The organism is Dactylosporangium sp. NPDC051541 (genome assembly GCF_044454505.1).
Lineage (GTDB): Bacteria > Actinomycetota > Actinomycetes > Mycobacteriales > Micromonosporaceae > Dactylosporangium.
Map to the genome: position 1 here is coordinate 170048 of NZ_JBITDU010000007.1, position 54896 is coordinate 224943.

Sequence of the window (54896 nt, forward strand, 5' to 3'; positions counted from 1 at the left end):
GCGGAACTCGCGCAGCAGGCCGGCCTGCAGCAGCGCGAGCACCCGGCCCGGGTCGGTCTCGCCGCGGCTCCACGTGTCCGGCACGCTCACCCGCTGGTCGACGAGGTCCTCGGCCGCCGCCGGCAGCGGCGGCGCGGCGCCCGGCCAGAACCGCACGCCGACGACGGTGGTGCCGGCCGGGATGCTCTCGGTGCGCGGGCGGGTCAGCGGGCCGAGCAGCCAGGGACGTCCGCCGAGCGGAGCGTGCAGCTCGACCCCGCCGGTGGGGAGGTGGCGCTGCGGGTACGCCGTGGGGCCGGTGCGTTGCACCCAGACCGTCCGGACGACGCCGGCGAGCTCCGGCCGCGGCGCCGACTCGACGTATGACTCCATCCCGGTCATCCTCGCACGCGCGTCGCGTACCGTATCCGCGCATGACCAGCACCCCGGCCCCCGACGAGCGGACGCGCTACTCGTCGCAGCGCACCGACGACGCCGACAGCGAGTCCTGGCCGCGGTTCGGCGAGGAGGACCGCCGCCGCCTCGAGGCCGCCGGGCGGGTCGTCCGCGCCGAGCCCGGCGAGGTCCTGTGGGACAGCGGCGGGCAGTACGACCTCTGCCTCGTCCAGACCGGCGGCGTGGCCCTCGTGGACCGGCGGGACGACCGGGTCGTCATCGTCGTGGAGCCCGGCGACTTCGTCGGCGAGCTCGGCATGCTCATGGGGCAGCCGGCGTTCCTCGCGGGCGTCGCTCTGCCCGAAACCACGCTGCTGCGCGTCGGCCTCGCGGAGCTGCGCCGGCTCATCGCGACCGAGGTGGAGCTCGGTGACGTCCTGCTGTCCGCGTTCGACGCCCGCCGCCGCATGCTGAGCCGCTGGGGCGAGGGCGGCCTGGTCCTCGCCGGTGATGACGACGTCGGCCTGCGCCGCCTCCAGGAGTTCGCCGAGCGCAACCATGTGCCCTACCGGCTGGTGCTGCGCGCCGACGAGCCGGCGTGGGCCGAGCTCGGGCAGGCGTGCGCGCTCCCGGAGACCGGTGCGGCCGTGGTGACCGGGCGGGGCAGGTGCTGCGCGAGCCGACCGCCCGCGACCTGGCCGCCGCCGTCGGCCTGGACCTCGCCGGCGTCGCCGGCCGGGCCGCATGCGACCTGCTCGTCGTCGGGGCCGGGCCGGCGGGGCTGGCCGCGGCCGTCTACGGTGCCTCCGAAGGCCTGGACGTCGTCCTCGTCGACGACGTCGCCCCCGGCGGTCAGGCCGGCACCTCGTCACGGATCGAGAACTACCTGGGCTTCCCCCGCGGCGTCTCCGGCCGGGAGCTGGCCCGCTCGGGGATGGTGCAGGCGGTCAAGTTCGGTGCCCGGCTCGTCTGCCCCCGCTCCGTCACCGGACTGTCCCGCGGCCCGGACGGGTTCCTGGTCCGCCTCGACGACCAGACCGAAGTCACCGCCCGGGCCGTGGTCGTCGCCAGCGGGGTCCGGTACCGCCGCCTGGCCGCGATCGCCGGCGTGGCCGACCTGGAAGGCCGCGGGGTGTACTACGCCGCCACGGAGATCGAGGCCCGCGCGTGCCTGGGCCGGGAGGTTGTGGTGGTGGGCGGGGCGAACTCGGCGGGTCAGGCCGCCCTGTTCCTCGCCCGGCACGCCGACCGGGTGCACGTCCTCATCCGCCGCGACGACCTGACCGAGACCATGTCCAGCTACCTCGCGCAGCGGCTCACCCACCACGATCGGATCGTCGTGCACCCCCGCTCACAGCTCATCGCCGCGCATGGCGAGGACCGGCTGGACCACCTCACGTGGCGGGACGAGGTTGCCGGCCGGGAGGTACACGTGGAAGCCGGCGGTCTGTTCCTCATGATCGGCGCGGTCCCGCGCACCGGCTGGCTGCGCGCGGCCGGTGTCGAGCTCGACGACAAGGGCTTCGTCGCCACCCACAACGCGTTCGAGACCTCGGTGCCAGGGGTGTTCGCCGTCGGCGACGTGCGCGCCGGCTCGGTGAAGCGGGTGGCGTCGGCCGTCGGCGAGGGCTCCGTGGTCGTGTCCGCCGTCCACCGGTACCTCGCCTCGACCTGACGAGAGCGCGCGGTCGGTGGCCACGTCCGGCACACTGTCCGCCATGGCCAAGGGCATCGAAATACTTATCGTTGTCAGCGCAATGGCGATCGGGGTCATCGTCGTGTGCGCCGTGCGGTGGGCGAAGATCCGGCGCTCGCCCGATCCGGCCGCCCGATACGAGCGCGGCGCCCTCGGCATGGTCGTGCTCGGCGTGCTCATCTACTGGTTCACGCCGCTGGTGGTGGCGCTCCTGGTGCCGGTGCTGTCGCTCGACGTGCCCGCCCTGATCGCCGCCAACCGGGTCGGGACCGGGATCGCGGTCGCCTGCCTGCTGGGAGCGCTGACCGTCTGGCTCCTCGGCCTGCGCCAGCGGCGCTGACCGGCGGTGCAAGGACCGCGCCGATGCACCGAACGACGGGAACGTTCGGTGCGGATCGGCCGATCGGATGGCTGAAGACGATGATCGGCTATTTCCATGTGCGACGGACACCTCGGGACGCTTAGGAAGGGGGCATGGCCAACGAGGTGACCGTTCCGCTGCTGCCGTGCGCGTCCATCGACGACATTGAAGCCTTCTACGGAGTGCTCGGATTCCGCACCACGTACAAGCAGCGCAAGCCCAACCCATGTGTGGGGGTGCGGCGGGAGGACCTGCAGCTGCAGTTCTTCGAGCTGCCCGGGTTCGACCCGGAGCAGTCCTACGGCTCGTGTCTCGTCCTCACCGCGGACGTCGAGGGGCTGCACGGGGCGTTCGCGGCCGGGATGCGCGCCGCGTACGGCAAGGTGCTGGTGGCCGGAACGCCGCGGATGACCCGGCCCCGGGCGCGCAAGAACGCCGACGGGGTGGGCGGGTTCAGCGTCATCGACCCGGGCGGCAACTGGATTCGCGTGTTCCGCAACGCCGCGGCCGCGCCCGGGCCAGCCACCCCGCTGGCCACCACATCGGCCGTAGCGCCGGTCGGACGGCTGGGTAAGGCCTTGGCGAATGCGGTCGTGCAGGCCGATTCCCGGGGCAGCGCCGCCCAGGCCGTTCGGATTCTCGACAGTGCGCTGGCGCGTCCGCACGCCGGCGACGACGATCCGGTCGAGCGGGTCGAGGTCCTCGTCTACCGGGCCGAACTCGCATTGGTACTGCACGATCCGAAGACCGCGGCCGACATGCTGGCCCGCGCCCGGTCCGTCACGCTCTCCGCCGATGAGTGCGCACGGGCGGCATCCGCGTTCGACAATGCCGCCGAAGTCGCGGCGGCACTGCGGTGAGTCGCCGTACGAACGCCTCGCTCGACGTGCCCGCCCGGATCGACGACGACGACGCTCTGAGTGCTCCTGGCGACGGACCCGAATTCCGATCATGCTTCCAAAGCTGCCTCACTGTGATGAGGTGGCTCATGAACGCGTCTAGGTTGGCCGGTCTGGTATGTCCAAAGGACGAATCGAGTTCGTACCTGTTCCTTGGTCAGGTTGAGGTCCTGGTCGGCCTTCAACATCCAAGTGCCGAGCATGGTCCGTAGGTAATGGCGCTGTTCGGCGCCGTAGTCCGCCAGGAACCGAGCCCGACGGTCCTCGCATGGCAACGGTTCGCCGCATCCCTGGCATTCCCATGACGGACGCTCCCAGACGTGTCGTACCCGGTACTTATTGCTCATGAGGTGCCTTCCGTGGCCGATCTTGTGGAAGGGCGCACTGCCTACGGCTCACAGCGTCAGGGAGCAGTGCGTCCGTTACGAAACGTATAGAGCTTGTCTATCCCTGTCCATACCTGTCTCTACCCGGCTTTCCAAGGATTGTGGCCACTAGCTTGCGAAATGTGATCGACCCGTACGCTGCTGTGCCTCGCTACATCCAGTTGGCGAACATCCTGGAGGACGAGATCCGGTCCAGGAGGCTGCCTGCGGGCCGGGCGCTGCCGTCCGAAGCAACGTTGCAGCAGCGGTATGGGCTGGCGCGGCAGACGTGCCGCAAGGCGGTCGCCGTGCTGCGCGACCGAGGCCTGGCCATCACCGTGCGTGGACTCGGGAGCTTCGTTGTGGAGAAGGTCCCGCCGCGCTCGTAGGCACCTCAATCGCCGCCAGGACATCGAACAGAGCCGAGGCATTGTTGTGTGCTGCCGCGGATCGTGCCCGCCGTGTGGTCGAAGCCGCGGCTAAGGGTCGGGCTGAAGGCGACCCAGGCGTGCCGGCTCGCGATGGTCCTAAAGGATCCGAAGACGGCGGCCGACATGCTGGCCCGCGCCCGGTCCGTCACGCTCACCGCCGACGAGTGCGCACGGGCGGCATCCGCGTTCGACAATGCCGCCGAAGTCGCGGCGGCACTGCGGGGAGTCGCCGTGCGAACACTGACCCATCGACTCGATCGACACGTCCGATCGGCCAGGGTGGGGGTCGGGATCAATCCCTATGCTCTACCTCGCTCGCAAATCCTCCTTACAGCAAGGAATGCGAATGCGTCGATTATTGGTATTCTCCGTCGCACTGTTGAGCAGCGTATTACTGAGCACGGCGGCCCGGCCCTCCGCGGCGTTCGCCGACGGCACGGATCCGTCCTGGGCGACCTGTTCCGCGCAGACGATCTCGGTGACCGTCTCGGCGACCGATCCCACCCCGTACAACGTGCGCGGGCGGCTGTGCACCACCCAGGACAGCGTCCGGGGCCGCAAGACGGTCGAACTCCTCGTGTCCGGCCTCACCTACGACCACAACTACTTCAATTCACCGTCGCAGCCAAACACGTACTCGTACGTCTATGCGGCCACGAGCCGTGGATATTCGACCTTCAATATCGATCGGCTCGGGGTCGGGCTGTCCGACCATCCGCCGTCGAGCAAGCTGACGCTGCAGTCGCACGCCTATGTCATCGCCCAGATCGTGCAGAAGCTGCGGGCCGGGGCCATCGGCGGCATCGCCTTCGTGAACGTCGTCGGGGTCGGGCACTCATTCGGGGCCGCGATTCTGCAGTACCTGGCCGGGACCACCACCGACGTGACGGCCCGACCCGATTATCTGGTACTGCAAGACTTCCTGACGGCCACCTACGCGCCCGGGCTCGCGGTCCTGGGGGCCGCGCTCGCCACCGCGGCGACCGACCCGGCGTTCACCTCCGCCGGCCTGGACAGCGGATACATCACGACCATGCCCGGCACCCGCGGCACCGCCTTCTACCGCGCGGCCGGAGCCGACCCGGCGATGATCACGATGGACGAGTCCACCAAGCAGACCGGCACGCTGACCGAGCGCTCGTCGCTCGGCGTGGCCCGCACTCCGGCGGTCACGCTGGCGGTCACCGTGCCGGTGCTGATCACCGTCGGGCAGTACGACAGCTTCTACTGCGACGAGGCCAGCGGGCTCACCTGCGCGAGCGGCGCCGCCGTGAAGACCCGGGAGGCCGCCAACTTCGGCCCGCGGGCGTGCCTGAGCGCCTACGTCGTGGTCGACGGTGGTCACGTCACCGGATTCCACATCAAGGCCCGCGACTCCTACAACTTCGCGCACAGCTGGGTCGACAAGTACACGATCAACCCGGTCAAGGACGCGAACGGCTGCGTCGCCTGAGTCCCGTCGATCACGCCCGGGGCACGACCCGGCGGTCGGGTGTGTGCCCGGGCGTGGTCGACGATCAGGCGCCCTGGGCCACCACCCACGTCCGCGCCGGCTCCTCGAATCGGGCCGTCAGCGGCCGTAGGCTTCCAGCAGCCGCAGCCAGACCTCGCTGACCGTCGGATACGCGGGCACTGCGTGCCAGAGACGATGCAGTGGTACCGCACCGACGACGGCGATCGTCGCGGCGTGCAGGAGTTCGGCGACGTCCGGGCCGGCGACGGTGAAGCCGACGATCACCTGCCGGTCCTCGTCGACGACCATCCGGGCCTGGCCCTGGAAGCCGTCGGCGTGCAGGGCGGAGCCGGCGACGGCGCCGAGGTCGTAGTCGACGACGCGGGTGCGCAGGCCGGCGGCTTCGGCGGCGGCCGCGGTGAGGCCCACCGAGGCGACCTCCGGATCGGAGAAGACGACCTGGGGTACCGCGTGCTCGTCGGCGGTCGCGGCGTGCCGGCCCCACCGGCCGTCGTCGACCGGCTCGACCTTGGCCCGGGCCACGATGACGTCGCCGGCCGCTCGCGCCTGATACTTGCCCTGGTGGGTGAGCAGCGCGCGGTGGTTGACGTCGCCGGCCGCATACAGCCAGCCGCCGCCGATCGGGGTGCCGTCCGCACCAAGGACGCGCAGCGTGTCGTCGACGGTGAGCCAGCCGCCCGGCTCCAGCCCGACGGTGTCCAGGCCGAGGTCCTGCGTGTTCGGTGCCCGGCCGACCGCGACGAGGAGTTCGTCGGCGTCGAGCTGTCCGCCGTCGGCGAGCGTCAGGTGTACCGCGCCGTCGCCGTCCCGCGCCACGGCGGTCGTGCGGGCTCCGGGCAGTACCACCACCCCTGCTTTTTGCAATGACTGCGTGACGAGGGCTCCGGCGAACGGCTCGGCCCGGTGCAGCACGCCGTCGCGGGCCAGCACCGTCACCTGCGCGCCGAGGCTCGTGTAGGCGGTCGCCATCTCCGTGGCGACGACCCCGCCGCCGATGATGGCGAGCCGGCCGGGCACCTCGGTCGCCGCGGCCGCTTCCCGGCTGCTCCATGGGGCCGCATCGCGCAGCCCGGGAATGTCGGGGAGCAGGGCGCTGCTGCCGGTCGCGACGACGACCGCGTGCCGGGCGGTGAGTGTGGTGGTGGTGCCGTCGGCGGCGGTCACGTCGACGGTCCGCTCGCCGGTGATGCGGCCCTGGCCCCGGTGCAGGGCGATCCCGGCGGAGTCCAGCCAGGACACCTGACCGTCGTCGTGCCAGTCGGAGGCGAAGGCGTCGCGGCGGCGCAGGACGGCGGCCGCGTCGAGCGTCCCGGTGACGGCCTCGCGGGCGCCGGGCAGGTCGCGGGCGGCCCGCAGTGCCGACGCGCTGCGCAGTAACGCCTTGGTCGGCATGCAGGCCCAGTAGGAGCATTCGCCGCCGACGAGTTCCCGTTCGACGATCGCGGCGCTCAGGCCGCCCCGCACGATCCGGTCGGCGACGTTCTCGCCGACGGGTCCGGCGCCGATGACGATGACGTCGTAGGTGGTGGTGGTCATGTCAGTTGCCCTTCGCGGTGCGGCCGAGCCGGATGGCGGCGATGAGGAAGAAGATCGCGCCCGGGATCGCGTAGCCGACGGCGTTGGTCAGGGCCGGGTCATTGGCGGCGGCGCTCGCGATGAAGGACGCGCCGGCGAGGACGGAGATGCCACCGCTGATGATCATCGGCCACTGCCCGCCCATCCGGCGGCGGGTGAGGCCGACGGCGAGCTGCACCAGGCCGGCGACGACGGCCCAGGCGCCCCAGACCCGCAGGACGGCCGGGATGCCCGACGCGCCGGCGACGGCGAGGCCGACGGCGGCGAGGAGGCTGATGACGATGTTCACGTACAGCAGGACCGGTGATCCGGTGGCCCGGGACGCGCGGGCGTCGACGATCGCGGCGGCCACGTCGAACAGCGGGTAGATCACCAGCAGGGTGGCGGTGACCGGGTTGAGGTGCTTGGCCAGGGGGATCATCACGAGCGCCCAGACGATGGCGAAGCCGAAGCGGACGAAGTAGAGCCGGCGGAGGGCGGACGCGGTCGTGGCGAGGCTCGAGGGGGCGACGGTGGTCATTGGAATTCCTTCTGGCTTCGGGGGAGAGAACGAACGTTCTGTCTCCCGTAACGATGACGCGGGGCCGGCGGTCTGTCAAGACCGAACGTTCTGTCGCTATGCTTGTCGCCATGGCACGTGGTGAGACATAGGTGCGGCCGTCCGAGGCGCGGTTACGGCTGCTCGACACGGCGACGCGGATGTTCTACGCCGAGGGCATCCACTCGGTGCCGGTCGACCGCGTCCTCGACGCCGCGAAGATCACCCGGGCCACGCTCTACCGGCACTTCCCGGGCAAGGAGGACCTCGTCGTGGCCTATCTCACGCGGGTCGACGAAGGGATTCGCAGCCAGGTCGGGACGGCCGCCGGCACGCTGCCGCCGGCCGAGGCGCTGCGGGCGGTGGCGGCGTCGATCGCCGCGGACATCCGGACGCCCGGCTTCCGCGGGTGCGCCTTCCTCAATGCCGTCGCCGAGTACCCGGACCCGGAGCACCCCGTGCACCGGGCCGTCATCGCGCACCGGCGCTGGTTCCTCGACACGGTCACCGCGCTGATGACCCGCATCGACGCGACGGGGGCGGAGGCGGCGGCCCGGCACTTCGTGATGCTCCGCGACGGTGCGATGGCGGCCGGCTGCCTGTCCGATCCGGTGCTGATCGGCGAGACCTTCCTGCGCGGCGTCGACGGTCTCGTCGAGCGCCACGGCGCGCGCCGGCCGTCCTGAGACCCCGGCGCGCGCTGTGGTGTGCGGCTCCGGCGTCTACTCGATGTCGGAGAACAGTCCCGTGAACGTCACCTTCGACTCCGCGAGGGCGCCGAAGACCGCGCCGGCGGCCGGGGTGGCGACGGCGGCGGAGGCGTCCTCGTAGCTGTCGAAGTAGAGGTCGAGGGTGCGGTATGCGGGCGTGGGGGAGCCGTCCTCCTTGGGCCACACCTTCGCCGACTCGGCCCGCCGCAGCGCCGGGAACGTCTCCGCGGCCGCCTTCACCTCGGCGTAGACCTTCTCGAACGCCTCGGGGTCCGCGGGGTTGTCGATGATCAGGGTGATCTTGGTGGGCATTGCCGGCCTCCGGGAGGTGTAACGAACGTTCTGTCTGATCGAACGGTAGCGCCGTCGGCCGGAACGGTCAAGACCGAACGTTCTATCTTCAGCTGACGTCCCGGCGAACGGTTCGTGCGGCGCCCGCGGCCAGGGGGATCAACACCCAGACGAGCGTCGAGACCCCCAGCCGCGCGGCGTCGCCGAGACCCATCGTGGCACTCGTCAGCGGTCCGGTGGTCGCGTTCAGGTCCAGCCATCGCGCTCGGCGCCACCGGCTTCCTGCTCAAGGACACCCCGCCGCCGAAGAAGGTGGAGGGCGGGTGCGCCGCCCGCGGCGATCCGGTCCTCCCGCGGAGCGTCGCGCGCCAGGTCAACACCGCGGCGACCGGCGGCCGCGGCCCCGTGGTCGCAGCCGGGGCCGTTGTCGCGCAGCGGATACAGCTCGGCGGTGCGGCCGGCGCCGCAGCGGGGGCAGGACATCGTCCAGGACAGCAGCGCACGGTGCCGGTGCTGCTCGAACGGGCCGGAGTTGACGGCATTGCCGACCCAGAACAGCCCGACCGTCGCGGCGCCGACGGCCGCGGCCAGGTGCAGCGGCCCGGTGTCATTGGCCACGACCACGGCGCAGCCCACATACAGGGCCGCCAGCCCGCCCACCGACAGCCGATCGACGAGAGGCCGGGCCGGCGCCCGCATCCCGGCGGTGACGGCGCCGACGATGCCGCGTTCGGCCGCCGAGCCGGTCACGAACACCTCGGCGCCCCGGGCCGCGGCGGCGTCCCCGACCGCGGCGAACCGCTCGGGCGGCCACTGCCGCCGCGGGTCGGCCGCGCCCGGATGCAGCGCCACCCGCGGCCGGCCCGGCGCCCCGGCCACCGTGAGCGCCTCGAGCCGGTCGGCGTCGCCGACGGTCACCGACGGGCGCAGCGTGACCGGCGCCGCCCCGACGAGCGCCACCGCCTCGAGGTACCGCGACACCTCCGGCTGGTGCAGGGTGTAGCGGATCCACCGGTCCAGCGCCGGGGCGTCCGGCGCGCGCAGCCCGGCCGTCAGCCGTGGCCGCAGCGACGCCAGCAGCGGGGTGGAGTGCGCGCCGCCGCCGTGCAGCTGCAGGCCGAGGTCGAAGCGCTCGGCCCGGCCCGCCGCCCGGAACCGTTCCACATCGGCCGCCGACCACGCCTCACCCGGATCGGCGGCCCGGATGCCCGGCGCCGGCGGCACGACGACGACCCGGTCCACCGGCCCGGGCCGGTCCCGCAGAAACCGGGTGTGCCACGGCGCGCCGAGCAGCGTCACCTCGGCCGCCGGGTACGCCGCCCGCAGCGCCGCCAGCGCGGGTGTGGCGAACAGGAAGTCGCCGAGAGCGTTGGCCCGCAGCACCGCGATCCTCGCCACGCCCGGCAGCAGCGCCCCGGTCGCTTCCGGCACCGCCCGCGTCGTGGTCACCGGTGGCCGAACGCCTCACGGACATCCTGCGCGGAGTCGAAGCGGTCCACCGGCAGGCTCTCGAGCGTCCGCACGACATCGTCGTCGGCGCCCCGCGCCCGGGCGTGCTCGACGAGGGTCCGCTTGTCGGCCGGATGGACGACATCGCCGAGGTACTGCGGCCACGAAACCGGGTTCACGGTCATGCCCGGCCGCTACCCGTCCGGCCGCGGCTGACGCATCGCCGTGTGGGTGGTCCCGGCCCGGGTAGGCGGCCGGCGATCAACGCTGCGGCAGCTCCGGTCAGGCGCTCGCGATCGCGATGAGACCGGCGATGCCCAGCAGGTACAGCACGAGCACCGCGATGGAGTCGGCGCCGAGCCGGGCGATGCGCCGCCGCGGCCGGAAGACCAGCCCGACGGCGTAGACGACGGTGAGCAGCATGCCCAGCGCGGTCAGGTAGATGTCGGTGTCCTGCGCCTGCGGCAGGACCGCCCGTCCGGACAGTACCGTGGCCAGCAGGAACAGCACGGGCAGGAATGCGTTGCCGCCCAGGATGTCGCTGACGGCCAGCTGGTAGTCGCCGTGCCGGACCGACGCCAGGCCGGTGGACAGCTCGGGCAGGGAGGTGGCGGCGGCCAGGACCGTCGCCCCGAAGAGGACCCCGGACAAGCCGGCGTGCGCGGCGATGGCGTCGCCGCTGCGCTCCAACACCACGCCCGCGCCCAGCGTGACAAGCGCCGCGACGCCGAAGATCAGCGCGGCCCGGCCGGTGCTGACACCCCTGCCGGTGGCCTCCCGCTCGCGCTGGTGGCGACGGTGCCCGCGCGGCACGTCCTGGTTGTCGGGGGCTTCACCGGACTCGTGCCACGGCAGCGACGTGCCGGCCCGGCGCAGCAGGAGCAGCCCGCACACCCACAGCACCAGGATGAGCACGGAGCCGGGCGCCAGCCGCAGCGCGACCAGGCCCGCGGGCAGCCGGTTCGCGGCCACGACGACCGCCAGAACCGCGATGACCAGGACGGCCTCGAGCACGAGCACCAGCGACGCCGCGCGGTAGGTCAGCGGCCGGTCCCCGCGCACCCCGAACGCGTCCAGGGCGACGAGGACCACGGTCTGGATCGCGATGCCGCCGAGGATGTTGCCGATGGCCACGCCGACCTGCCCCGACACGGCGGCGCTGCCCACGATCGCGATCTCGGGCAGGTTGGTCGCCACGGCCAGCAGGATGAGCCCGCCCAGCGCGGAGCCCAGGTGCAGGCGGGTCGACAGCACGTCGGTCTGCGCGGAGAGCTGGATGCCGGCGACCCAGATGGCACCGGCGGCCGCGACGAAGACGAGCACCACGAGCAGTACCGGCCAGCCGGACATGTCCACCTCCGGCCGCGCCGTTACCCAGCGCGGCCGGCGGCAAACCCGGCGGTCAGGCCGGTGGATGAGCCACGGGTGGCCGTGGAAGGCGAAGATCACCGGGCGGTCGGCGGTGAACAGGGCGTCGAACTCGCGGTCGGGCACCCGGCGCCCGGTCGGCCGCCATCGATGGTCGGACCGGCCCCGCGGACATCGTCATCGGTCGAGGTGTCGCCACCGATCGGCCCGGCGGTCGTCGTCGTGATAGGGCCGCCGCTACCCGGCCTCCCGCCGGATAGACAAATTGGTCGATCGGCGTTGGTTCGGGCCGCCGCGGCCGGGTAGCGGGGCGGCATGGCTGAGCGGACCGTCTCCGATGTCGTCGTCGAACGGCTCCACGCGTGGGGTGTGCCCCGGGTGTTCGGGTACTCCGGCGACGGCATCGACGGCGTCCTGGGCGCGCTGCGCCGGGCCGGTGAGCCGGACTTCGTGCAGGCCCGGCACGAGGAGGCGGCCGCGTTCATGGCCGTCGCGCACGCGAAGTACACCGGCGGGGTCGGCGTGTGCCTGGCCACGCAGGGGCCCGGCGCGGTGCACCTGCTCAACGGGCTCTACGACGCCAAACTCGACTCCAAGCCCGTCGTGGCGATCGTCGGGCAGCAGACGTCGACCGTGCTCGGCAGCGCCTACCAGCAGGAGATCGACCTGCAGCGGCTCTTCGGCGACGTGTGCGCCCAGTTCGTGCAGACCGCGCACACGCCCCAGCAGGTGCCGATGCTGCTCGACCGGGCGTTTCGCATCGCCCTGGCCACGAGCAGCCCGACGTGCGTGATCCTGCCGCACGACGTGCAGACGGCGGCCGCGCCCGACCCGCAGGAGCACACGCACGGCGTCATGGTGACCGCGCCCGGTTCGCCCCGCCCGCGGGTCGTGCCCCGCGACGAGGACCTCGACCGGGCCGCGGCGGTCCTCGCCGCCGGGGAGCGGGTCGCCGTCCTCATCGGCCAGGGCGCCGCCGGCGCCGCCGCCGAGGTGGCCGAGCTGGCCGAGCGTCTCGGCGCCGGGGTGACCGCGTCGCTGCTGGGCAAGCCCGTCCTCGACGAGGGCCTCCCGTGGCACACCGGCGTCATGGGCCACCTCGGCACGACCGCCAGCGCCGAACTCATGCGCGGCTGCGACACGCTGCTCATCGTCGGCAGCAACGACCCGTGGACCGAGTTCTACCCGGCGCCGGGGCAGGCCCGGGCCGTCCAGATCGACATCGACGGGCGCCGGCTCGGGGTGCGCTACCCGGTGGAGGTGCCCCTCGCCGGTGACGCCGCGGAGACGGTGCGGGCGCTGCTGACGCGGATCGAACCCCGCGCCGGGCGGTCCTGGCGGGATCGGGTTCAGGAGTCGGCGCGCCGCTGGGACGCCATCGCCGAGGCCCGCGCGGCCGCCGCGGCCGAGCCGGTCAACCCGCAGCACGTCGTGCGGGCCCTGTCCGGGCGGCTGCCCGCCGACGCCCGGGTGGCCGTCGACGTCGGCTCGGTGACCTACTGGTACGCCCGGCACCTGCGCCTGCCCGCCGGCGTGCCCGCCCACCTGTGCAGCACCCTCGCCTGCATGGGCTGCGGCCTGCCCTACGGGCTCGCGGCCAAGCTCGCCGCGCCCGGCGCGCCGGTGGTGGTCCTCACCGGCGACGGCGCGATGCAGATGGCCGGCCTGGCCGAGCTCGTCACCGTCGCCGCCCGCTGGCGGGACTGGGCCGACCCGCGCTTCGTCATCTGCGTGCTGAACAACCGTGACCTGGCCGAGGTCAGCTGGGAGCAGCGGGAGATGGAGGGCGAGCCGCGCTTCGCCGAGTCGCAGCGGCTGCCCGACGTGCCCTACGCGCAGTGGGCCGACCTGCTCGGGCTGCGCGGCGTGCGGGTCACCGACCCCGGCGAGGTCGACGAGGCCTGGTGGCAGGCCCTGCACGCGGACCGGCCGGTGCTCATCGACGCGGTGACCGACCCGGCGATCCCACTGCTGCCGCCGCTGCAGGACGAGGAGCAGGTCCGCCCGATGTACGAAGGGCTGGCCGCCGAGGACGGCGACCTGGCCGTGCGGGCCGAGGAGCACCTGCGGCGGGAGCGCGCCGGCGAAGGCTTCAAATGATCGTGTGGGTCCAGTACGCCAGCCAGAGCACGAACAGCGCGCCCTGCGTGACGGCGAGCAGCGCGGTGAGCGCCGTCTCCACCTCCCGGCGCACCGTCCACCGGGCCAGGACGGCGGCGAGCGGGAACGCCACGAGCAGATAGCGCAGGAGGCTGCGGTACACCGGCACCCCGATGCTCAGCGCGGCCAGCACGAGCACGACGGTGTACACCGCGTAGGCCGGGTGCAGCCGCCACGCCCCGGCCACCGCCAGGGCCAGGACCGCCACCGCGAACCAGGTGCGCGTGCGGTCCAGCGGCGTGCCCGCGCTCACCCCGTGCCAGAGCGTCCACAGCGGGTCGGTCAGCTCGATGCCCCAGCCGCGGCGCTGCTCCTCCTGGTACGCGAACCAGTCGCCGACCCGCCAGCGGCTGTAGGCCATGAAGGTCAGCCAGCCCGCGGGTACGAGTACCAAGGCCAGGGCTTTCGGCTCGAACCGGCGCCCGGACCGGGTAACCAGCAGCAGGACCAGGGGGATGACCACCAGGAAGCCGACGGAGCGGCTCAGGGCGAGGAAGTAGCCCGCGACGCCGGCGGCGATCCACTGCCCGCGCTCGGCGTGGTAGAACGCGACCACGGCGAGGCACACGAACAGCGCCTCGGTCAGCGCGGCGTGGAACAGGAACGCGGTCGGCATCAGCACCAGGAGCCGGGCGGTGCGCCGGGCCGCCTCGTCGTCCGCGGACTCGCCGAGGACGAGCAGCGACCAGCGGTACAGGTAGGCCAGCAGGACGATGTAGGCGGCGTCGGCGATGAGCAGCAGCGCCAGCTCCGTGTCGCCGCCGAGCGGGACGGCGAGCGCCTTTGCGAGCACCGGGTACAGCAGCGGGAAGCCCAGATGCTCCCACTGCCCCCACGGGACCTCGGCGAGGTTGCGGTACTGGAACGAGTCCCACGCGAACCACATCGAGTACCACCCGTGCGACGACACCGCGTCCTGGTCCGCGCGCATCATCGTCTCACCGGCGGGCGGCCCCCCGGCCGCGTCGAAGGCTTGGCGCGCGAGGGTGCCGAGGATGCTCAGCGCGGCCTGCGACACGACGAACAGCAGGATGGCGTACCGCCAGTGGGCCGAGAGTCGCACGGATGCCCGCTACCCACTTCCGGCCGTCTGATGTTTACCGATCGCCCGACGTGCAAGTGGGGGACCCGGAAGCGTCGGACGGCGAGGGGGCGGAAATGCTGGACGGGCAACACACAACGGTGATCGTCGTGGGGGCGGGGCCGGCGGGGCTGACCGCGGCGCTGCAACTGGCCCGGCGCGGGGTGCCGGTGCGGGTGCTGGAGGCCGACGACGTCATCGGGGGCATCAGCCGCACCGCGGAGCGCGACGGCTGGCGCTTCGACATCGGCGGACATCGCTTCTTCACGAAGGTGCCGCAGGTCGAGGCGCTGTGGCACGAGCTGCTGCCCGACGACGACTTCCTGCTGCGGCCCCGCATGAGCCGCATCCTGTACCGGGGCCGGCTCTTCGACTATCCGCTGCGGGCCACGAACGCGCTGCGCAACCTCGGCCCGGTCGAGGCGGTGCGCTGCGTGGCGTCGTACCTGCGGGCCCGGCTGCGCCCGCCCGCGCGGCAGGACACGTTCGAGGGGTGGGTGACGGCCCGCTTCGGGCGGCGGCTGTACGGCATGTTCTTCAAGACGTACACCGAGAAGGTGTGGGGGGTGCCGGCTTCGAGCCTCCCGGCCGACTGGGCGGCCCAGCGCATCAAGGGCCTGTCGCTGGGCCGCGCCGCCCTCAACGCGCTGCTGCCGAACGTCCAGCGGTTCCGCACCGCGAGCCTGATCGACAAGTTCCAGTATCCGAAGTTCGGGCCGGGCATGATGTGGCAGCGCTGCGCCGAGCGGGTCCGTGACCTCGGCGGCACCATCGAGACCGGGGCCGCGGTCACGGTGATCCACCGCGATGCCGCGCGGCGCCGCGCCGTCGCCGTCGAGGCCGGTGGGCGGCAGCGGCCCGCCGACGCCGTTGTCTCCACGATGCCGATCGCCGAGCTGGTGCTGGCCATGCGCCCGCCGGCCCCGCCCGAGGTCCCGGCCAGCGCCGCGGCCCTGACCCACCGCGACTTCCTGACCGTCGCGCTCGTCGTCCCGCGGCGGTTCTCCTTCCCCGATAACTGGATCTACGTCCACGACCCGGGCGTGCGGGTGGGCCGCATCCAGAACTTCGGATCGTGGTCGCCCTACCTCGTCCGCGACGGCCGGACCTGCCTCGGGCTGGAGTACTTCGTCTTCGCCGGCGACGACCTGTGGCAGCGGCCGGACGCCGACCTCGTGGCGCTGGGCACGGCCGAGCTCGAACGGCTCGGTTTGGTGACAGCCGGCGCCGTCGAGCGCGGGTTCGTCGTGCGGATGCCCAAGGCCTACCCCGTCTACGACGGCGACTACCACGAGAACCTCCGCGTCGTGCGGGACTGGCTGGCCGCCGCCGTGCCCAACGTCCACCCGGTGGGCCGCAACGGCATGCACCGGTACAACAACCAGGACCACTCGATGCTCACCGCCATGTTGGCCGTCGAGAACATCCTCGACGCCGCCGGCCACGACGTGTGGTCGGTCAACGTCGACGCCGACTACCACGAGGAGCAGCGCGGCGACCGGGCGCCCGCCGGCACCGGCCGCGACGCGCCGGTCGTCGCCCGGCAATTCGTGTAGCGGGGGTGAGGCCGGGTATGCGGGCCCACATGCTGAGGCGAGCGGTGTGGCAGGGTGTGGTGGCCGGACTGGCCGGAGCCGCGGTCATGACCGTGGCCGAGAAGGCCGAGCAGCGGCTCACCGGGCGGCCCGACTCGCACGTGCCGGGCCGGGTGCTGGCCCGACTGACGGGCCGGCCGGCGCGGCCGGGCCGCCAGCCGCGGTGGCTGAACCTGACGATGCACTACGGGCAGGGCGCCCTCGTCGGGGTGCTGTGCAGCGTCATGGCCCAGGCCGGCCTGCGCGGGCCGGTCGCGTCGGGCATGTTCACCGTGGTGCGGCTCAGCAGCGACCAGATCCTGGAGAACGCCACCGGGGTGGGCGCGCCGCCGCAGACCTGGCCCCGCGCGGAGCTCGCGCTCGACGTGCTGCACAAGAGCGTGTACGGCTTTACGACCGGCGCGGTCGCCGACGCCCTCGCCGCCCGCGACGGCCTGGGCCCCGGCCAGCGCCACGCGGCGATGCGGCCCGGACGCCACGCGAACGTCGGGCCGTTTGACGGGCGGTCTGGCGGGTAGCGGCCGACTGTCGGACAGTCAGCGGGCACATCGCCAGGAGGCGCCGTATGCGAGCGATGGTCTACCGGGGCCCCTACCGGGTGCGGCTGGAGGAGAAGGACCGGCCGGCGATCGAGCACCCCGACGACGCGATCGTCCGCGTCACCCGCGCCGCCATCTGCGGCTCGGACCTGCACCTGTACCACGGGATGATGCCCGACACCCGCGTCGGGATGACGTTCGGGCACGAGTTCGTCGGCGTCGTCGACGAGGTCGGTCCGGCGGTGCGCAACGTCGGCGTCGGCGACCGGGTCATGGTGCCGTTCAATGTGTTCTGCGGCTCGTGCTTTTTCTGCGCCCGCGGCCTGTACTCCAACTGCCACAACGTCAACCCCAACGCCACCGCGGTCGGCGGGATCTACGGGTACTCCCACACGTGCGGCGGCTACGACGGCGGCCAGGCCGAGTATGTCCGGGTGCCGTTCGCCGACGTCGGGCCCAGCGTCATCCCCGGCTGGATGGACGACGACGTCGCCGTCCTGCTCACCGACGCGCTGGCCACCGGCTACTTCGGCGCGCAGCTCGGCGACATCGTCGAAGGTGACGTGGTGGTCGTCCTCGGCGCCGGGCCGGTCGGTCTGTACGCGGCGAAGTCGGCCTGGCTGATGGGCGCCGGCCGGGTGATCGTCGTGGACCACCTCGAGTACCGGCTGGACAAGGCCCGCACCTTCGCGCACGCCGAGACCGTCAACTTCACCGAGCACGACGACATCGTCGTGTTCCTCAAGCGGGCCACCGGGCACCTCGGCGCCGACGTGGTCATCGACGCGGTCGGCGCCGAGGCCGACGGCAACCTGCTGCAGCACGTGACCGCGGCGAAGCTCAAACTGCAGGGCGGCTCGCCGGTCGCGCTGAACTGGGCCATCGACGCCGTGCGCAAGGGCGGCACCATCTCGGTGATGGGCGCCTACGGGCCGATGTTCAGCGCGGTGAAGTTCGGCGACGCCATGAACAAGGGTCTCACCCTGCGCATGAACCAGTGCCCGGTGAAGCGGCAGTGGCCGCGGCTGTTCGAGCACATCCGCAACGGCTACCTCGACCCGGCCGCCATCGTCACGCACCGCATCCCGCTGGAGCACATCGCCGAGGGCTACCACATCTTCTCGGCCAAGCTCGACGGCTGCATCAAGCCGCTCATCGTGCCGAACTGAGTGCCGGAGGACCCGATGCCGTACACCGCCGACAAGCCCGCCAACGCCGAGTCCAGCGCGGCGCTGCGGGCCCGGATCCCCGGCTGGGGCGCCGACCTCGACCCGAAGGACCGCCCGGCGGTACCGCGGGAGCAGTTCGATCCGGGCCTGAGCGGCGCGCCGTGGGACTTCCCGGAGCGCCAGCCGGAGCGGTGGCCCCGGGAGCGCTCGATCGAGCACGCCATGCTCACGCCGGTCTTCGGCACCAGCTGCCCGCCGCGCGGCCTGTCCGGTGCCATGCGCAGGTACGCGTACCGTCGCTACAGCGAAGCCCGGGCCGCGCACTGGCTGCTGCTGCTCGCCGCCGACCGGGTCGACGTGGCCGAGAGCCGGGTGCGTTCGGCGCTGCGCGGGCACCCCGACCCGATCGTCCCGACCGGCCTGCACGCCGAGGTGACCCACCACGGCCGGGCGTCGCGGCTGGGCCGGGGCCGCACGGACGTCGGGCACCAGCCGATCGACGCGGTGATCCAGGCCGTGCCGTGGGTGCTGGGCGGCGTCGCCGTCTACGGGCTGGTCCGCCGGGTCCGCCGCAACCGGCGGGACTGAGCGCCTCAGTCCTTGATGCGCCGGTCCTCGTCGGGGCCGAGGGCCGCCTCGACGGTCGTGTACATCGGCACATCCTGGCCGAGGCCGACGATCGCGAACGCCTCGCGGAGCACGGCCGTCGGGGCGGCCAGGCGCAGCGAACCGCCGAGGGCCGTGCAGGTGCGCCCGGACCGCAGCAGCCCCGTCATGCCGGCGGCGTCGCAGATGCGGACGCCGGCCAGGTCGACGACGACGTCGACGGCCCCGGCGTTGAGCCCGGACACCACCATGTGCTCCAGCCGCCGGACGCTGCCGATGTCCAGCACCCCGGCCGCGGTCAGCAGCCAGCGCCCGGCCCGCCAGGCACTGCCCACCCGCAAGGACGGGTCCGGCATCGGCTCGAGCGGCGGCGAATTCACGATCATGAGGTTGCCAGTTCCCGCGGCCGGGAAACAGACGACGCGGCAGTGATGATCATCGCGTTGTCCCGCGGGGCCGGTCCGGCTGGTCGGGCGCGACCTCGCCTTCGAGCTGCTTGAGGGTGCCGGTGATCTCCAGCGCCGCCAGCGACAGTCCGACAGCGCCCCGGACCGTCAGCGGGATGCCCTGCTCGCGGGCCCGGTTCTGCACCGCCAGCAGCACGCCGATGCCGGACGCGGCCAGCAGCGTCACCCCCGACACGTCGATCTCCACCGTGCCGGCCCGGGCGGCGTCCGTACCGGCCAGGGCGTCGGCGGCCACCACGAACAGCACCTCACTCGTCGCCAGGTCGACCTCGCCGGTCACCGCGATGCGCAGGCATCCGTCGGCGACCGGCCCCACCTGGACCCCAAACCGATGTGCCACGAGCCGGCCTCACACATTCCGAGTCGGTGCATCCACCCCTCTCGTGGTACCCACGGTGCGCGCGGTCTCACAGCGATCTCAGGGGCCGGCGAGCTCGCCGGTGCGCACCAGGGTGCTCGGCGATCTCGGCGAGCTTCGTGTTGGTGTGCTGGCTGGCCCGCACCAGCAGCTGGAACGCCGCCTCGCTGCTGATGCGGTGCCGCTCCACGAGGATGCCCTTGGCCTGGCCGATGGTGTCGTGGGTGGACAGCGCGGCGGACAGCTGCTCACGGCGCAGCAGCGCGCCGAGGGCGCCCGCGGCGTGCGCGGCGAAGAGCAGGCCGATGTGCTCGTCGAGATCGTCGAAGCGGCCGGGCGCGTGGGCGTAGAGGTTGAGCCCGCCGTGCTGCCTGTCGGTGGCCACCAGCCGGAACGACAGCATGCTGCCCAGCCCCAGCCGCCGCGAGCGCTGGGTGAAGCCCGGCCACCGGGTCTCCGCGGCGATGTCGGGCATGCGCACCAGCGGCTCGTCGAACAGCGCGGCCAGGCACGGCCCGGCGCCGGCGTCGTACTGGATCTGGTCGACCGCCCGCACGAAGTCGTCGCTGGCGACGGGCGTGAACGTGGCCTGCCGCGCCGTCTTGAGGGTCACGCCGGCATGCTCGGCGTGCGGCACCGTCCGCACGGCCGAGTCGACGATGGCCTGCAGCACCTCCTGCACCCCGGCGCCGCCGTGCAACTCCCCGGCCAGGCGGTCCATCCGGGACGCGAGTTCGGCGCGTGGGTCGGGCATCGGCAGCTCCGGCGGGGCAGGGGTCCGGCAATGACGCTCGGGTGAGCACCTACCCCGGGCGCCGCCGACCATGCGCCCCGGCCGGGAGCGGGTCCTCAGCTGCCGACCCGGGCGGGAGTCGACAGCTCCGCGTCCGTGTCGGCGCCGAGGACGTCGAGCAGCCCGCAGATGCGCAGAATCCGGTGCACGACGGGGGAGGAGCGCACGACCCGCAGGTCGCAGCCGGCCCGCTGGGCCATGACGGCCCCGGTCAGCAGCGTCCGCACGCCGGTCGACTCGATGAACGTCACCTCGGCCAGGTCCAGCTCGACGCGCTCGGGCGCGGGCTCGTGCAGTACCGCCGCGAATGCCGCATGCAGGCTGGCCGCGGTCAGCTGGTCGATCTCGCCGGCGACCGCGACACAGGTCACGCCGTCATCCGGTGCCGGCCGCTCCGGCCGAATGCGGACCTCGAGCAGGGCGACGTCGTCGCCGGACCGCAGGGACTTCGGGAATCGATCAAGCGCCATGGGGGCGTCTCCGTCGAACGATGCCGGCCGCGTCCGCTCGCTGCCGAACGGCGGGGCCCGCTCCCGCAAGTATGCACGCCGCCGCGGCCACCGCCATCGGCCCGCTCGGTTTCATCGGGCGGCGGGCGGGAAGTTGGAGCGCCAGGCACGCTATGAACATCGATCCGCGGAGGGGGCGAGCGTTGATCCCGCCGCCGATCGTGAACGTTTTCGCCCGGGCCGCGACCGACGCTTTGGACCGGGCCGCCGGCCAGCCGCGCGAGCGCAGCCGCGGCGTGGTGCTCGGCGCCGCCCACGGCTCGGCCGTGCACCTCGCGGTGGCCCTCGGGATGCCGTGGCGGCCGCTGGACTCCGGCTGGCCCGCGGCGCTGAGCGGACACGGGGCGGCCGGCGGGACCGTCGTGCTGGTGCACGGCCCGCGGCAGATCGACCCGGCCACGATCCGGGCGCTGTTCGACGCCGGCCGGCGCCACCGGCTGACCGTGCACGAGGTGCTCTACCCCACCGCGGGCGCGTTCAGCGCGGCCGTCGCCGACCTGTACCGCCGCTGGCTGCGCGCCGGTGGCCGCACCGGCAACCGGCTCGTGGTGGAGTGCGGCCGGCTCGTCGACCCGTGGAACGTGCTGCGGGCCGGGCTGGTGCCGTACTGGTGCCGGGAGCCGACCTGGGACGCCGTGCAGGAGCTGTGCTGGTGGCTGGCCGGCAGCGAGCCGTTCACGTCGATCGAGGCGCTGCCGGAGCCGCCGGGCGCGCACCGGCCCAGTACGGCCCCGCTGTACAGCTGGCGGGCGGCGGCCGCGTTCGCCACCCGCCGCGGCGTCGTCGACGGCCGCTGCGCGCGCCGCTACCCGACCGGCACCGTACCGGCCCGCCACGCCATCAAGGTCCTCCGCGACCACCCCGGCGACCTGCCGCTGCTGCCGCCGCTGCGGCCGGGCGAGGCGCTGAGCCACCTCGCCGCGACCGACACCGGCCTGCTGGTCCGCTGAGGCTCAGGCGGCCGGCCGGAGCACGCCACGGAGCCGGCGGGCGACACCGCGGGCGACCGAGCGGGGCTTCTGCTGCTCCCCGGCCAGGGCCGTCACCGCGATGAGCGCGCCGGTCAGGGCCGGCACCGTCCACTGCGCGACGCGCTGGCGGCGCTGCACCTGACGCACCGCCGGTGGCGTCTGCGCCGAAGGTTCGGTCACACCTTCCACCGGTACCGTCGCCGCGTCTTCCAACCGCATGCCCAGACGGCGGCTGTAGGCGGTCGCACCGAGCGCCGCCACCGTCAGTGCCGTCTTCACCGCACTCATCGTGCCCACGCCGCGCTGCCCGGCGACCCGGCCCCGTTCACCGACGAAGATGCCCGCGGCGCCGACGAGGTGGCTGCCGATCGCGGCCAGGTTCACCGGCGCCCACCGGTCCCAGCCGACCGACGACACCGCCAGCCGCTGCCTCGGGTCTTCCACCTTCGCCGCGGCGCCGTTCAGCCCGACCGCGCCCATCAACGATCCGCCGAACCACGCGGCGAGGCCCGCGTCGTGCATGGAACGCAGCACCGTGTCCCGCTCACCCATGATCTGTCCTTCCCACATCGGTTGTCCGGCACCGACTAACCACCGCGGGGCGGCCGAAACACCGGAGGGAGCCTTGGTTGCCGCCGGCCATCGCGGGTAGTGCGGTGCCGGATACCCGCAGGAGGGGCGGCATGGCCCAGGTGATACTGGCCGCGGCGGGGACGTTCGTGGTGCGGGATGTGCCCCGCCCGGAGCCGCCCGGCCCGGCGATCCTCGCCCGCCGCGGGGGAGGCCGCCCGGGCCGTACCGCGGGCACAGTGGTGCGTGGGGTTGAGCGAGTCCGAGCGGGAGACGCTGCTGGCCAACGCGCTCGTCTACGAGGGGCAGCAGCACTGGCTGCACTACCGCCACATCGAGCAGGAGCGCAACCAGTTCCTCGGGTTCTTCTTCACCCTGCTGGTCGCGGTCGTGGGATTTCTCGTGGCCTTCGGCGCCCGCGCGGCGGACTGGCCGACGGCGGCCACCGGGCTGACGATCATGGCCGCGGTGCTGTTCATGATCACGTGTCTCATCTTCACCAGCGTGCGGAAGCTCGGCGTCGCCCTCGAAGCGTGCGACCGCGACATCAAACGCATCCGGGCCGCGCTGTTCGAGCGGGTCGAGCCGGAGCGGACGCACCTCGCCCCCGGGCAGCGCGACGTGACCGTGCTGCGGCACCGCACGATGGTCGACCGCGTCTTCGACCCGCAGTTCTCCGCCGAGGTCATCGTCGGCACGTTCGCCGCCCTCACCTTCGGCGTGCAGATCCTCGTCGCCGTCGACTCGCTGCGCTCCAAGGACTTCTCGACCGGGCAGCGGGCCCTGGCCTGCACGCTCGCGGCGGTCAGCGTCGCCGGCGTCGCGGCCGCGGCCCGGCTGTGGGTCAAGTCCGGCCGCCTCCGCGGCGGCTCGTGAACCAGGTCGATGCCCCAACCGGATAACCGTTTTCCGGCAACCGAGGACATGTTCACAAACCCTGTCGGGACAACCGCCGCATTCGTACCGTCAGCACCCGTGCGAACCACCGCGAAGCTGATCGCGCTCGGCAGCCTGGCCGCCGCGACACTGCTGTGGTGGTCGGGCCGGCACACGTCGGCCCCCGGTGCCGCGGCCGCCGGGCGGCTCGCCGCACTCTGGTCCACCGACCTACTGCTGCTCCAGGTCCTGCTCATGGCCCGCATCCCGTGGATCGAGCGGGCCTTCGGCCAGGACCGGCTCGGCCGCTGGCACCGGTGGACCGGCGGGACCTCGTTGCTGCTCCTCGCCGCGCACGTCGTCCTCGCCACGGCCGCGGCCCACGACAAACTCCTGGCCTACCGCGGGATCTGGCCGGCGGTCGCGGGTTTCGCCGCGCTCGTGCTCGTCACGGCCACCTCCGTGCGGTGGGTGCGCCGCCGGCTGCGCTACGAGACCTGGCATCTGCTGCACCTGTACGCGTACGCCGGCATCGCCCTGGCCGTGCCCCACGAACTGTGGCTGGGCAGCGACTTCACCACCGGCCCGGCGAAGACCTTCTGGTGGACCATGTACGCCGCGGCGGCCGGCTCCACCGTCGTCTTCCGGCTCGGCCTGCCGATCTGGCGCACCCTGCGGCACCGCCTGCGCGTCGACCGGGTCGTCGACGAGGCACCGGGCCTGGTGTCGGTGTACCTCCGCGGCCGGCGCCTGGACCGCCTACCGGCCCGGGCCGGGCAGTACTTCGTGTGGCGCTTCCTCGACGGCGGCGACGCGCTGCTCGGCAAGCCGTTCTCGCTCTCCGGCCCGCCGAGCGCCGACCGCCTCCGGATCACCGTGAAGACGGTGGGGGAGGGCACCGCCCGGGTCGCCGCCCTGCGCCCCGGGACCCGCGTGCTGATCGAGGGCCCGTACGGCCGGATGACGAAGGACACCTACTCGGGCGGGCCGATCACGATGTTCGCCTGCGGCATCGGCGTCACCCCGCTGCTGGCCCTGCTGTGGGACCTGCCCTACGGCCACGGCAAGGCGACGCTGGTGTACCGCACCCGCCACCCCCGCGACGTCATCTTCCTCGCCGAGCTGGAGTGGCTGGCCCGCGACCGCGGCGTCCGCCTGGTCCCGCTGGTCGGCCCCCGGGCCGCGGCCGGCTCCTGGCTCCCGACCGGCTACGGCGACTACGACGACCTGGCCGCGCTGCGCTCCCTGGCTCCCGACCTGCCGGAGCACGACGTGTACGTCTGCGGCCCCGACCCGTGGACCGAAGCCGTCCTGCGCGCCGCGCGCCGACTGGGTGTACCCCCGCCGAAATTGCACCGGGAACGCTTCGCCTGGTGACGTCACCGCCACCGGTCAGGGCTGGATGCCGGTGCCCACCTGCTTGGTGCCGACGTTGGATTTCGGGGCGAACGGGACGGCCGGGGCCTTCGTCGCGGTGAGAGCGCCGTCGAGGAAGTCGCGCCAGATCTGGCCCGGCAGGCTGCCGCCGACAATGGTGCGGCCCTCCTTGTCGACGATCTTGCCTTCCTCGGCCCGGTTGCCGACCCACACGGCGACCGCGAGGCCCGGGGACTGCTGGCTGAAGGCCGTGTAGCCGGTCATCCAGGCGTGCGCGGTGTCGTCGGCCGGGCCGACCGGCCAGGTGCCGGCCAGGCCGGCGGTCTGGCGGCCGTCCTTCTGGCCCAGGTTGTAGTGCTGCGGCGTGCCCTGCAGGGCGGCGCTCAGGTCGGCCGACATCTGTTCTGTGAAGCCGGGGATGCGGGCCGGGCGGATCGCCTCGCTGTAGGTCTTCTTGCCGCCGGCCCACACCTCCTTCAGGAAGTGTGTCCGGGCGGCCTGGCCGCGGGCGGCGAACGTGGCCATACCGCCGGCCTGGTCCAGGACCGTCACCGGATACTGCCCGATCGCGACCTCGGTGTTGAACAGCTTCGGAAACGCCGAGTTGCCGTCGGTCTTCGTCAGGTCGACCCGCTGCTGCTTGCCGTCGACGGTCGCCCACATCGAGTCGATCCCGGCCGCCCGGGCCACGTCGATGACCTTGGGCACGCCCACGGCCTCGGCGACGCCGAAGAACGGGGTGCTCAGCGACAGGGCCGCCGACTCCTCCAGCGTGCACCACTTCGCGGAGCCGGACGCGCAGTGCGGTGCCGCCGCGGCCTCGCCCACGTTGCGGACCGGGTTGCCGGCCGCGGTGGAGCGGCCGCTGTTCGGGAAGCTCTGCGGAGACTCGCCGTTCCAGTGCGAGTCCACGGTGTACCCGCTCATGAGCGCGCTCGCCAGGGCGTAGACGTTGAACGACGCGCCCGCGGGGTGCCCGCCGCAGCAGGAGTCCTGGCCGTCGCCGAGGACGGGATCGTTGTAGAAGCCGGCGTAGTCGTTGCCGCTGCCCCGGTCGCCGCCGTAGTAGGCCTTGACCGCACCCGAGCCGGGCTCGACCGCGACCAGCGCCCCCTGCAGGTTCACCGGCTGCTGGTTCAGGTTGGACTCGGTGCTGCGGCCCGCCTCCCGGACCGCGACCTGCTGCATCACCGGGTCGATGGTGGTGACGATCTTCAGGCCGCCGTTGCGGACCAGGTCGAAGTTCTTCTTGCCGTCGAGGCCGGTGCCCTCGTAGAGGAGCTGGCCGGTCCGCGGGTCGGCGAGCGCCGCGACCTCACCCAGCACGTGGTGCACGATCAGGCCGTCGGGCTTGTCCATGGCCGCATTGCCCAGCGCCAGCGCGCGGGTGCGGGTCTGGGTGGGCGTAAGGACCGTGTCCGGGTAGGTGGTGGCCGCGGCCTGGCCGGCGGTCAGGAACTGCAGTGCGACCAGCTGGCCCTTGATGTAGTCGAAGCGCTGGTGGGCCTGGGTCGCGTCGACCTTCGGGTCGAACGGGCTGCCCTTGCCGTCCACGCCGGCCGGCCGCTTGATGAGCCCGGCCAGGACGATGCCCTCGGCGCGCGTCAGGTCCCGGGCCGGCTTGGCGAAGAACGCCTGCGCGGCCGCGTCGATACCGTAGGCGTCGCGGCCGAAGTAGACGAGGTTGAGGTACATCTCCAGGATCTGGTCTTTGCTGTATTGGTCGTTGAGCTTCTGCGCGATGACCGACTCGCGCAGCTTCCGGGAGTAGGAGACGCCCTCGAGGTCGGCCCACAGCCGGGCGTACTGCTGGCTGATCGTCGCCGCGCCCTCCTCACCGTCGCCGAAGACGTGGTTCCACGCCGCGCCGGCCAGGTCGCCGAAGTCGACGCCGTCGTTGCTGTAGAACGACGGGTCCTCGGCCGCGACGACCGCGTGCTGGACGTCGACCGGGATCTGGTCGATGCCCACGACGGTCCGGTTGTCGCCGATGCGCGCCATCGGTGTCGTGCCGTCGGCGTAGTAGACCGTGGTCGCCTGGTTGAGGCTGATCTCGTCCGGGAGCGCGACGGAGTCGTAGTAGTACATGCCCCCGAACGTGCACAGGCCGGCGACGAGGACGAGCACGATGAGTGACCGGATGAGGACCTTCCGGCCCCGGCGCTTCGCCGGCGCGGGGGCCGGTGTGGCCTCAGGCTGCGGTTCTTCCGGGCTGACCTGCAAGTCGTCCACCGTGACCCCCGTCGTCGACCGATCGAACACGACAGATGGTAACGGACCCCGGTCAGCTCATGGGGTGGGCAAGGGTGCCTCGCGGTTGGTCATGGCGTCCTGGGCCTCGGGGTAGCGGGCACCGATGATCTTGATCTGGTCGGCCGCGGCGCGCAGCTCGGCCAGCTGCTCCTCGCTGAGCTGCACCGCGGCGGCCGCCGTGTTCTCGGCCATCCGCTGCGGGTTCTTGGTGCCCGGGATCGGCACGATCCACGGCTGCCGGTCGAGCAGCCACGCGAGGGCCAGCTGGGCCGGGGTGGCACCGGCCCGCGCGGCGAGCCGCTTGAGCACGTCGACCAGGGCCAGGTTGGCCTCGAGGGCCTCGCCCTGGAAGCGCGGCGTCTGACCGCGGAAGTCGCTGTCGGCGAACGTGGTCGTCGCGTCGATCGCGCCGGTCAGGAAGCCCTTGCCGAGCGGGCTGTACGGCACGAGGCCGATCCCGAGCTCGGCCAGGACCGGGATTGTGTCCTGCTCGCGGTCGCGCCACCACATCGAGTACTCGCTCTGCACCGCCGCCACCGGCTGCACCGCGTGCGCCCGCCGGACCGTCGCGGCGGCCGCCTCCGACAGGCCGAAGTGCCCCACCTTCCCGGCCTCGATGAGCTCCCGCACGGTGCCGGCGACGTCCTCGATCGGCACCTGCGGGTCGACCCGGTGCTGGTAGTACAGGTCGATGTGGTCGGTGCGCAGCCGGCGCAGCGAGTGCTCCACCGCCCGGCGGATGCTGTCCGGGCGGCTGCACAGCCCGCCCGGCTCCACCCCGTTCTCGGCGAACGCGAACCCGAACTTGGTCGCGATCCGGACCTGGTCGCGGATCGGCTGCAGGGCCTCGCCGACGATGTCCTCGTTGGTGAAGGGCCCGTAGACCTCGGCCGTGTCGAAGAACGTGACACCGAGCTCGGCGGCCCGGCGGATCAGCGCGATCGCGTCCGCCCGCGCGGGCCCGCCGGACTGGCCGTAGGCGCCGGTGAGGCTCATGCAGCCGTAGCCGATCTCCGAGACGGTCAGGCCGGTGCCGAGCGTGCGCTGTCGCATTGCGGGTTCCCTTCGTTCTTCAGCGGATCGGGGTGACGGCCCAGCCGGCCAGGAGGTCCCGGACCTCGGCTCGGCTGTCCATGCCTCGACCGTACGGCCCCGGCCCGGCCCGTGGGAGGTGCTGGCATTACCTGGTAGGAAGGGCGACGGGCGGGGCTTGACCTGGAGTGCGCTCCAGGTGCCAGAGTCGGTGTCATGACGGAGCTGGTGCTCGGGGCGATGATGTTCGGGACGACGATCGACGAGGAGACGTCGTTCGCGTTGCTGGACCGGTTTGTCGAACGGGGCGGGGAGTGGATCGACACCGCCGACTGTTACGCGTTCTGGGCGAGTGCGGACGGGCGGGGCGGGGACAGTGAGCGGGTGCTCGGGCGGTGGCTCGCGGCGCGGCCCGGCGTCCGGGAGCGGGTCAAGCTCGCCACGAAGCTGGGGGCGGAGCCGATCGAGCCCGGGTCGTGGCCGGATCGGCGGGAGGGGCTGTCGGCCGGGGCCGTGCGGTCCGCGTTCGCCGGGAGCCTGCGGCGGCTCGGGACGGATCGGGTCGAGATGGTGTGGCTGCATCAGGAGGATCGGTCGGTACCCATCGAGGAGACCGTCGACGCGGTGAGCGGGCTGGCGGCCGCGCGGGTCGGGGTGTCGAACTTCCCGGCCTGGCTCGTCGAGCGGGGGCGGGCGCACGCGCGGGCCGGCGGGGGCAAGGAGTTCGACGCGATGCAGCTCAACGCCACCTACCTGCGGCCGCGGCCGGGCACGCTGCCGCCCGGCGTCGCGCACCGGTTCGGGGTGCTCAGCGACGAGCAGGCCGACTACGCCTCCGCGCACGGGCTGGAGCTGTGGGCGTACACACCCTTGCTCTCCGGCGCTTATGACAATCCGAGCAAGGACATTCCGCCGGTGTACGCGCACCAGGGCAACGACGAGCGGCTGGCCGTCCTCGAAGCCGTGGCCGCCGAGACGGGCGCGACGCGCGGGCAGGTGGTCCTCGCGTGGCTGGTGAGCCGCGGCATCCGGCCGATGCTGGGCGGGAGCAAGGTCCACCAGCTCGACGCCGCCCTCGACGGGGCCGCGCTGAAGCTCGGCGCGGACCAGCTCGAACGCCTCGACGCCGCCGACGGCCACGAGTGGGCCAGCCCCTACGCCCAGCCGTGACGGCGTTCAGCCGATGCTGTCGCGCAGGAGCGCCCGGCCGCCGGCGCTCGGCGAGGCGTCGACGCCGACCACGATCAGGTCTCGTTCGCCCATTGCGGCCACCTCCGCGGGCGAGTGGTGCGGCTCAGGCGGTCCAGCCGCCGTCGGCGGTGATGACGGCACCGTTGACGGCGTGTGCCTCGGGGCTGCCCAGCCAGCAGATCAGGGCCGCGATCTCGTTCGGTTCGGCGGTGCGCACGGCGCGGGTGAACGAGCGTGACAGCCGGTCGAACGCCCACTGGGAGCCGACCGTGGCGGTCCGGCCGATACCGGTGTGCACGCCGCCGGGGCAGACCGCGTTGGTGCGTATGCCGTCGGGGCCGTACAGGAAGGCCAGTGAGCGGGTCAGGCCGATGAGGCCGTGCTTGGCCGCGGTGTAGGCACTGCCGGCGACGGAGCCGGTCAGGCCGCCGATGGACGCCACGTTGACGATGGCCCCCGCGCCGTTGGTCCGCATCGCCGGGATGACCGCGCGGCACAGGCGCATCGGGCCGGTCAGGTTGACGGCGAGGACCTTGTCCCAGGTCTCGTCGTCGAGGTCGGTGACGGGCAGGAAGTGGTCCATGATGCCGGCGACGTTGGCCAGCAGGTCGATGTCGCCGCCGGGCAGCGCGTCGACCACCTGCCGCACGTCGTCCGGATCGGCGATGTCGGCGGTGAGCAGCGCCGCGGTGTAGCCGGCGTGTGCGAGGACCTTGCCGGTCGCCTCGAGGCCGGCAGCGTCGATGTCGCAGCCGATGACGCGGGCGCCCTCGTGGGCCAGCTGCAGTACGGTCGCCTGCCCGATGCCGGAGCCGGCCCCGGTCACCAGCGCGACGCGGCCGGAGTATCGCTGAGTCATGTCGATCCCTCCTTATCAGGGCATCACCAGCGTCGTCCGGCGCCGCCGGGCCGGGCAGAGGCGACGGTCCCGCGGGGGTGCGACGGACGGCTCTGGTGTGCCCCCCGGGCCGCGGCGGAGTCTTCGAGGTGCATAGTGAGAAGGGAGAGGCTCATGACCTCGAAGCTGCGCGACCTCGGACTCGGCACCCGTTCCTCGCGGGTCTCGCGCCGCGCGACGTCGAGCGGCTGGCCCGGTGGGCGCACCGCGCGCCGTTCCGGGCGGGCACCCGGATCTTCGAGGAGCACGGCCGGGCCGAGCGGTTCTGGCTGATCCGCGAGGGCCGGGTCGACCTCGACACCCGTACACCGGGTCCGATCGTCGTCGAGACACTCGGACCCGGCGCGGTGCTCGGGTGGTCGTGGCTGTTCTCGCCGTACCGCTGGCATTTCGGCGCGGTCGCGGTCGACCCGGTGCTGGCGATCGAACTGGACGGGCCGGGCGTGCGGAGCCTGTGCGCCGCCGAACCGGCCCTGGGCCTGGAGCTGACCCGGCGCTTCATGGCCGTGGTGGTGGAGCGGCTGCAGTCGACCCGCATGGTGCTCACGGTCGCCGTCCGCCCGGACGGCGTGACGCGATCCGGAGGTGTGACGTGAGCTCCCGCGACGCCCCCGCCGATCCGGCGTGGCGGCCGCTGTACCGGGCCGGGGCCGCCGCCGCCGGTCTGGCGGTCCTGCTGTACGCCGCGGCCCTGGTCATCGTCGCCGTCACGAGCCCGCCACCCACGTCGGGCGGCGAGCTCGTGCTGGCGTTCGTGCACGCCCACCGGACCGTCTACATCGTGCGGCAGCTGCTCTGGCTGGTTCCGAGTCTGCTGCTGATGGTGGTCTTCCTCGCGCTGGCCGTGGCCGTGCGCCACCGCGGCCGCGGTTTCGCGGCCATCGCCGGCCTCGTCGCGGTCACGTCGTGGGCGGTGTCGTTCGCCTGGCCGACCACCGGCGACGGGGCGCTGGCCATGGTCGTCCTGAGCGACAAGTTCGCCGCCGCGAGCACCTCGCCGCAGCGTGCGCCGTTCGTCGCCGGTGCGGAGCTCCTGATTGCCCTCAACGACGTGCCGGCCGTGATCGGCCTGCTGCAGACGCTCGGCCTGCTCATGATCTCGCTGTTGATGCGCCGGGGGCCGTTCGCGGCCGGCCTCGCCCGGCTGGGGATCGCCACCGGCACCGTCGGAGTGCTGTCGGAGCTCCTCCGACCGGTGCTCGGCTGGGCCTACGCCGGATATGGCGTGCTGCTGTTCATCTGGCTGGGCTGGGTCGCGGCGGCCCTGTGGCGGCGGGCGGCGCACGAGCCGTGACGTGATGCGCTCAGGCCGGCGCCCGGGTGTGCGCGACAACGACGGGACAGCCGGCTCGGTGCATGAGGTGCTGGCCGGTCGAGCCGAGCACCAGCCCGGTCACGGTGCCCCGCCCCCGGCTGCCGATGACGACCAGCTGCGCGCCGCGCGAGCGGTTCATCAGGATCGGGGCCGCGCTGCCGACACCCAGTGCGGCCGTCACGCGGACATCCGGATACTTGTCCCGCCAGCCGTGCAGCGACGCCTCCAGCGCGGTCCGCTCGGCGACCTCCAGGCCGTCGGCCCCGAGTACTGAGCGGGCCGGTGGGACGTAGGCGCGGATGGCCACGAGCGGGGCGTTGCGGGCGGCCGCGGCGGCGAATGCGAACTCCAGCGCCGCGTCGGCGGCCGGGGAGCCGTCGGTGCCGACCACCACCGGCCCTGTGCCGCCCGTCGGCCCGCGTACGACGGCCACCGGCACATAGCTGTGCGCGGCGACGGTTCGGCTGACGGAGCCGAGCAGCAGCCCGGCGAGGCCACCCGCGCCGCGGTTGCCCACGGCGATCAGCCGCGTGTCCGGCGTGCCGGTGAGGATGAGGGCCGGGCCGGCCGCGTCGTGCACCGCGGCCGCGGTCACATCGAGGCCGGGGTGGCGGTCCCGGACGCCGGCGGCGGCCTGGGCGACCAGCCGGTCCGCGCGGCGCCCGGTCTCCGCGACCGCGTGCGCGGTGGGCTGCTCGAAGTACCCAGCCGGCCAGCCGACCTGATACGCGTGCACGACGTGCAGCCGGCAGCCGGCGCGTTCGGCCTCGGCCGCCGCCCACTCGAGCGCGCACCCGGCCTCCGGCGATCCGTCGAACCCGGCCACGATCCGCTGCCGATCCGGTTGATGCTCCATGGCGTCCTCCCTGGTGTCCCTCCCACCGTGCGCGGGCCGGTGGAGCGGGGCCAGAGACGTCCGGCCCCGCCGCCCAGGCCGAAGGACATCGACGCCTGTCGGTCAGCGGGCGAACCAGGCCAGGTGCAGGCCCTTGCCGATCTCGATGGTCTCGCCCCGCAGCGACGGCTCGGCGGCGAGGAGAGCCAGAAACCCGGCCACCTCCCCGGGGTGCGACAGCACGTTGTCGATGGCGATCAGGCCGCCCGGCCGCAGGACCCGCCGCGGATGCGGCCACCAGCCCGGGTACTGCGTGCGCTCCGCGTCGAGGAACAGCAGGTCCACGCTCGCGTCCGCCCGTCCGGCCAGGTACGCGCCGCCGTCGGCCTCGACCAGGCTGACGTTGGCGAACGGGGCCAGGTTGCGCTCGGCGTCCGGCTGGATCTCGACGTCGACGCTGGTGAGGTGGCCCCCGGTCAGGGTGAGGGCGTCGGCCAGCCAGATGGCCGAGTAGCCGTTGGACGTGCCGATCTCGACCGCGTCCCGCGCGCCGATGATCTGGGTCAGCGACCACAGCAGCCGGGCGCTGGCCGGCTCGAGGTTGCGGCGGGTCAGGAGGCGATCGGTCTGGGTGGCGTCGAACGCGACACCGTCGGCGTGCAGTGCGTCGAGGCGTTGCCGGAGGGCGGAGTCCATACCGGAAGCATCCCGCACTTCGCCGCCGGTCAGCGCAGCCGGAAGCATCCCGCACTTCGCCGCCGGTCAGCGCAGGGCGACGACGCCGGGCTCGTTCAGGTGCTGCAGGGCCTGGGCCGCGCCCGGGTCCACCGCGGGCACGACGAGGCCGTCCCGGTCCAGGTGCGGCAGCTGCCGCACCCGGTACCGCAGCGCGCCGGTCGCCATCACGAAGAAGAAGACGACGTAGAACCCGAGCATCAGCCAGCCGAGGCGCTCCGCCAGCGCCGATCCGGCGAGGATCCGCGCGGCGAAGTACGCGATGGTGACGACCCCGAACACCGGCATCAGCACCCGGAAGCCGAACCGCCGGAACCGCACGAAGTGCCGCATCCGGTCCGCGGCCCGCCGGTCGAGGGGCAGGTCGACCGGCCCGTCCAGGCCGCGCACGGGCACCGCGACGCGAACCGGGTCGGGACTGCCGTCGCTCAGCGCGACGGCCGGCCACCGCACGCCGGCGACGTGGTCGGCATTGATGACGAGCGCAACGGTCCGGTTCATCGACAGCCTCCTCGAGCACCGACGCGCAATGTACCGCACCGCGACCACACCCGGTGGGTGAGCACGGACTGGCGCGTTCAGGCGTCCGGGGCACGGGGGAGCAGGACGGCCAGGAACAGGCCGATGACGGCGATGACCACGAGAACACCGAGTGACGCGGCGTACGGGTGGCGGCCCGGGCTGGCGGCCGACACGATCACGGAGCCGGCCAGTGCCGTGCCCAAGGACGAGCCGAGGTTGGATACGGCCCGGGACAGGCCGGAGATGTCGCCCTGATCGCGGTCGGGAAACGCGGACTGCACCAGGTTGACCGACGAGGTCAGCATGGTGCCCAGACCCAGGCCGGCGAGCAGGAGGCCCGGGGCGCTACGCCAGATCCCGGAGCCGGTGGCGGCGAGGACCAGCAGCAGGACCAGCCCGGCAACCGTTGCGGTGAACCCGGCGACGGTCAGGGTGCGCTGGGTGTGATGGCGGGCGAAGCGCTCGGCCGCGGCCGAGGAAACCAGGATGCCCACGGTGGCCGGGGTCAGCACGAGCCCGGTCACGATGGCACTGTACCCGCGAGCGCTCTGCAGATAGACCGCGGTGACGAAGAACGTACCCTGCATGACGAGCCACTGCGCCGCTTGCGTGCTCAGCCCCAGGTTAGCGGTGCGCACGGCGAACAGCCGCAGGTGCAGCAAGGGTTCGCGACCGCGGCGTTCGGTGCGCCGCAGGTGCAGCACGAACCCGGCGAGGGTCAGCCCGCCCGCGGTGAGCGCGAGCCACACCGGCGACCGGCCGAGCCGCCAGCCGTATCGCGTCGACAGCAGCACCCCCAGCACCACGAGCAGCAGGCCGGCTCCGCAGAGCACGGCGCCGGTCAGGTCGAAGCGCGGCACGTGGCCGAGGCGGGCCGGTGCGGGCACGCGGCGGACGAGGACGGCGATCCCGGCGATGACGACGACCTGCAGCAGGAACGAGGCCCGCCAGCTGGCCAGGCTGGTGATGAGCCCGCCGAGGAGCGGTCCGGCGGCCGCGCCGAGTGCACCGGCGCCGCTGACGATGCCGAAGTACTTCGCCCGGGTGGCCATATCCGGCGACAGCACGGTGATCAGGATGTAGATCGGCGGGATCATCAGCGCCGAGCCGGCCCCCTCCAGCAGCGCGTTGCCGAGGATCATGACGCCGAGGCCGGGGGCGACGGCGGCCAGGAGGGCGCCGATGCCGTACAGCAGCAGCCCGGCGACCAGGCAGCGTTTGCGGCCCCACACGTCAGTGAGCTTGCTGCCTGGGATCATCAGGGCGGCCATGGTGAGCGTGAACAGCGTGATGCTGGCCTGCACCCCGAAGACGGTCGTGTCCAGGTCCCGAGCCATCGGCGTGATGGCGACGTTCATCGCGGTACCGGCGTAGCTGCAGATGAACTGGGCCAGGGCCAGCGGCAGGATGTGGGCCCGCGCGGCGTCCGCAGCTTGGCGGGTCGGCATCTGCCGATCCTCCCCGCGGCGGCGGCTCCGGCGGATCACGCCTGGCGGGTGAGTCCGGGCCCGCGTCGCCGCCCAACGGTGGAAGCCGACGAAACGTTGCCGGCGAGAAGAGGTGCACGATGGCGACCGCCCACTGGTACCGGCCCTCGGTGTTCACCGAGGACTTCGCGCAGGTCCTCGCGCTCGGCGCGGCCACGGTGCTGTTCGGGCTGGCGGTGCTGGTCTGGCCCGATCAGACGCTGCGGCTGCTGGGTGTCGCGACCGGTGTCTGGCTCCTCGTGCTCGGCGTCATGCGGGCGGCGACGGCGCTGCGGTCGGACCACAGCTCCAGCCGCCGGATGCAGGCCGGGGTGATGGCGGTGATCCTGCTCGCGGCCGGCGTCACCTGCCTGCGCAACGCGGACGGCGGGGTGATCGTCCTGGCCGCCCTGCTGGGCCTGGCCTGGCTGCTGAGCGGGTTCGGGCTGCTGCTGATCGCCATGCCCGCGCACGGGCCGGCCCGGGCCTGGTTGAGCGTGCTCGGCGTCGCGTCCGTGCTCATCGGGCTCGCGTTCCTGCTCTGGCCCGGGCCGTCGCTGACCACGCTGGTCCTGGTCAGCGGCGTCGGCGCCGTGGTGGTCGGCATCGGCGAGGTGGTGTTCGCCCTGCGCCTGCGGGCGGAGCGGCCGGACCTCGCCGTCCGGTCCTGAGCTGCACGGCGTCGGAACGCCAGGTGGCATTCGGCCAGGTACAGCCGGAATCGGGGCCACGGACGGCTGATCGTTGTGCACCATTCGCGAATCCGGCGATCGGTTTCCGACTCCGAGTTGACGAAAGGCGATGACCAGGGAGACTCCAGTGGGTGACCGGCAGCAACACCATCGACGTGTACGACTGGAGGTGGCTGGACGGCGACGACCCCGAGGACGATCGCCGCGAGCCACCCCCGTTACGCGTGCTGCTGCTTTCCGCGTCGTCGCTGTTCGGTGACGGCCTGCGGGCGCTCATCCGGGGCGAGCCGGACATCGAGCTCGTCGGCGTCGTCGGCAGCCGCCGGGCGGCCGTGGAGACCGTCCGGCGCCAGCGCGTCGACGTCCTGCTGATCGACGTCTGGCCGGGCGCGGTCGACGGGGCCGCGCTGAGCCGGGAGGCCCTGCGGCGGGCCGGCCGCGGGCGGGAGCCCGGCGTGGTCGTGCTCGCCGACGCCCTCGACCCGGACGCGCTGGACCGGTCGATCGAGGCCGGCATCTCCGGCTACCTGCTCAAGGACGAGCATTCCTCGAGTCTCATCGCGGCCGTGCGCGCGGTCGCGGCCGGGCACGCGTGGCTGTCGCCGGCCGTCACGCGGCGGCTCCTCGACCGCTACCGGGCCGGGCTCACGGCGCCCCGCCGAAAACCCGGACCGGCCGCCGACCTGCTCAGCGAGCGGGAGGTGGGGGTGCTGCGCCAGGTCGCGGCCGGGCGTTCCAACGCCGAGATCGCCCGGGAGCTCATGCTGGCCGAGTCGACCGTCAAGACCCACATCTCCCGGATCCTGGCGAAGCTGAAGCTGCGCGACCGGGTGCAGTTGACGGCGTTCGCGTATCAAAACGAACTCATGTAGCGCGTATCAAAACGAACTCATGTAGTCAGAAACGACCTCGCGTAGTCCCTGCGACGGAACGATGCCGGCCCGCTCGGTCGCGCGACGGAACCACGATTCGATCAGTTGCCCGATGACAACCGGTGACGGCGGCGCCTACCTTCAGCGATGTCAATCACTGCAATTTGCAAAATGCAAATTGCAGCGGGGGTACCGCCGGAAGGACCGCAATGTTCGTCGAACCGACCATGCCCAGGACCGTCAACGCCTGGCCCCGCACCTATTCGCCGGAGAACGTGCTCGCCCTCCTGCGGGCCCGCCTCCGGGGCGCCACCGTCAGCCTGAACAACGTCAAACTCAAGGAGTCCACGGTCGAGCACCACGCGCTCGTCATGGAGTACGGCCTGATCTGGTGCAGCACCATCGGGCAGTACTCGATCGTCGGGCGCTTCGCCTCCCTCTTCAACACCGACGTCGGCCCGTTCTGCGGCATCGCCGAGAAGGTCACCATCGGCGCCAGCCCGCACTGGCCGCAGTTGCCGACCAGCCACGTCTTCCCGGTCAACCACGAGTTCGGGTTCTGTGACGGGCCCTGGCCGCAGGTCGGCCGGACCGCGGTCGGCGCCGACGCGTGGATCGGCGCGTCCGCGACCGTCCGGGCCGGCGTGACGATCGGGCCAGGCGCGGTCGTCGGCGCGGGCGCCGTCGTCACCCGCGACATCGCCCCCTACGAGGTCGTCGTCGGCGTGCCCGCCCGCCGGGTCCGGATGCGCTTCCCGGAGCCGATGGTCGAGCAGCTGCTCGAACTGCGCTGGTGGGACTGGCCGCCGCTGGTCATCAAGCACAACCTGGCCCTGTTCCGCGCCCCGCTCACCCCTTCCGGCCTGGATCGCATGCGCGCTGTTGCGGAGGGCATCCGCGCTGCCGAAGCGTCGGCCGTCGCCGCGCTGGCCCGGTGATGAGCATGGCCATCGCCATCAAAGCCGAAGGGCTGCGGAAGGTGTACTGCGGGAAGCCCGCCCTGGACGGCCTGGAGCTGCACGCCGAGGCCGGTACGGTGCTCGCGCTGCTCGGGCCCAACGGCGCCGGGAAGACCACGACCGTGCGGATCCTCACGACCCTGAGCCGGCCGGACGCGGGCCGGGCCGAGGTCGGCGGCTACGACGTCGCCCGGGAGCCCCGTCGCATCCGCGGGATCATCGGCGTCACCGGCCAGCACTCCGCCGTCGACGGCCGGCTCACCGGCCGCGAGAACCTGGTCCTCATCGGCCGGCTGCACCGGCTCGGCCGGGCCGAGGCGGCCGCCCGCGCCGACGAACTGCTGCACCGTCTCGGCCTCGCCGCCGTCGCCGACCGGCTGGCGCACACGTATTCCGGCGGCACCTGCCGGCGGATCGACCTCGCCGCCGGGCTGATCAACCGGGCCCCGGTGCTGTTCCTGGACGAGCCGACGACCGGCCTCGACCCGCGCAGCCGCCTCGAACTGTGGACGCTCGTCGAGGACCTCGTCCGGGACGGCACGACGGTGCTGCTGACGACGCAGTACCTCGAGGAGGCGGACCGGCTCGCACACGTCGTCGCCGTCGTCGACCACGGCCGCGTCGTCGCCGAGGGCACCGCCGCCGAGCTCAAGCGGCGGGCCGGGGCCGAGCAGCTCTCGGTCCGGCTCCAGCACGGCGCCGACGTGCCCGTCGCGGCCGCCGCCCTGCGGCGCATCGGTCTCGTCGCGGCCGACCCGGCGGCGGGCGAGGTGTGCTTGTCTACAGAGGACGGTGCCCGGATGCTGACCGAGGTGGTCCGCCGCCTGGACGACGTCGACGTCACGGTTGTCGGGGTCGAGGTGCGGCGCCCGTCGCTGGACGACGTGTTCCTGTCGCTCACCCGGGCCGGCGACCGGACCGCGCCGGGCGTGGCCGCATGATCGGGGCGCTGTCCGACACCGGGGTCCTGGCCGGGCGCAGCCTGCGGCACTGGATGCGCCAGCCGCAGCTGATGCTCCTGTCGACGGTACAGCCGGTCATGCTGGTCCTGCTCTTCACGCAGGTCTTCGGCGGGGCCGTCGCCACCCCCGGGACCCGCTACGTCGACTACCTGCTGCCGGGCGTGCTGGTGCAGACCGTGGCCTGGGACAGCACCCAGACCGCGGTCGGCATCGCCGCCGACCTGGGCACCCGCACGGTCGAACGGTTCCGTTCGCTGCCCATGTCCCCGGTCGCCGCACTGGCCGGCCGAACCCTGGCCGACCTGTGCCGCAACGCGTTCGTGTGCCTGCTCATGACCGCCACCGCCACGCTCATCGGCTTCCGGGTGCACGGCAGCGCCGTGGCCGCCGCGTCCGCGTTCGCGTTGGTGTGCGCGTTCGGGTACACGATGAGCTGGCTCTTCGCTTTGATCGGTCTGCTCGTGCGGGGCGCGGAAGCGGCGCTGGCGGCCAGCTTCGTGTGGGTCTTCCCGCTGATGTTCGCCTCCAACGCCCTGGTGCCGCTCGACACGATGCCCGGCTGGCTGCGCGGATTCGCCGCCAACCAGCCGTTCTCGCAGGTAGTAGGCGCCGCCCGCGCCCTCCTGGCGGGCGACCCGGCGGCCCGCTGGCTGATCCCGGCCCTCCTGTGGACGACCGGCGCCCTGCTCCTGTCGGTTCCCTTGGCCGTCCGCCGCTACTACAAAGCCACGTGATCAGGCGGTTTCGCGTTGCGTCAAGGTCAGGCGCAGGGTCACCTGGCGGGCGCTGCGGGCGGGGTCCTGGCGGCGCTCGGCCAGGATCTCGGCCGCGACCTGGCCCGACTCCTCGAACGGCAGCCGCACCGTGGTCAGCCCGAGCTGCTCGGCCAGGTCGAGGTCGTCGAAGCCGATCACCGCGACCTCCTCCGGCACCGCCCGCCCCGAGCGGTGGGCGGCGCTGAGCACCCCGCCGGCGAGGACGTCGTCGTGGGTGAAGTACGCGGTCGGCGCGTCCGGCCCGGCCAGCAGCTCGAGAGCGACCTGCCGGGCCTCGTCCATCCGGTGCGGCACGACCCGCTTCACGATGCCGGCCGCGGGAATGCCGGCCGCCCGCAGTGCACCCGCGAAGCCTTCGAACCGCTGCTCCGACGGCGACCGGTACTGCCGCGACGCCTGCTCCTCGCCGATGAACGCGAACCGCCGATGCCCCCGCCCGAGCAGGAACCGGGCCACCATCGCGCCCCCGCCGGCGTCGTCGACGCGCACGGTGCTGAACTCCTCGGCGGCCTCGTCGGCCACGTCGATCAGCACCACGTTGAACCGCTGCCGGTGCAACCGCTCGGCGATCTCCGCGGTCAGCGGCACCCCCATGATGATCAACCCGTCGAGGCGTTCGCTGAGCGGCAGGCTGGCCAGCAGCGGCGACTCGCTCCCGGCGACCGAGGCGTGGTCGTGCACGACGACCTCGGTGCTGAGCTTGGCGTAGGCCCGCAGCACGCCGTTGAGCCGCCGCGCGAACGACGGGTATGACGTGAAGGGTGCGAGGACCCCGACCCGATCGTGTGACCGCCGGGCCCGGCTGACCGCCTCGGCCCGGGGCTGAAACCCGAGCCGCTCGGCCGCCTCCAGGACCTGCCGCAGCGTCTCCGGCCGCACCCGCGCCGGGTTGTTCATGGCGAGCGACACCGTGGAGATGCTCACCCCGACGGCCGCGGCGACGTCGTAGATCGTCGCCCGCTCGGCATCCGGCATGCGACAGCATCCCTTCCCCGCAGACATCCGGCTTCGATCGTAGCGGTTCGGCAGAGATCGACAGTGAATGAACCCGGATGAGGGATTGTTCATTGAGTAACCGCGTCGTCACTATCGAAGCACTTCGACCGTAGCGCTTCGAAGGAGATCTCCCTTTAGGAGGTGTCATGCGACGCCTGATCTTCGGTGCCGGGCTGAGCACCGTGCTCGCCCTCGCCGCCGCCTGCACCAGCCAGGCCCCGTCCACCCAGGCCCCGGCCTCGGCCGCGCCCGGCGCCGTGCAGGCGGCCAAGGACGCCGCCGCCAAGGCCGCCGACGGCAAGCAGCTCGGCGGCACCCTCAACCTGCTCGGCCTGCTCAGCGGCGAGCAGCTCAACCAGTACCTGTCGACGTTCAAGCCGTTCGAGGACGCGACCGGCACGACGATCAAGTATGAGACGACGGCCGACCTGCCGGCCGTGCTGCAGACCCGCATCGCCGCCGGCCGGGCCCCGGACCTGGTCTCCGACCCCAGCGCCGGCCAGCTGCGCCAGCTCGCCACCGAGGGCCGGCTCGTGCCGATCGGCGACTGGCTCGACCAGGCCGCGCTGCGCAAGGACTTCCCGGCCGGCCTGATCGACCTGGCCAGCACCGGCGGGAAGCTCTACGGACTCTTCTACAACGCCTCCGTGCAGAACCTCATCTGGTACGACCCGAAGACCTACGACGGCCCGAAGCCCCCCGCCGACTGGGCCGACCTGCAGCGCTGGACGTCCGCCCAGGCGTCCTCCGGCGCCACGCCCTGGTGCCTCGGCGTCGAGTCCGGTGCGGCCAGCGGCTGGCTCGGCGCGGCCATGATCGAGCAGTTCGTGCTGCGCCAGTCCGGCACCGGCCCCTACGACGACTGGTGGCAGGGCAAGCTGCGGTGGACCAGCCCGCAGGTCAAGGCCGCGTTCACCGCGTTCGGTCAGATCAGCACCGACCCGAAGCAGGTCGCCGGCGGCCCGACGGCCGTGCTGACGACGAGCTTCAGCACCAGCCCGCAGGGCCTCTACGCCAAGCCGCCGCGCTGCAAGCTCACCCCGCAGGCGGAGTGGCTCGGTAACACCCTCGCGCAGACGGTGCCGGACGTGAAAGCCGTCGACGACATCGACTTCTTCACGTTCCCGGCGCTGGACGCGGCCAACGGCGGGCTGCTCGAAACGTCGGGCGAGATGCTCGGCGCGTTCAAGGACTCGCCGCAGACGCGGGCGTTCATGCGGTACCTGGCGACACCGCAGTTCGCGACGCTGGTCGGGTCGACCGGGCAGTGGCTGCCGGCCAACCGCGGCGTCAGCGCCGAGCAGATCCCCTCGGCGCTGTCGAAGAAGGCGGCGCAGGCCTACGCGAAGGCCAGCGACGTGCGCTACGCGGCCCAGTCGGCGATGCCACCGGCCATGCAGTCGGCGTTCTTCAAGGCCGTCCTCGACTACGTCAAGACACCGTCGTCACTGGACCAGATTCTGGTCAACCTTGACGAACAGCAACGTGCCGCCTACAAGCCGGCGTAACCGACATGTCGACCTCCACTGCAGTCGCTCTGGCCGCGGCGGTCACCGTGGGCGCCCCGCTGGTCGTGCTCGGGTATCTCGCCGCGGTCGAGCGGCTCCTCGCCCTGCTGCCGGTGGCGGCCGGTAGCAGGGCGAGGCCCTGGGCCTGGCTGCTGCCCCCGCTGGCGCTGATCGCGATCTTCCTCGTGTACCCCCTGATCAACACGATCGCGCTCAGCCTCGAGGACGCCACGTCGAGCCGCTGGGTCGGCCTGGCGAACTACCGCGCGATGCTCGCCGGTGACGAGCTGCGCGACGCGCTGCGCAACAACGTGCTCTGGCTGCTCCTGCTCACCGGCGGCTGCCTGGCCGTCGGCCTGCTCATCGCGGTGCTCGCCGACCGGGTGCGGTACGAGATCGCCGCGAAGTCCGTCGTCGTCCTGCCGACCGCGGTCTCGTTCGTGGCCGGCGCCGTGATCTGGAAGTTCATGTACGACTACCAGGCCCCCGGCTTCCCGCAGACCGGCACCCTCAACGCGGTCCTGACCGGCGTCACCGGCGCCGACCCGGTGCCCTGGCTGGTCGACACGCACACGAACAACGCCGCCCTGATCGCCGTCGGCGTGTGGATGACCACCGGCTTCGCCACCGTCGTCATCTCCGCGGCGCTCAAACAGGTGCCGGTCGAGCAGCTCGAGGCGGCCCGGCTCGACGGGGCCGGCGCGTGGCCGGTGTTCCGCTACGTCGTCCTGCCGCACCTGCGCCCGACCCTCGTCGTCGTCGCGACCCTGCTGGCGATCGGCGCGCTGAAGGCGTTCGACGCCGTCTACGTCATGACGAACGGCAACTACGGCACCGACGTCATCGCGAACGTCCTCTACCGGCAGCTGTTCGTCAACTCCGACTACGGCCGGGCCAGCGCGGTCGCCGTGCTCCTGGCCGTGCTCGTCCTGCCGGTCCTGCTGCTCAACATCCGCGCCCTGCGCCGAGAGGAGGGCTGAACCGTGACCGCCCTCGCCGAACCGACCCACGAGGCCGAGACCCCGCCCCGCGCGGCGTCACCGCCCCGCCGGACCCGGCCCGCCCGCCGATGGCCGGCCCGCATCCCGCTGCACCTGACCCTGGCCGTCATCTGCGCGATCTGGCTGGTGCCGCTGCTGGGCCTGCTCGTGAGCTCGTTCCGTCCGCCGTACGCGATCTCCACCACCGGCTGGTGGGCCGCGTTCCTGACCCCCGGCGACTTCACCCTCGACAACTACGTCACCGTCCTCACCCGGAACCACCTCGGCCGGGCGTTCGTCAACAGCCTGCTCATCACCGTGCCCGCGGTGTCGCTGATGACCACGTTCGGTGCCGTCGCCGCGTTCGTCTTCGCCCGGATGCGCTTCACCGGCCGCCATTTCACCTTCTCGGTGGTACTGGCACTGCTCGTCGTGCCCATGCAGCTGGCCCTCGCCCCGGTCCTGCGCCTGTACAACGTCACCCACCTGGCCGGGACGTTCACCGGGGTGTGGCTCGTGCACTGCGGCTTCGCGCTGCCGTTCGCCATCTACCTGCTGCGCGGGTTCATGGCCGGCCTGCCCGCCGAGCTGTTCGAGGCGGCCGAGATGGACGGCGCGTCACCGGTGCAGCTGTTCGTGCGCATCGCGCTGCCGCTGAGCCGCCCCGCCCTGGCCTCGTTCGCCATCTTCCAGTTCCTGTGGGTCTGGAACGATCTGCTGGTCGCGCTCATCTTCCTCGGCGGCCGCCCCGACGTGGCCCCGCTGACGGTCGCGGTGAGCAACCTCGTCAACGCCAACACCGGCCAGGGCTGGCAGCTGCTCACCGCGGCCGCGTTCGTGTCGATGGCCTGCCCGCTGCTCATCTTCCTGACCCTGCAGCGCCACTTCGTCCGCGGCCTGCTGGCCGGCGCCGTCAAGTGACTGGGAGCGTCACATGCCCGAGTTCGACCTGCCGATCGAGGCGCTGCGCACCTACCGCCCGCCGCGGGACGAGCCGCCCGACTTCGACCTGTTCTGGAAGCAGACCCTCGCCGACGCCCGCCGGCACGATGTGAACGTCCGCTGCGTGCCGGTCGACAGTGGACTGGCCACAGTGGACACATTTGACGTGACCTTCGCCGGCTACGGCGGCCACCCCGTGCACGCCTGGCTGATCGTCCCCCGCAACCGCACCGGCCGCCTCCCGTGCTACGTGCAGTACGTCGGCTACGGCGGCGGCCGCGGCCACGTCACCGAACACCTCCTGTGGGCCAGCGCCGGCTACGCCCACCTGGTCATGGACGCGAGGGGCCAGGGCGCCGACACGCCCGACCCGGTCCCCGCGGACGGCGGCGAGCCGGCCCACGTCACCAGGGGCAGCCAGGACCCGGCGACGTACTACTACCGCCGCCTCTTCACCGACGCCGTGCGCTGCGTGGAGGCCGCCCGCACCCTGGACCGGATCGACCCGGCCGGCATCGTCGTGGGCGGCGTCAGCCAGGGCGGCGGTATCGGCCTGGCGGTGGCCGCGCTGGACCCGGCCGTGACCGCCCTGCTGTGCGACGTCCCGTTCCTGTGCCACTGGCCGAGAGCCGTCCGCCTGGCCCTGCGCCCCCCGTACGCCGACGTGGCCGACCTGTGCGCCCGCCTGCGCCACCGAGCCGAAGCCGTGCTCAACACCCTGCGCTACTTCGACGGCCTCCACTTCGCCGCCCGAGCAACCGCCCCGGCGGTCTTCTCCGCCGCGCTGCGGGACCAGACCTGCCCACCGTCAACCGTCTTCGCCGCCTACAACCACTACGCCGGCCCCAAACACATGATCGTCTTCCCCTTCAACGACCACGAGGGCGGCGGCGCCCCCCACGCCCACTGGCAGACCCGCCACTTCGCCACCCTCCTCGCGGGGTCGGCTATCTGACGGCGCCGCCGCGCGACTGAGCGCAGCATGACGGTGACGATATGCACCTTCGGCGCCGTGCTGATGACCGTGAGGTCGATGAAGATGCGCTCCGAACAACGCAAGCTGCTGGCCGTCGTAGCGGGTGCGGCCGTGGCGGCCCTGCTCGCGTCCGGCGCCGGCTACGTGGTGCTGACCAGCGGCGATCCAGCCAGCCCGGCGGGACCGGAGTTGTCCGTCCGGCCGGCCTCGATCGTGCCCAGCGGGGCCGCGCCGATCTCCGCCGCGCCGTCGGCCGTCGCGCCGCCGCCAACGGCCGGCGTGACGACCGGACCGCCCCGGGCGACGAAGCCGGCCCCGGTCATCACCACCACCAAGAGCGCCCCGGACGCCGGACCGGCGATCATCCGCTGGATCCGCAAGTTCACGCCCACCGGAGGCGGTCAGGGCGGCCTGAGCAACATCTACACGCTCTTCATGCAGCGTGATTGCGCGGCCGGGGCGTTCAACTGCTGGCACGGGCAGGTTTACACGATCTTCAAGGAACTCGTCGTGGCGCACCGCGGGCAACGGCCGACGTCCGTCGACAGCGGCGAACCGCTCGCCGCCGGCTGCCCCGAGATCACCGGGCTCCAGCCCGACCATGGACCGCGCTCCGGCGGATACACCGTCACGGTGTCCGGGCGGAACCTCCCGCCGGAACTCGACCTGCTCTGGCGCGACATCAACGTCACCGTCACGGTCCGGCGCGCCGCCGCCGGCGCGGCGACCATGACCGTGCCCGCGGCCGGGCCGGAGGCGAGCCCGGACGTCGTCATCGCGATCGCCGACGCGCCCTCGCTGGACCCGCACAACCTGACGACGTTCCGGTACGACGACTGATCCGCCGGAGGAGGAACGCATGCGACGGGTACGCGTCCGGCGGGTGGCCGGCCGGGCCGCGCCCGCGCCGGCTCAGGGCGGGGAGCTTCGCCGGGTCCTGCTGACCGCCGGCTCCGAGCTGGCCTTCGTCACCGGCCTGCTCTACTACTTCGGCTGGGTGCGCACCCAGGTGCAGGCCGACCGGCTCGGCTTCGCGGCGGGCGCGCTCAACCTGTCCGTCGCCGACTACCTACTCAAGAGCGTCAACGTCCTGTTTCCCGTGCTCGCGCTGCTGCTCCTGCTGATCCTGCTCGCCCACGTCGCGTTCACCGCGCTGCTGCGGCGCTGGAAGGCCATCGCCCGGCCGCGGCCGGTCTGGAGCCGGATGGCGGCCGTGCTGGCGGTGCTGTGCGGCATCGGCGGGGTGCTGCTGTCGCTGCCGCCGTGGGAGAACCGGTTCGCCGTGCCCGCCGAGTTCACCCTGGCCGTGCTGCTCGCGATGGCCGGGCGGGCGCTGAAGATCCGAGCCACCCGCGAGGAGCCCTGGACCCCCGCCCGGCGGTGGCTGGTCACCCTCCTGCTGCTCCTGCTGCTGTTCTGGAACACGGAGCGGGTGGCGATGTACTTCGGCGAGCAGTACGCCGCCGACTACAAGGCCCGCCCCGGCCAGTTCCCGGCGGTCACCGTCTACAGCCGCGACGACCTGCACCTGGCCGTGGAGGGGGTGCGGGCGAGCAAGCTCGACGAGCGGGACGACGGAGCACTGCGGTACTGCTACACCGGGCTGCGCCTGATGGAGAGCACGGCCGACCGCTACGTCCTCATCAACGAGGCGTGGCGGGCCGGCCGCGGCCGGGTCCTCGTGGTCATGCAGAACGACTCGATCAGGGTCGAGTTTCCCGGGGACTGTCCTGCGCCCACCGCGGCACCGACCAGTACACCCTGAGCCTATTCGGTGTTTTGACGGGGCTTCCGGGCGACCCGGAGGGTGCCGCCCGGGTCGCCGGTGTGCAACTCCGGTGGGCGGGGGCGGCGGTCGCGGCTCGGGGGGTCGAGCAGGCCGGCGGCGACCAGGAGGCGCATCCAGGGGGAGGTGTAGCGGTGTTTGTGGGTCGAGTACGGGCGGGAGTTGCACACGATCGCGGCGAGGCGGGGGTAGCCGGGGCCGAAGACGTAGTGCTCGAAGAACGACGGCACGTCGGGGGCGAACTCGTCGACCTCGATGTCGTCGATCTCCCAGCCGTCGATCTGGTAGAAGCGGTAGCTGTCGCCGTCGATGTAGTAGACGCTGCCGTCGGTGACGTCGAGGCGGAGGTCGCCGATGGCGATGTTGTCGGCCTCCGTGTCGCCGATGACCACGTACCCTTCGCCGATCGCCGGAGGGCCGCCCAGCGGGCACTCCTCGTCCACTTCGCGGTCTCGCCACGCCTCCAGGGTGTACACCTCGGACGGTGGTTGGAATCGTAGGTCGCCGGTGTCCACGTGGCCGACCAGGTCGAACACCTCGTAGAGGCCGGACGGCAGGGCCGGGTTGCGCGGCAGCGGCATCGGCTCGCCGATGACGACCGGGATGGCCTGCTCGGCGGCGAAGAGGCGGAACGTCTCGATCCGTTCCTCGAGCGTCATGACTTCCCGCCGAACCGGAGCCAGCCGCGCTTGGGCGGCTTCGGCCGCACGGTGGCGGCGATCAGGGCGCGGATCACGTCGAAGGTGAGCACGGCCGGGCTGTTGCCGGCGGTCGCGAGCGCACCGAGGCAGCGCAGCACGACCTCCGGGCCGCGGGCCTCGAGGACGAAGACGGGGGCGCCCGCGAAGCCGGCGGGGAGCCAGCCCTGCCAGCGGATCACGCGGTCGGGGTCGCGGGCCAGGGTCGCGTTGGCCGCGGCCAGGGGTCGCGGCTCGCCCGGCTCGCCCGGCTCCCGCGCGATGTGACCCAGCGCCAGCGCACCGCGCGGCTCCCCGTCGACGGCCTTGACGTGCTCGGCCTTCGCCGCGAGGCCGTCGGTGACCTGCTCGGCCGACCAGGCCCAGCCCTTCCGCTCCGCGTGGTCGTGGAGGAAGAACGTCCGGGTCACCGCCACCCCCTTGTGCCGCTGCCACATGCCGGCGAAGTCCCGGACGGCCAGGTAGGCCGACGCCGCGCCGGCCGGCTCGATGATCTCGGGGCGCAGCCGGATCTCGCCCAGTTCGGGGCGGCTCAGCCGGTCGGCGGTGACCAGCCATTCGCGGACCGTGTCGCCGTCGGGGGTGGACTCCACGAGCTCGTTGTAGAAGAACGCCGTCCCGGGGCGGGACCGCGGGCCCACGGGCAGCGTGCATCCGCTCCAGGCCGCCACGATTTTCGCGATCAATGGATCATCGTCGGTCACGGCTGACATCTTCGGCGCTGGACGGCGACCTGGGGGTACACTTCAAATTCAAAGCAAGTAGGATCGGGGGGTGAGCGATCCCCGGCCCGGTCTCAACTCCGAGCAGCTCGGCACCTACCTCGCGCTGATGGAGGTCAGCAGCCTGCTGCAGTACGCGGTGGAGGAGCACCTCCGCGCCGACGGGGACCTCAGCTGGGTGCAGTTCCAGATCCTGGCCCGGCTCGCGCTGAACGCGCCCGACGGCCGGCTGCGCATGACCGACCTCGCCGACGGCGTCGTCTACAGCCGCAGCGGGCTCACCTACCAGGCCGGGCTGCTCGACAAGCGCGGCCTGATCACCCGCTCGCCGTCGCCGGACGACGAGCGCAGCGTCATCGTGACCGTCACCGACGCCGGGCGGGCCCTCATCGCGCACGTGCTGCCGGGCCACGTCGAGCGAGTACACCAGCTGCTGTTCGAACCGATGACCGGCGACGACCTCGCCGTGATGGGGGACGTGCTCGGCCGGGTCCGCGACCACATGCGGGCCAACCCGCCGCGGTCGGCGAAGCCGCGCGCCGGGCGCAACCGGGCCGGCTGAGCGACCCCGACGAAGGCCAGGACCTACTCGTGTCCCAGGCCGAGCCGGGCTCGCCGAGCGAGGAGGAACTCCGCCGGCTGCGCTGATCCACGGACTCTTTGTCCGCGGATGACTTCGGCCTTCACCCGGCCGCCCGGCCACGCGACGCTCAAGTGGCCGAACCGAGCGAAGTGAAGCCCAGCCGGACCTGGCGCCTGTCGGCCGGCTCACACGTCGGACCGGTTGCTTCGAATCCGAAGCGTGTTATGGTCGTGAAGTGCTTCGAATACGAAGCATCACGGTACCCCCGAGAAATGAGGCTTGTGATGAAGGCAGTGCGATTCCACGAGTACGGCGACCCGAGCGTGCTGCGCTACGAGGATGTCGAGCAGCCCGTCCCCGGCGCCGGCCAGGTGCTGATCCAGGTGGCCGCGACCTCCTTCAACGGTGTCGACGGCAACATCCGCGGCGGCTTCATGCAGGGACCCATCCCGGTGGCGCTGCCGCACACCCCGGGCATCGACGTGTCCGGCACGGTCGCCGCGCTCGGCGAGGGCGTCGCCGACGTCCAGGTCGGTGACCGGGTCGTCGGGTTCCTGCCGATGGCCGGCGACGGCGCGGCCGCGCAGTACGTCGTGGCCCCGGCCGAGATCCTCGCTCCGGCCCCGGCGAGCGTGCCCCTGGCCGACGCCGCCGCCCTGCCGACGGTGGGCCTGACCGCGTGGCAGGCGCTGTTCGACCACGCGAAGCTGACGGCCGGCCAGCGCGTGCTCATCAACGGTGCCGGTGGTGCGGTCGGCGGCTACGCGGTGCAGCTGGCCAAGCACGCCGGCGCCTACGTGATCGCGGTCGCCGGCCCCAACAGCGCCGAGCGGGCCGAGGCCCACGGCGCCGACGAGGTCGTCGACCACACCACCGGCACGCCGCGGACCACCGTCGACGCGGTGCTCAACCTGGCCCCGGTCGAGCCGGCGCGGCTGGCCGGGCTGCTCGACCTGATCCGCGGCGGCGGCGTGCTGGTCAACACCACCGTGTGGATGCCGGCCCCGTCCGACGAGCAGCGCGGCGTGCGCGGCATCGACCTGTTCGTCCGCAGCGACGCCGAGCAGCTGGCCCGGCTGGTCGCCCTGGTCGACTCGGGCGAGCTGCGCATCGACGTCGCGCAGCGGGTCCCACTCGCGGAGCTGGCGTCCGTGCACACCCAGGCGGCCACGGGCGCGCTGCCCGGCAAGACCGTCATCGTCGCGTGAGTTGGCGCAGTTCCCGAAGAGGAGAACGTCCGATGTCGAACGACAGAGTGATCACCGTGCTCGGCGCGACCGGCACCCAGGGCGGCGCGGTCGCGCGGGCCCTGCTGGCCGGCGGCGAGTTCGGCGTGCGGGCCGTGACCCGCGACGCCGCGTCACCGAAGGCCCAGGCCCTGGCCGGCCTCGGCGCCGAGGTGGTGGAGGCGAGCCTCACCGACGAGGCGAGCCTGCGCCGGGCCCTGACCGGTGCCTACGGCGCGTTCCTGGTGACGCCCTACTGGGAGCACCGCTCCCCGGCCCGGGAGCTGTCCGAGGTGGAGCACTTCATCGCCGCCGCACAGGCCACCGGCGTGCGGCACGTGCTGTGGTCGACGCTCGAGGACACCCGCGAGGCGATCCCGGCCGGCGACGAGCGGATGCCGTGGCTGGCCGACGGCTACCGGGTCCCGCACTTCGACGTGAAGGGCGGGGCCGCCGACGCCCTGTTCGCGAAGTCCGGCCTGCCGACGACGTACCTGCTGATGTCCTTCTACTGGGACAACCTGCTGCAGCTGCGGCGCGACCCGGACGGCACCCTGGCCCTGCACCTGCCGCTCGGTGACACCCGGATCGCGGGTGTCGCCTCCGACGACATCGGCCGGGTCGCCCTGCGCGTGCTGCAAGAGCCAGAAGCGACGATCGGCGCAGTGGTACCGGTTGTGAGCGGCTACCACACCGGCGAGCAGATGGCCGCCGCGCTCGGCACCGCGCTGGGCGAGCCGGTTGCGTACCGCCCCCCGACCCACGACCAGTTCCGCGGCTTCGGCTTCCCGGGCGCCGACGAGCTCGGCAACATGTTCCAGTACTACGCCGAGTACCCCGACTCCTACCTGGGCCGCCGCGACCTCGACGCCGCCCGCGCCTACAACCCGGACCCGCTCACCCTGGCCGGCTTCCTGACCGCCCACCGCGACCGGATCACCACCTGAGCCGCCGGCCGGTCAGTTCAGGTGGGCGGCGTCGAGGGCGGCCTGCAGCGACTCCTTGTAGCCGTCGCTGGTGACGGTGGCGCCGGAGACGGTGTCGATGTCGGCGCTCTGGGCGGCGATGGTCTCCTGCGTGAGGATCGGCAGGGCGCGGGCGTTGATCTGCCGGTCCTTGCCGTTGCCGTTCGGGTACACGGGGACCGACACGGCGGTGATCTTGCCGTCGGCGACCGTGATGGTGACCTGGACGTCGCCCCAGCGGGTCGCGGCCACCGAGCCCTGGTACGTGGTCCCGCCGCCGGCAGCGGCGCCGGTGGTCGGGTCGGTGGTCGTCGTGGTGCCGGACGTGGTGCCGCCGGCGCCGGCGGTTGTGGTGGCCGGGGCGGCCGAGCCGAGGCTGGTGCGGTAGCTGAACAGCAGCACCAGGCCGGCCAGGGTCGACAGCAGCCAGAGGGTGATACGTCGCACGGGATGCTCCTACCAGGCGAACTGTTCGGTATGGATGCGCGCGGGGGCGGCCCCGGCGGTGCGGGCGGCGGCCGCGGCGGCCACGGTCCAGGCTTCGGGGCCGCAGAGGTACACGTCGGCCGCGGCGACGTGCGGGGCGACCCGGCGCAGCGCCTCGGCGTCGCTCAGCCCGGCAGCCGAGGCGGGGAGCCAGGACTCGCGGCGGGCGCGGGGGCCGAGGAGGTACACGACCCGGACCCCGCGGTGGCGGGCCAGCCAGTCGAGCTCGGCGCGGAACGCGACCTCGGCCTCGCTGCCGGCCCGGTACACCAGGGTCGCCTGGCCCGGGGCCAGGTGCAGCTCGCCGAGCAGGGCCAGCAGCGGCGTGACCCCGATGCCGCAGGCCAGCAGGACGACCGGGCCGCCGCTGTGGTGCTCGCCGGTGAGCCGGCCGTACGGCCCCTCGATCAGCGCGCGGGTCCCCGGGCGCAGCCGGGCCACCCGGGCGCTGCCGTCGCCGAGGTCCTTGACGGTGATGCGGAGCACGCCGGTGTGCGGGGTGGCCGACAGGGAGTACGGGTGGGCCCGGGACCAGCCGGGACCGTCGAGGAACCGCCACTGGAAGAACTGCCCGGCCCGCACCGGCAGCCGGTCCAGGTCGCGGCCGCGCAGGTACACCGACGTCAGCCCCGGCCCCTCGGCGACGACCCGGTCGACGACGAGGCGGTGCCGGGCGTTGCGCCACAGCGGCACCCCGACCCGCCAGACCAGGACCGCGCCGGCCGCGGCCGCGTACAGGGTCCACCAGTAGGCCCGGGACCAGGCCGAGCCGGTGAAGTCGGTCCCGGTCCAGATCTGGTGCGGCAGGGCGAGCCCGACGCCGAGGTACGCGTACAGGTGCAGCAGGTGCCACGACTCGTACCGCAGCTTGCGCCGGGCCGCCCGCATCGACGTCACGACGACGAGCACGAGCAGCAGCGTCCCGGCCGTGGCCAGGAGCATCCCGGGGTAGTCGACGACGAGCTCCCACAGCTCACCGGGCACATCCGTCCGCGCGGCACCGGCGTAGCCGATCGTGATGAGCACGATGTGCGCGACCATGAGGTGGAACGAGCTGAACCCGATCCAGCGGTGCCAGCGCGCGAGGCGGTCCTGGCCGAACACCCGCTCGACCAGCGGCACCCGGGCCATCAGCAGCACCTGCAGCAACAGCAGGTCGGAGGCGAGCAGCCCGGTGAGCCGCCCGAGCGAGGTCAGCGCGTCCGGCCACGCGCCACCCAGGTCCTGTACCCCGTCGTTGGCGACCCAGAGCGCGAGCACCACCAGCATGCTCACCCACGCGACGCCCGCGCCCGCGTCCGCCCACCACTTCGGCGTGACGGGCAGCACAGCCCGCGGGGCGGCGGGCGGGGCCAGGGTCGTCGTCATGCTTCGAGCATCGGCCAAGTTGTTGAGAGTGCGACTATTCGTGGCTAAGAATTCACTAAGAGGCGGGCTCGTGGGGGTCGGCTGCATGCGTCATGAGTACGGCAGCGAAGTCGCACGTTGCTTGTGTGCAGCCTGTGAACCGGCTGTCAGGCGGGCCGGAGCGGGGCCAGGCCGTCGAGGAGGCGCTGCAGGCCGAACTCGAACAGCCCGTCGAGGCTGAAGTGCTGCGCGGCCGGGCTGGTGATGAAGGACGCCATGAGCGGGTGGCGGGCGTCGGCCAGTACCCCCGAAATCCGCTCTTCCTGCGCCCGCATCCACTCCTGCTCGGTCAGGCCGCTGTCCTGCTCGGCCTGGGCCTCCTCGGCCAGGTTCACCGCCGTCCCGCGGACGTAGTTGGCGACCAGGACCGCGGCCGTGAACCGGGTGGTGGGGTCCAGGCCGGGCAGGGCGTCCATCGTCCACTCGGTGTGGGCCATCGCGTTCGGGGCGACGAGGGGGCGGGTGAAGGAGACGGCCTGGGCCAGCCAGGTGTGGCGGCGGTACATCCGCCACTGCAGGCGCGCTATCGCCTCGACGCGGGCCCGCCAGCCGTCGCCCGGCATGGGTGGCGGCGGGTTGTCGCCCATCACCTTGTCCATCATGAGCAGGACCAGGTCCTCGCGGTCGACCACGAAGCGATAGACCGCCATCGTCGGCAGGCCGAGCTGGCCGGCCAGGCGCCGCATCGACAGCCCCGGCAGGCCCTCGGCGTCGGCGATCGCGATCGCGGCGGCGACCACCGCGGCCCGGTCGGGGAGCGGTGCTCTACCCTCCGCCGCGGCCACCACCGTGCCGACGCCGCGGACCGCCTCGACCAGACCCTCCTCGCGCAGCGTGGCCAGGACCTTGGTCGCCGTCGCCATCGCGATGCCGTGCTCGGCCATGAGCTGGCGCGTCGAGGGGATCCGCTCTCCCGGGGCCAGCGTCCCCGCGGCGATCCGGGCGGCCAGGGCGGCGGCGATCCGGCGGTACGGCGCGTCTTCCACACCGCCCATTGTGCACTAGTGCACGCCTGCACACCGGTGGGCGGATACTGGGGACAGCCTCACTATCTCTGACACTAGTGCACTAATACGCTGTACCACATGACTGATGTCGTGCGTTTGGAGTCGCTCCGCAAGACCTACGGCCCGACGGTGACCGCCCTGGACGGCGTCACCGTCGGCTTCCCGGCCGGCAGTTTCACGGCCGTGATGGGGCCCTCGGGCTCCGGCAAGAGCACCCTGCTGCAGTGCGCGGCCGGCCTGGACCGGCCCACCTCGGGGCGCGTGTTCATCGACGGGGCCGAGCTGACCGCCACCGGTGACACCGCGATGACCAAGTTCCGGCGCCGCCGCGTCGGGTTCGTCTTCCAGGACTACAACCTGCTGCCGGCGCTGACCGTCGAGCAGAACGTCCGGCTGCCGCTGCGGCTGGCCGGTCAAAAACCCAACCGCCAGACCATTTCGGGGGTACTGACACAGCTCGGCCTGGCCGACCGGAGGCACGACCGCCCCGAGGCGCTGTCGGGCGGTCAGCGGCAGCGGGTGGCGGTGGCCCGGGCCCTGGTCACCGAGCCGGCCGTCATCTTCGCCGACGAGCCGACCGGCGCCCTCGACCTGCGCAGCGCCCGTGACGTGCTGGGGCTGCTCCGCTCCGTCGTCGACCGGCACGGCCGCACGGTCGTCATGGTGACCCACGACCCGGTCGCCGCCTCGTACGCCGACACCGTGATGTTTCTGGCCGACGGGCGCCTCGCCGGCGCGCTGCGGACCCCGACCGCCGCCGCCGTCGCGGAGCGGCTGGCGCACCTGGGCGACCTCGTCACCGCCGGCGGTGCGGCATGATCGGCGTCGCGCTGCGCAACCTGCGCCACCGGCCCGGCGGGTTCGTGGCCACCCTGCTCTCGTCGTTCCTGGGAGCGGCGCTGCTCATGGCGTTCGCGTCGCTCCTCGACACCGCCGCCGCCACGCCGGACCCGGCCAGTGCCGACTCGCTGACGACGACCGCGGCCGTCGGCGGGGGCTGGTGCCTGGTCATCGTCGCGTTCGCGGTCACCTCCACCCTGACCCTCGCCGTGCGGCAGCGGGCCGGGCAGATCACCGCGCTGCACCGGATCGGGGCGACCCGCCGGCAGCTGCGCCGGATGGTCGTCGCCGAGGCCGCGGCCGTCGCGCTGGTCGCGGCCGCGCTCGCGGTGCCGGTCGGCCTGCTGCTGGGCCGGCTGCTGCTGCGGCTGATGCGCAACACCGGCCAGGTCGCGGCGGCGGTCGGGTTCGAGTTCGGGGCCGTCGCCCTCGCGGCCGGGTTCGGGGTCACGCTGCTCGGGTCCGTCATCGCCGCCTTCGCCGCCGCGCGCCGGGCCGGCCGTACCGGTACGACCTGGCGCCGGCGCCGGGTGGGCGCGGTCGTGTTCCTGCTCGCCGGGTCGAGCTGCGCGGTGGTGACCGCGACGGTGATGGACGGCCAGGGTATCGACGCGATGCAGACCGCCGGGCAGGCCGGGATCTGGGCGTCGCTCGGCCTGGCGC

Annotated in this window: 59 protein-coding genes and 2 pseudogenes (2 of these 61 running past the window's edge); 34 read left to right on the forward strand and 27 right to left on the reverse strand. The window is 72.9% G+C overall.

All coding sequences use genetic code 11. The features are described from left to right. A protein-coding gene (locus ACIA8L_RS29915) for a helix-turn-helix domain-containing protein (protein WP_395909872.1) crosses the window boundary here: on the reverse strand, positions 1-372 show its beginning. It extends 435 nt beyond the left edge of the window; only the first 372 of its 807 coding nucleotides appear in the window; its start codon is at positions 370-372; its stop codon lies off the left edge, out of view. Between the two features lie 41 nt (positions 373-413). On the opposite strand from ACIA8L_RS29915, the pseudogene ACIA8L_RS29920 reads away from it, so the two are divergent. The 6 genes and pseudogenes from ACIA8L_RS29920 to ACIA8L_RS29945 form a co-directional block, all read left to right on the forward strand. Then, positions 414-731: pseudogene (locus tag ACIA8L_RS29920) on the forward strand (cyclic nucleotide-binding domain-containing protein); the annotation flags it as partial. A gap of 263 nt (positions 732-994) precedes the next feature. Then, the gene (locus ACIA8L_RS29925) at positions 995-2050 is read left to right on the forward strand and encodes an NAD(P)/FAD-dependent oxidoreductase (RefSeq protein WP_395909873.1); all 1056 of its coding nucleotides are present in this window, start codon (positions 995-997) and stop codon (positions 2048-2050) included. Between the two features lie 82 nt (positions 2051-2132). After that, entirely contained in the window at positions 2133-2411 is a 279-nt protein-coding gene (locus tag ACIA8L_RS29930; protein WP_395909874.1) for a hypothetical protein, read from the forward strand. A 134-nt stretch (positions 2412-2545) separates the two neighbouring features. Then, positions 2546-3292, forward strand: coding sequence for a VOC family protein (locus tag ACIA8L_RS29935; RefSeq protein WP_395909875.1), 747 nt, complete (start codon positions 2546-2548; stop codon positions 3290-3292). Between the two features lie 547 nt (positions 3293-3839). Next, a complete protein-coding gene (locus ACIA8L_RS29940; protein WP_395909877.1) occupies positions 3840-4085 on the forward strand; it encodes a GntR family transcriptional regulator in 246 nt (81 codons plus the stop codon). Between the two features lie 421 nt (positions 4086-4506). After that, positions 4507-5580, forward strand: coding sequence for an alpha/beta fold hydrolase (locus ACIA8L_RS29945; protein WP_395909878.1), 1074 nt, complete (start codon positions 4507-4509; stop codon positions 5578-5580). Positions 5581-5697: 117 nt separating this feature from the next. On the opposite strand, the gene ACIA8L_RS29950 is transcribed toward ACIA8L_RS29945, so the two are convergent. Together ACIA8L_RS29950 and ACIA8L_RS29955 are read right to left on the reverse strand one after the other, a co-directional pair. After that, a complete protein-coding gene (locus ACIA8L_RS29950) occupies positions 5698-7137 on the reverse strand; it encodes a dihydrolipoyl dehydrogenase family protein (protein ID WP_395909880.1) in 1440 nt (479 codons plus the stop codon). A 1-nt stretch (position 7138) separates the two neighbouring features. Next, the gene (locus ACIA8L_RS29955) at positions 7139-7696 is read right to left on the reverse strand and encodes a hypothetical protein (protein ID WP_395909881.1); all 558 of its coding nucleotides are present in this window, start codon (positions 7694-7696) and stop codon (positions 7139-7141) included. A gap of 131 nt (positions 7697-7827) precedes the next feature. Here ACIA8L_RS29955 and ACIA8L_RS29960 point away from each other — a divergent pair, with 131 nt between their 5' ends. Beyond that, the gene (locus tag ACIA8L_RS29960; RefSeq protein WP_395909882.1) at positions 7828-8400 is read left to right on the forward strand and encodes a TetR/AcrR family transcriptional regulator; all 573 of its coding nucleotides are present in this window, start codon (positions 7828-7830) and stop codon (positions 8398-8400) included. A gap of 36 nt (positions 8401-8436) precedes the next feature. Here the strand turns inward: ACIA8L_RS29960 and ACIA8L_RS29965 are convergent, their stop codons facing one another. The 5 genes and pseudogenes from ACIA8L_RS29965 to ACIA8L_RS29985 all read right to left on the reverse strand — a co-directional run. Continuing rightward, a complete protein-coding gene (locus ACIA8L_RS29965; protein WP_395909885.1) occupies positions 8437-8736 on the reverse strand; it encodes an EthD family reductase in 300 nt (99 codons plus the stop codon). Between the two features lie 225 nt (positions 8737-8961). Then, positions 8962-10164 carry a glycosyltransferase family 9 protein gene (locus ACIA8L_RS29970; RefSeq protein ID WP_395909887.1) on the reverse strand — a complete coding sequence of 401 codons (1203 nt, stop codon included), beginning with the start codon at positions 10162-10164 and terminating at the stop codon, positions 8962-8964. Further along, positions 10161-10349 (reverse strand): DUF2795 domain-containing protein, encoded by a 189-nt coding sequence (locus ACIA8L_RS29975; protein WP_395909889.1) that lies wholly within the window; start codon positions 10347-10349, stop codon positions 10161-10163. Before ACIA8L_RS29975 ends, ACIA8L_RS29970 begins: the two co-directional genes overlap by 4 nt. 97 nt (positions 10350-10446) lie before the next feature. Continuing rightward, positions 10447-11514, reverse strand: a complete 1068-nt coding sequence (locus ACIA8L_RS29980) for a sodium:calcium antiporter (RefSeq protein ID WP_395910271.1) — start codon at positions 11512-11514, stop codon at positions 10447-10449. 57 nt (positions 11515-11571) lie between these two features. Next, positions 11572-11658, reverse strand: a pseudogene (locus tag ACIA8L_RS29985) (hypothetical protein); the annotation flags it as partial. 189 nt (positions 11659-11847) lie between these two features. Here ACIA8L_RS29985 and ACIA8L_RS29990 point away from each other — a divergent pair. Continuing rightward, positions 11848-13632: a thiamine pyrophosphate-requiring protein gene (locus ACIA8L_RS29990; protein WP_395909891.1), complete on the forward strand. Its 1785-nt coding sequence runs from the start codon at positions 11848-11850 to the stop codon at positions 13630-13632. Here the strand turns inward: ACIA8L_RS29990 and ACIA8L_RS29995 are convergent. Further along, positions 13625-14755, reverse strand: a complete 1131-nt coding sequence (locus ACIA8L_RS29995) for a mannosyltransferase family protein (RefSeq protein WP_395909893.1) — start codon at positions 14753-14755, stop codon at positions 13625-13627. The two genes, ACIA8L_RS29990 and ACIA8L_RS29995, sit on opposite strands and share 8 nt — an antisense overlap. Before the next feature lie 95 nt (positions 14756-14850). Between ACIA8L_RS29995 and ACIA8L_RS30000 the strand changes: the two genes are divergently transcribed. The 4 genes from ACIA8L_RS30000 to ACIA8L_RS30015 are packed head-to-tail and all read left to right on the forward strand — an operon-like array spanning position 14851 to position 18664. After that, positions 14851-16329, forward strand: a complete 1479-nt coding sequence (locus ACIA8L_RS30000; protein WP_395909894.1) for an NAD(P)/FAD-dependent oxidoreductase — start codon at positions 14851-14853, stop codon at positions 16327-16329. Between the two features lie 29 nt (positions 16330-16358). Beyond that, entirely contained in the window at positions 16359-16886 is a 528-nt protein-coding gene (locus ACIA8L_RS30005) for a hypothetical protein (RefSeq protein WP_395909896.1), read from the forward strand. A 47-nt stretch (positions 16887-16933) separates the two neighbouring features. Continuing rightward, positions 16934-18076, forward strand: coding sequence for a zinc-dependent alcohol dehydrogenase (locus ACIA8L_RS30010; RefSeq protein WP_395909898.1), 1143 nt, complete (start codon positions 16934-16936; stop codon positions 18074-18076). A gap of 15 nt (positions 18077-18091) precedes the next feature. After that, positions 18092-18664, forward strand: a complete 573-nt coding sequence (locus ACIA8L_RS30015) for a hypothetical protein (protein WP_395909900.1) — start codon at positions 18092-18094, stop codon at positions 18662-18664. 5 nt (positions 18665-18669) lie between these two features. On the opposite strand, the gene ACIA8L_RS30020 is transcribed toward ACIA8L_RS30015, so the two are convergent. The 4 genes from ACIA8L_RS30020 to ACIA8L_RS30035 all read right to left on the reverse strand — a co-directional run bounded on the left by ACIA8L_RS30020 (position 18670) and on the right by ACIA8L_RS30035 (position 20770). Further along, positions 18670-19062 (reverse strand): STAS domain-containing protein, encoded by a 393-nt coding sequence (locus ACIA8L_RS30020; RefSeq protein ID WP_395909902.1) that lies wholly within the window; start codon positions 19060-19062, stop codon positions 18670-18672. 55 nt (positions 19063-19117) lie between these two features. Further along, the gene (locus ACIA8L_RS30025; RefSeq protein WP_395909903.1) at positions 19118-19489 is read right to left on the reverse strand and encodes an STAS domain-containing protein; all 372 of its coding nucleotides are present in this window, start codon (positions 19487-19489) and stop codon (positions 19118-19120) included. Positions 19490-19556: 67 nt separating this feature from the next. Further along, positions 19557-20261, reverse strand: a complete 705-nt coding sequence (locus ACIA8L_RS30030) for a GAF and ANTAR domain-containing protein (protein WP_395909905.1) — start codon at positions 20259-20261, stop codon at positions 19557-19559. Positions 20262-20356: 95 nt separating this feature from the next. Further along, positions 20357-20770: an STAS domain-containing protein gene (locus ACIA8L_RS30035; protein WP_395909907.1), complete on the reverse strand. Its 414-nt coding sequence runs from the start codon at positions 20768-20770 to the stop codon at positions 20357-20359. A 200-nt stretch (positions 20771-20970) separates the two neighbouring features. Between ACIA8L_RS30035 and ACIA8L_RS30040 the strand changes: the two genes are divergently transcribed. Further along, on the forward strand, positions 20971-21759 hold the full coding sequence (locus ACIA8L_RS30040; protein ID WP_395909909.1) for a hypothetical protein: 789 nt from the start codon (positions 20971-20973) through the stop codon (positions 21757-21759). Between the two features lie 3 nt (positions 21760-21762). On the opposite strand, the gene ACIA8L_RS30045 is transcribed toward ACIA8L_RS30040, so the two are convergent. After that, positions 21763-22332 (reverse strand): hypothetical protein, encoded by a 570-nt coding sequence (locus ACIA8L_RS30045; protein WP_395909912.1) that lies wholly within the window; start codon positions 22330-22332, stop codon positions 21763-21765. 270 nt (positions 22333-22602) lie between these two features. Between ACIA8L_RS30045 and ACIA8L_RS30050 the strand changes: the two genes are divergently transcribed. Together ACIA8L_RS30050 and ACIA8L_RS30055 are read left to right on the forward strand one after the other, a co-directional pair. Continuing rightward, a complete protein-coding gene (locus tag ACIA8L_RS30050; RefSeq protein WP_395909913.1) occupies positions 22603-23226 on the forward strand; it encodes a hypothetical protein in 624 nt (207 codons plus the stop codon). A gap of 99 nt (positions 23227-23325) precedes the next feature. Beyond that, positions 23326-24603, forward strand: coding sequence for a ferric reductase-like transmembrane domain-containing protein (locus ACIA8L_RS30055; RefSeq protein WP_395909916.1), 1278 nt, complete (start codon positions 23326-23328; stop codon positions 24601-24603). 15 nt (positions 24604-24618) lie between these two features. Here ACIA8L_RS30055 and ACIA8L_RS30060 read toward each other — a convergent pair whose 3' ends face one another. Both ACIA8L_RS30060 and ACIA8L_RS30065 read right to left on the reverse strand, forming a co-directional pair. Next, positions 24619-26835 carry a transglycosylase domain-containing protein gene (locus ACIA8L_RS30060; protein ID WP_395909918.1) on the reverse strand — a complete coding sequence of 739 codons (2217 nt, stop codon included), beginning with the start codon at positions 26833-26835 and terminating at the stop codon, positions 24619-24621. A 57-nt stretch (positions 26836-26892) separates the two neighbouring features. Continuing rightward, a complete protein-coding gene (locus ACIA8L_RS30065) occupies positions 26893-27909 on the reverse strand; it encodes an aldo/keto reductase (RefSeq protein WP_395909920.1) in 1017 nt (338 codons plus the stop codon). A gap of 195 nt (positions 27910-28104) precedes the next feature. Between ACIA8L_RS30065 and ACIA8L_RS30070 the strand changes: the two genes are divergently transcribed. After that, positions 28105-29058 carry an aldo/keto reductase gene (locus ACIA8L_RS30070; protein ID WP_395909922.1) on the forward strand — a complete coding sequence of 318 codons (954 nt, stop codon included), beginning with the start codon at positions 28105-28107 and terminating at the stop codon, positions 29056-29058. Positions 29059-29182: 124 nt separating this feature from the next. On the opposite strand, the gene ACIA8L_RS30075 is transcribed toward ACIA8L_RS30070, so the two are convergent. After that, positions 29183-29938 carry an SDR family oxidoreductase gene (locus ACIA8L_RS30075; RefSeq protein ID WP_395909924.1) on the reverse strand — a complete coding sequence of 252 codons (756 nt, stop codon included), beginning with the start codon at positions 29936-29938 and terminating at the stop codon, positions 29183-29185. 128 nt (positions 29939-30066) lie between these two features. Between ACIA8L_RS30075 and ACIA8L_RS30080 the strand changes: the two genes are divergently transcribed. Both ACIA8L_RS30080 and ACIA8L_RS30085 read left to right on the forward strand, forming a co-directional pair. Beyond that, positions 30067-30573, forward strand: a complete 507-nt coding sequence (locus ACIA8L_RS30080; protein ID WP_395909925.1) for a cyclic nucleotide-binding domain-containing protein — start codon at positions 30067-30069, stop codon at positions 30571-30573. Next, on the forward strand, positions 30570-31271 hold the full coding sequence (locus tag ACIA8L_RS30085) for a hypothetical protein (RefSeq protein WP_395909927.1): 702 nt from the start codon (positions 30570-30572) through the stop codon (positions 31269-31271). The genes ACIA8L_RS30080 and ACIA8L_RS30085 overlap by 4 nt, the downstream gene beginning before the upstream one ends. A gap of 10 nt (positions 31272-31281) precedes the next feature. On the opposite strand, the gene ACIA8L_RS30090 is transcribed toward ACIA8L_RS30085, so the two are convergent. The 4 genes from ACIA8L_RS30090 to ACIA8L_RS30105 all read right to left on the reverse strand — a co-directional run bounded on the left by ACIA8L_RS30090 (position 31282) and on the right by ACIA8L_RS30105 (position 34832). Further along, positions 31282-32148 (reverse strand): universal stress protein, encoded by an 867-nt coding sequence (locus ACIA8L_RS30090; protein ID WP_395909929.1) that lies wholly within the window; start codon positions 32146-32148, stop codon positions 31282-31284. A 102-nt stretch (positions 32149-32250) separates the two neighbouring features. Then, positions 32251-32823 (reverse strand): O-methyltransferase, encoded by a 573-nt coding sequence (locus ACIA8L_RS30095; RefSeq protein ID WP_395909931.1) that lies wholly within the window; start codon positions 32821-32823, stop codon positions 32251-32253. A gap of 66 nt (positions 32824-32889) precedes the next feature. Continuing rightward, positions 32890-33363: a hypothetical protein gene (locus tag ACIA8L_RS30100; RefSeq protein ID WP_395909933.1), complete on the reverse strand. Its 474-nt coding sequence runs from the start codon at positions 33361-33363 to the stop codon at positions 32890-32892. Between the two features lie 77 nt (positions 33364-33440). Next, complete coding sequence (locus ACIA8L_RS30105) at positions 33441-34832, reverse strand: MFS transporter (RefSeq protein WP_395909935.1); 1392 nt, start codon at positions 34830-34832, stop codon at positions 33441-33443. Positions 34833-34951: 119 nt separating this feature from the next. On the opposite strand from ACIA8L_RS30105, the gene ACIA8L_RS30110 reads away from it, so the two are divergent. From ACIA8L_RS30110 to ACIA8L_RS30130, 5 genes are all read left to right on the forward strand, one after another. After that, positions 34952-35521, forward strand: a complete 570-nt coding sequence (locus ACIA8L_RS30110) for an HdeD family acid-resistance protein (RefSeq protein ID WP_395909936.1) — start codon at positions 34952-34954, stop codon at positions 35519-35521. A 152-nt stretch (positions 35522-35673) separates the two neighbouring features. Further along, positions 35674-36414, forward strand: coding sequence for a LuxR C-terminal-related transcriptional regulator (locus ACIA8L_RS30115; protein WP_395909938.1), 741 nt, complete (start codon positions 35674-35676; stop codon positions 36412-36414). 209 nt (positions 36415-36623) lie between these two features. Further along, a complete protein-coding gene (locus ACIA8L_RS30120; protein ID WP_395909939.1) occupies positions 36624-37352 on the forward strand; it encodes a DapH/DapD/GlmU-related protein in 729 nt (242 codons plus the stop codon). A 5-nt stretch (positions 37353-37357) separates the two neighbouring features. Further along, a complete protein-coding gene (locus tag ACIA8L_RS30125) occupies positions 37358-38314 on the forward strand; it encodes an ATP-binding cassette domain-containing protein (RefSeq protein ID WP_395909940.1) in 957 nt (318 codons plus the stop codon). Further along, entirely contained in the window at positions 38311-39069 is a 759-nt protein-coding gene (locus ACIA8L_RS30130; RefSeq protein ID WP_395909941.1) for an ABC transporter permease, read from the forward strand. The genes ACIA8L_RS30125 and ACIA8L_RS30130 overlap by 4 nt, the downstream gene beginning before the upstream one ends. Here ACIA8L_RS30130 and ACIA8L_RS30135 read toward each other — a convergent pair whose 3' ends face one another. Continuing rightward, a complete protein-coding gene (locus tag ACIA8L_RS30135) occupies positions 39070-40086 on the reverse strand; it encodes a LacI family DNA-binding transcriptional regulator (protein WP_395909943.1) in 1017 nt (338 codons plus the stop codon). It abuts the gene before it with no gap. A gap of 167 nt (positions 40087-40253) precedes the next feature. On the opposite strand from ACIA8L_RS30135, the gene ACIA8L_RS30140 reads away from it, so the two are divergent. The 6 genes from ACIA8L_RS30140 to ACIA8L_RS30165 are packed head-to-tail and all read left to right on the forward strand — an operon-like array spanning position 40254 to position 46278. Next, entirely contained in the window at positions 40254-41615 is a 1362-nt protein-coding gene (locus ACIA8L_RS30140; RefSeq protein ID WP_395909945.1) for an ABC transporter substrate-binding protein, read from the forward strand. Positions 41616-41620: 5 nt separating this feature from the next. Further along, entirely contained in the window at positions 41621-42595 is a 975-nt protein-coding gene (locus ACIA8L_RS30145) for a carbohydrate ABC transporter permease (protein ID WP_395909947.1), read from the forward strand. A 3-nt stretch (positions 42596-42598) separates the two neighbouring features. Then, positions 42599-43516, forward strand: a complete 918-nt coding sequence (locus ACIA8L_RS30150; protein WP_395909949.1) for a carbohydrate ABC transporter permease — start codon at positions 42599-42601, stop codon at positions 43514-43516. Positions 43517-43529: 13 nt separating this feature from the next. Next, the gene (locus ACIA8L_RS30155) at positions 43530-44492 is read left to right on the forward strand and encodes an acetylxylan esterase (RefSeq protein WP_395909951.1); all 963 of its coding nucleotides are present in this window, start codon (positions 43530-43532) and stop codon (positions 44490-44492) included. Between the two features lie 27 nt (positions 44493-44519). After that, entirely contained in the window at positions 44520-45353 is an 834-nt protein-coding gene (locus tag ACIA8L_RS30160) for an IPT/TIG domain-containing protein (RefSeq protein ID WP_395909953.1), read from the forward strand. 19 nt (positions 45354-45372) lie between these two features. Next, positions 45373-46278, forward strand: coding sequence for a hypothetical protein (locus tag ACIA8L_RS30165; RefSeq protein ID WP_395909955.1), 906 nt, complete (start codon positions 45373-45375; stop codon positions 46276-46278). Positions 46279-46280: 2 nt separating this feature from the next. Here ACIA8L_RS30165 and ACIA8L_RS30170 read toward each other — a convergent pair whose 3' ends face one another. Together ACIA8L_RS30170 and ACIA8L_RS30175 are read right to left on the reverse strand one after the other, a co-directional pair. Then, positions 46281-46958 carry a hypothetical protein gene (locus tag ACIA8L_RS30170; RefSeq protein ID WP_395909956.1) on the reverse strand — a complete coding sequence of 226 codons (678 nt, stop codon included), beginning with the start codon at positions 46956-46958 and terminating at the stop codon, positions 46281-46283. Next, positions 46955-47701: a hypothetical protein gene (locus ACIA8L_RS30175; protein ID WP_395909957.1), complete on the reverse strand. Its 747-nt coding sequence runs from the start codon at positions 47699-47701 to the stop codon at positions 46955-46957. Before ACIA8L_RS30175 ends, ACIA8L_RS30170 begins: the two co-directional genes overlap by 4 nt. 70 nt (positions 47702-47771) lie before the next feature. On the opposite strand from ACIA8L_RS30175, the gene ACIA8L_RS30180 reads away from it, so the two are divergent. The 3 genes from ACIA8L_RS30180 to ACIA8L_RS30190 all read left to right on the forward strand — a co-directional run bounded on the left by ACIA8L_RS30180 (position 47772) and on the right by ACIA8L_RS30190 (position 50475). After that, positions 47772-48281: a MarR family winged helix-turn-helix transcriptional regulator gene (locus tag ACIA8L_RS30180; RefSeq protein WP_395909958.1), complete on the forward strand. Its 510-nt coding sequence runs from the start codon at positions 47772-47774 to the stop codon at positions 48279-48281. A gap of 305 nt (positions 48282-48586) precedes the next feature. Then, positions 48587-49510 carry an NADP-dependent oxidoreductase gene (locus ACIA8L_RS30185; RefSeq protein ID WP_395909959.1) on the forward strand — a complete coding sequence of 308 codons (924 nt, stop codon included), beginning with the start codon at positions 48587-48589 and terminating at the stop codon, positions 49508-49510. A 32-nt stretch (positions 49511-49542) separates the two neighbouring features. Further along, positions 49543-50475 (forward strand): NmrA/HSCARG family protein, encoded by a 933-nt coding sequence (locus tag ACIA8L_RS30190; protein ID WP_395909960.1) that lies wholly within the window; start codon positions 49543-49545, stop codon positions 50473-50475. Positions 50476-50487: 12 nt separating this feature from the next. Here the strand turns inward: ACIA8L_RS30190 and ACIA8L_RS30195 are convergent, their stop codons facing one another. The 3 genes from ACIA8L_RS30195 to ACIA8L_RS30205 all read right to left on the reverse strand — a co-directional run bounded on the left by ACIA8L_RS30195 (position 50488) and on the right by ACIA8L_RS30205 (position 53372). Beyond that, complete coding sequence (locus ACIA8L_RS30195; protein ID WP_395909961.1) at positions 50488-50940, reverse strand: FMN-binding protein; 453 nt, start codon at positions 50938-50940, stop codon at positions 50488-50490. A 9-nt stretch (positions 50941-50949) separates the two neighbouring features. Then, positions 50950-52347 (reverse strand): ferric reductase-like transmembrane domain-containing protein, encoded by a 1398-nt coding sequence (locus ACIA8L_RS30200; RefSeq protein ID WP_395909962.1) that lies wholly within the window; start codon positions 52345-52347, stop codon positions 50950-50952. A gap of 146 nt (positions 52348-52493) precedes the next feature. Further along, positions 52494-53372: a TetR/AcrR family transcriptional regulator C-terminal domain-containing protein gene (locus ACIA8L_RS30205; protein WP_395909963.1), complete on the reverse strand. Its 879-nt coding sequence runs from the start codon at positions 53370-53372 to the stop codon at positions 52494-52496. A gap of 99 nt (positions 53373-53471) precedes the next feature. Between ACIA8L_RS30205 and ACIA8L_RS30210 the strand changes: the two genes are divergently transcribed. Beyond that, positions 53472-54212 carry an ABC transporter ATP-binding protein gene (locus tag ACIA8L_RS30210; RefSeq protein WP_395909964.1) on the forward strand — a complete coding sequence of 247 codons (741 nt, stop codon included), beginning with the start codon at positions 53472-53474 and terminating at the stop codon, positions 54210-54212. Beyond that, positions 54209-54896, forward strand: the 5' portion of a protein-coding gene (locus ACIA8L_RS30215; RefSeq protein WP_395909965.1) for an FtsX-like permease family protein. It continues 617 nt past the right edge of the window; the window shows 688 of its 1305 coding nt (coding positions 1-688); it begins with the start codon at positions 54209-54211; the stop codon falls past the right edge of the window. Before ACIA8L_RS30210 ends, ACIA8L_RS30215 begins: the two co-directional genes overlap by 4 nt.

Bases quoted from the DNA above. Each gene is read 5' to 3' on its own strand.
- ACIA8L_RS30190 (WP_395909960.1), top strand. From the start codon at position 49,543: ATGTCGAACGACAGAGTGATCACCGTGCTCGGCGCGACCGGCACCCAG.
- ACIA8L_RS29990 (WP_395909891.1), top strand. From the start codon at position 11,848: ATGGCTGAGCGGACCGTCTCCGATGTCGTCGTCGAACGGCTCCACGCG.
- ACIA8L_RS30210 (WP_395909964.1), top strand. From the start codon at position 53,472: ATGACTGATGTCGTGCGTTTGGAGTCGCTCCGCAAGACCTACGGCCCG.
- ACIA8L_RS30155 (WP_395909951.1), top strand. From the start codon at position 43,530: ATGCCCGAGTTCGACCTGCCGATCGAGGCGCTGCGCACCTACCGCCCG.
- ACIA8L_RS30105 (WP_395909935.1), bottom strand. From the start codon at position 34,832: ATGCCGACCCGCCAAGCTGCGGACGCCGCGCGGGCCCACATCCTGCCG.
- ACIA8L_RS30035 (WP_395909907.1), bottom strand. From the start codon at position 20,770: ATGGCGCTTGATCGATTCCCGAAGTCCCTGCGGTCCGGCGACGACGTC.
- ACIA8L_RS30100 (WP_395909933.1), bottom strand. From the start codon at position 33,363: ATGAACCGGACCGTTGCGCTCGTCATCAATGCCGACCACGTCGCCGGC.
- ACIA8L_RS29980 (WP_395910271.1), bottom strand. From the start codon at position 11,514: ATGTCCGGCTGGCCGGTACTGCTCGTGGTGCTCGTCTTCGTCGCGGCC.
- ACIA8L_RS30005 (WP_395909896.1), top strand. From the start codon at position 16,359: ATGCTGAGGCGAGCGGTGTGGCAGGGTGTGGTGGCCGGACTGGCCGGA.
- ACIA8L_RS30000 (WP_395909894.1), top strand. From the start codon at position 14,851: ATGCTGGACGGGCAACACACAACGGTGATCGTCGTGGGGGCGGGGCCG.
- ACIA8L_RS30065 (WP_395909920.1), bottom strand. From the start codon at position 27,909: ATGCGACAGCGCACGCTCGGCACCGGCCTGACCGTCTCGGAGATCGGC.
- ACIA8L_RS29955 (WP_395909881.1), bottom strand. From the start codon at position 7,696: ATGACCACCGTCGCCCCCTCGAGCCTCGCCACGACCGCGTCCGCCCTC.
- ACIA8L_RS30095 (WP_395909931.1), bottom strand. From the start codon at position 32,823: ATGGACTCCGCCCTCCGGCAACGCCTCGACGCACTGCACGCCGACGGT.
- ACIA8L_RS30015 (WP_395909900.1), top strand. From the start codon at position 18,092: ATGCCGTACACCGCCGACAAGCCCGCCAACGCCGAGTCCAGCGCGGCG.
- ACIA8L_RS29935 (WP_395909875.1), top strand. From the start codon at position 2,546: ATGGCCAACGAGGTGACCGTTCCGCTGCTGCCGTGCGCGTCCATCGAC.
- ACIA8L_RS29930 (WP_395909874.1), top strand. From the start codon at position 2,133: ATGGCGATCGGGGTCATCGTCGTGTGCGCCGTGCGGTGGGCGAAGATC.
- ACIA8L_RS30130 (WP_395909941.1), top strand. From the start codon at position 38,311: ATGATCGGGGCGCTGTCCGACACCGGGGTCCTGGCCGGGCGCAGCCTG.
- ACIA8L_RS29975 (WP_395909889.1), bottom strand. From the start codon at position 10,349: ATGACCGTGAACCCGGTTTCGTGGCCGCAGTACCTCGGCGATGTCGTC.
- ACIA8L_RS30135 (WP_395909943.1), bottom strand. From the start codon at position 40,086: ATGCCGGATGCCGAGCGGGCGACGATCTACGACGTCGCCGCGGCCGTC.
- ACIA8L_RS30125 (WP_395909940.1), top strand. From the start codon at position 37,358: ATGGCCATCGCCATCAAAGCCGAAGGGCTGCGGAAGGTGTACTGCGGG.
- ACIA8L_RS30045 (WP_395909912.1), bottom strand. From the start codon at position 22,332: ATGGGTGAGCGGGACACGGTGCTGCGTTCCATGCACGACGCGGGCCTC.
- ACIA8L_RS30160 (WP_395909953.1), top strand. From the start codon at position 44,520: ATGACGGTGACGATATGCACCTTCGGCGCCGTGCTGATGACCGTGAGG.
- ACIA8L_RS29950 (WP_395909880.1), bottom strand. From the start codon at position 7,137: ATGACCACCACCACCTACGACGTCATCGTCATCGGCGCCGGACCCGTC.
- ACIA8L_RS30110 (WP_395909936.1), top strand. From the start codon at position 34,952: ATGGCGACCGCCCACTGGTACCGGCCCTCGGTGTTCACCGAGGACTTC.
- ACIA8L_RS30185 (WP_395909959.1), top strand. From the start codon at position 48,587: ATGAAGGCAGTGCGATTCCACGAGTACGGCGACCCGAGCGTGCTGCGC.
- ACIA8L_RS30165 (WP_395909955.1), top strand. From the start codon at position 45,373: ATGCGACGGGTACGCGTCCGGCGGGTGGCCGGCCGGGCCGCGCCCGCG.
- ACIA8L_RS30090 (WP_395909929.1), bottom strand. From the start codon at position 32,148: ATGGAGCATCAACCGGATCGGCAGCGGATCGTGGCCGGGTTCGACGGA.
- ACIA8L_RS29965 (WP_395909885.1), bottom strand. From the start codon at position 8,736: ATGCCCACCAAGATCACCCTGATCATCGACAACCCCGCGGACCCCGAG.
- ACIA8L_RS30140 (WP_395909945.1), top strand. From the start codon at position 40,254: ATGCGACGCCTGATCTTCGGTGCCGGGCTGAGCACCGTGCTCGCCCTC.
- ACIA8L_RS30075 (WP_395909924.1), bottom strand. From the start codon at position 29,938: ATGACTCAGCGATACTCCGGCCGCGTCGCGCTGGTGACCGGGGCCGGC.
- ACIA8L_RS30070 (WP_395909922.1), top strand. From the start codon at position 28,105: ATGACGGAGCTGGTGCTCGGGGCGATGATGTTCGGGACGACGATCGAC.
- ACIA8L_RS30200 (WP_395909962.1), bottom strand. From the start codon at position 52,347: ATGACGACGACCCTGGCCCCGCCCGCCGCCCCGCGGGCTGTGCTGCCC.
- ACIA8L_RS30170 (WP_395909956.1), bottom strand. From the start codon at position 46,958: ATGACGCTCGAGGAACGGATCGAGACGTTCCGCCTCTTCGCCGCCGAG.
- ACIA8L_RS30010 (WP_395909898.1), top strand. From the start codon at position 16,934: ATGCGAGCGATGGTCTACCGGGGCCCCTACCGGGTGCGGCTGGAGGAG.
- ACIA8L_RS30120 (WP_395909939.1), top strand. From the start codon at position 36,624: ATGTTCGTCGAACCGACCATGCCCAGGACCGTCAACGCCTGGCCCCGC.
- ACIA8L_RS30030 (WP_395909905.1), bottom strand. From the start codon at position 20,261: ATGCCCGACCCACGCGCCGAACTCGCGTCCCGGATGGACCGCCTGGCC.
- ACIA8L_RS30145 (WP_395909947.1), top strand. From the start codon at position 41,621: ATGTCGACCTCCACTGCAGTCGCTCTGGCCGCGGCGGTCACCGTGGGC.